General features: G+C 56.9%; 51 protein-coding genes, 4 tRNA genes and 2 pseudogenes (1 of these 57 running past the window's edge). 24 read left to right on the forward strand and 33 right to left on the reverse strand.

What is annotated here, in order from left to right; all coding sequences use genetic code 11:
- Positions 1–211: 211 nt before the first annotated feature.
- Positions 212–287, reverse strand: a tRNA-Val gene (locus BJP06_RS07900).
- Between the two features lie 67 nt (positions 288–354).
- On the reverse strand, positions 355–765 hold the full coding sequence (locus BJP06_RS07905) for a DUF3052 domain-containing protein (RefSeq protein ID WP_083290848.1): 411 nt from the start codon (positions 763–765) through the stop codon (positions 355–357).
- 222 nt (positions 766–987) lie between these two features.
- On the opposite strand from BJP06_RS07905, the gene aceE reads away from it, so the two are divergent.
- Positions 988–3,714, forward strand: coding sequence for a pyruvate dehydrogenase (acetyl-transferring), homodimeric type (gene aceE / locus BJP06_RS07910; RefSeq protein ID WP_071573464.1), 2,727 nt, complete (start codon positions 988–990; stop codon positions 3,712–3,714).
- 3 nt (positions 3,715–3,717) lie between these two features.
- On the opposite strand, the gene BJP06_RS07915 is transcribed toward aceE, so the two are convergent.
- Positions 3,718–4,626: a Rib/alpha-like domain-containing protein gene (locus BJP06_RS07915; protein ID WP_071573466.1), complete on the reverse strand. Its 909-nt coding sequence runs from the start codon at positions 4,624–4,626 to the stop codon at positions 3,718–3,720.
- Between the two features lie 3 nt (positions 4,627–4,629).
- Positions 4,630–5,631 carry an alpha/beta fold hydrolase gene (locus BJP06_RS07920; protein WP_071573468.1) on the reverse strand — a complete coding sequence of 334 codons (1,002 nt, stop codon included), beginning with the start codon at positions 5,629–5,631 and terminating at the stop codon, positions 4,630–4,632.
- Between the two features lie 22 nt (positions 5,632–5,653).
- Between BJP06_RS07920 and BJP06_RS07925 the strand changes: the two genes are divergently transcribed.
- Positions 5,654–5,977 carry an acyl carrier protein gene (locus tag BJP06_RS07925; protein WP_071573583.1) on the forward strand — a complete coding sequence of 108 codons (324 nt, stop codon included), beginning with the start codon at positions 5,654–5,656 and terminating at the stop codon, positions 5,975–5,977.
- A 1-nt stretch (position 5,978) separates the two neighbouring features.
- Complete coding sequence (locus BJP06_RS07930; protein ID WP_255365820.1) at positions 5,979–6,773, forward strand: HAD-IIA family hydrolase; 795 nt, start codon at positions 5,979–5,981, stop codon at positions 6,771–6,773.
- A gap of 2 nt (positions 6,774–6,775) precedes the next feature.
- Here the strand turns inward: BJP06_RS07930 and BJP06_RS07935 are convergent, their stop codons facing one another.
- The 6 genes from BJP06_RS07935 to BJP06_RS07960 form a co-directional block, all read right to left on the reverse strand.
- On the reverse strand, positions 6,776–7,099 hold the full coding sequence (locus BJP06_RS07935; protein WP_071573470.1) for a hypothetical protein: 324 nt from the start codon (positions 7,097–7,099) through the stop codon (positions 6,776–6,778).
- Positions 7,100–7,325: 226 nt separating this feature from the next.
- On the reverse strand, positions 7,326–8,267 hold the full coding sequence (locus BJP06_RS07940) for a nucleoside hydrolase (RefSeq protein WP_070975101.1): 942 nt from the start codon (positions 8,265–8,267) through the stop codon (positions 7,326–7,328).
- Positions 8,268–9,710, reverse strand: a complete 1,443-nt coding sequence (locus BJP06_RS07945) for an MFS transporter (protein ID WP_071573585.1) — start codon at positions 9,708–9,710, stop codon at positions 8,268–8,270.
- Positions 9,711–9,735: 25 nt separating this feature from the next.
- Positions 9,736–10,533 (reverse strand): serine hydrolase, encoded by a 798-nt coding sequence (locus BJP06_RS07950; RefSeq protein WP_071573586.1) that lies wholly within the window; start codon positions 10,531–10,533, stop codon positions 9,736–9,738.
- Positions 10,534–10,546: 13 nt separating this feature from the next.
- Entirely contained in the window at positions 10,547–11,185 is a 639-nt protein-coding gene (locus BJP06_RS07955; RefSeq protein ID WP_083433245.1) for a DUF4230 domain-containing protein, read from the reverse strand.
- A 22-nt stretch (positions 11,186–11,207) separates the two neighbouring features.
- Entirely contained in the window at positions 11,208–11,825 is a 618-nt protein-coding gene (locus BJP06_RS07960) for a hypothetical protein (protein WP_071573472.1), read from the reverse strand.
- 115 nt (positions 11,826–11,940) lie between these two features.
- Here BJP06_RS07960 and BJP06_RS07965 point away from each other — a divergent pair.
- Positions 11,941–12,013: transfer RNA gene (locus BJP06_RS07965), tRNA-Asn, on the forward strand.
- A gap of 562 nt (positions 12,014–12,575) precedes the next feature.
- On the opposite strand, the gene BJP06_RS07970 is transcribed toward BJP06_RS07965, so the two are convergent.
- Together BJP06_RS07970 and BJP06_RS07975 are read right to left on the reverse strand one after the other, a co-directional pair.
- Positions 12,576–12,755 (reverse strand): hypothetical protein, encoded by a 180-nt coding sequence (locus tag BJP06_RS07970; RefSeq protein WP_143110593.1) that lies wholly within the window; start codon positions 12,753–12,755, stop codon positions 12,576–12,578.
- A 46-nt stretch (positions 12,756–12,801) separates the two neighbouring features.
- The gene (locus BJP06_RS07975; protein WP_071573474.1) at positions 12,802–13,176 is read right to left on the reverse strand and encodes a hypothetical protein; all 375 of its coding nucleotides are present in this window, start codon (positions 13,174–13,176) and stop codon (positions 12,802–12,804) included.
- Between the two features lie 236 nt (positions 13,177–13,412).
- Here BJP06_RS07975 and BJP06_RS11735 point away from each other — a divergent pair, with 236 nt between their 5' ends.
- The 7 genes from BJP06_RS11735 to BJP06_RS08010 all read left to right on the forward strand — a co-directional run bounded on the left by BJP06_RS11735 (position 13,413) and on the right by BJP06_RS08010 (position 19,809).
- Positions 13,413–13,571 carry a LacI family DNA-binding transcriptional regulator gene (locus tag BJP06_RS11735; RefSeq protein WP_083329380.1) on the forward strand — a complete coding sequence of 53 codons (159 nt, stop codon included), beginning with the start codon at positions 13,413–13,415 and terminating at the stop codon, positions 13,569–13,571.
- A 30-nt stretch (positions 13,572–13,601) separates the two neighbouring features.
- A complete protein-coding gene (locus BJP06_RS07985) occupies positions 13,602–14,096 on the forward strand; it encodes an MFS transporter (RefSeq protein WP_255365828.1) in 495 nt (164 codons plus the stop codon).
- On the forward strand, positions 14,089–14,757 hold the full coding sequence (locus BJP06_RS07990; protein WP_070975340.1) for a DUF3800 domain-containing protein: 669 nt from the start codon (positions 14,089–14,091) through the stop codon (positions 14,755–14,757). Before BJP06_RS07985 ends, BJP06_RS07990 begins: the two co-directional genes overlap by 8 nt.
- A gap of 462 nt (positions 14,758–15,219) precedes the next feature.
- Entirely contained in the window at positions 15,220–15,768 is a 549-nt protein-coding gene (locus BJP06_RS07995) for an excalibur calcium-binding domain-containing protein (protein ID WP_071573477.1), read from the forward strand.
- Positions 15,769–15,873: 105 nt separating this feature from the next.
- Complete coding sequence (locus tag BJP06_RS08000; protein WP_071573478.1) at positions 15,874–16,905, forward strand: LacI family DNA-binding transcriptional regulator; 1,032 nt, start codon at positions 15,874–15,876, stop codon at positions 16,903–16,905.
- 179 nt (positions 16,906–17,084) lie between these two features.
- The gene (locus BJP06_RS08005) at positions 17,085–18,353 is read left to right on the forward strand and encodes an oligosaccharide MFS transporter (RefSeq protein WP_071573479.1); all 1,269 of its coding nucleotides are present in this window, start codon (positions 17,085–17,087) and stop codon (positions 18,351–18,353) included.
- Positions 18,354–18,381: 28 nt separating this feature from the next.
- On the forward strand, positions 18,382–19,809 hold the full coding sequence (locus tag BJP06_RS08010) for a glycoside hydrolase family 32 protein (protein ID WP_071573480.1): 1,428 nt from the start codon (positions 18,382–18,384) through the stop codon (positions 19,807–19,809).
- Positions 19,810–19,879: 70 nt separating this feature from the next.
- On the opposite strand, the gene BJP06_RS08015 is transcribed toward BJP06_RS08010, so the two are convergent.
- The gene (locus BJP06_RS08015; protein WP_071573481.1) at positions 19,880–21,253 is read right to left on the reverse strand and encodes an NAD-dependent succinate-semialdehyde dehydrogenase; all 1,374 of its coding nucleotides are present in this window, start codon (positions 21,251–21,253) and stop codon (positions 19,880–19,882) included.
- Between the two features lie 135 nt (positions 21,254–21,388).
- Here BJP06_RS08015 and BJP06_RS08020 point away from each other — a divergent pair.
- The 4 genes from BJP06_RS08020 (at position 21,389) to BJP06_RS08035 (ending at position 24,179) form a co-directional block, all read left to right on the forward strand.
- Positions 21,389–21,461: transfer RNA gene (locus tag BJP06_RS08020), tRNA-Asn, on the forward strand.
- A gap of 110 nt (positions 21,462–21,571) precedes the next feature.
- Positions 21,572–22,303 (forward strand): excalibur calcium-binding domain-containing protein, encoded by a 732-nt coding sequence (locus BJP06_RS08025; protein WP_177224290.1) that lies wholly within the window; start codon positions 21,572–21,574, stop codon positions 22,301–22,303.
- A gap of 213 nt (positions 22,304–22,516) precedes the next feature.
- Complete coding sequence (locus tag BJP06_RS08030; protein ID WP_071573483.1) at positions 22,517–23,323, forward strand: HipA family kinase; 807 nt, start codon at positions 22,517–22,519, stop codon at positions 23,321–23,323.
- Position 23,324: 1 nt separating this feature from the next.
- Positions 23,325–24,179, forward strand: coding sequence for a DUF3037 domain-containing protein (locus BJP06_RS08035; RefSeq protein WP_071573484.1), 855 nt, complete (start codon positions 23,325–23,327; stop codon positions 24,177–24,179).
- Between the two features lie 117 nt (positions 24,180–24,296).
- Here the strand turns inward: BJP06_RS08035 and BJP06_RS08040 are convergent, their stop codons facing one another.
- The 3 genes from BJP06_RS08040 to BJP06_RS12455 all read right to left on the reverse strand — a co-directional run bounded on the left by BJP06_RS08040 (position 24,297) and on the right by BJP06_RS12455 (position 25,512).
- Positions 24,297–24,503 carry a hypothetical protein gene (locus tag BJP06_RS08040; protein ID WP_071573485.1) on the reverse strand — a complete coding sequence of 69 codons (207 nt, stop codon included), beginning with the start codon at positions 24,501–24,503 and terminating at the stop codon, positions 24,297–24,299.
- 272 nt (positions 24,504–24,775) lie between these two features.
- Positions 24,776–25,069 carry an addiction module antidote protein gene (locus BJP06_RS08050; RefSeq protein WP_004009166.1) on the reverse strand — a complete coding sequence of 98 codons (294 nt, stop codon included), beginning with the start codon at positions 25,067–25,069 and terminating at the stop codon, positions 24,776–24,778.
- Positions 25,066–25,512 carry a type II toxin-antitoxin system RelE/ParE family toxin gene (locus tag BJP06_RS12455; protein WP_369822255.1) on the reverse strand — a complete coding sequence of 149 codons (447 nt, stop codon included), beginning with the start codon at positions 25,510–25,512 and terminating at the stop codon, positions 25,066–25,068. The genes BJP06_RS08050 and BJP06_RS12455 overlap by 4 nt, the downstream gene beginning before the upstream one ends.
- Positions 25,513–25,592: 80 nt before the next feature.
- Here BJP06_RS12455 and BJP06_RS08060 point away from each other — a divergent pair, with 80 nt between their 5' ends.
- Positions 25,593–27,896: a DEAD/DEAH box helicase gene (locus BJP06_RS08060; protein ID WP_071573487.1), complete on the forward strand. Its 2,304-nt coding sequence runs from the start codon at positions 25,593–25,595 to the stop codon at positions 27,894–27,896.
- A gap of 45 nt (positions 27,897–27,941) precedes the next feature.
- Here BJP06_RS08060 and BJP06_RS08065 read toward each other — a convergent pair.
- Positions 27,942–28,015, reverse strand: a tRNA-Ile gene (locus tag BJP06_RS08065).
- A gap of 156 nt (positions 28,016–28,171) precedes the next feature.
- Here BJP06_RS08065 and wecC point away from each other — a divergent pair.
- On the forward strand, positions 28,172–29,428 hold the full coding sequence (gene wecC / locus BJP06_RS08070; protein WP_071573488.1) for a UDP-N-acetyl-D-mannosamine dehydrogenase: 1,257 nt from the start codon (positions 28,172–28,174) through the stop codon (positions 29,426–29,428).
- A 160-nt stretch (positions 29,429–29,588) separates the two neighbouring features.
- Here wecC and BJP06_RS08075 read toward each other — a convergent pair.
- Positions 29,589–30,808, reverse strand: a pseudogene (locus BJP06_RS08075) (IS256 family transposase).
- Between the two features lie 119 nt (positions 30,809–30,927).
- Between BJP06_RS08075 and BJP06_RS11950 the strand changes: the two are divergent.
- A pseudogene (locus tag BJP06_RS11950) lies at positions 30,928–31,613 on the forward strand (IS3 family transposase); the annotation flags it as partial.
- A gap of 117 nt (positions 31,614–31,730) precedes the next feature.
- Here the strand turns inward: BJP06_RS11950 and BJP06_RS08085 are convergent.
- Complete coding sequence (locus BJP06_RS08085) at positions 31,731–33,230, reverse strand: HAD-IIIC family phosphatase (RefSeq protein ID WP_071573489.1); 1,500 nt, start codon at positions 33,228–33,230, stop codon at positions 31,731–31,733.
- 901 nt (positions 33,231–34,131) lie between these two features.
- On the opposite strand from BJP06_RS08085, the gene BJP06_RS11955 reads away from it, so the two are divergent.
- The 3 genes from BJP06_RS11955 to BJP06_RS08100 are packed head-to-tail and all read left to right on the forward strand — an operon-like array spanning position 34,132 to position 40,353.
- Positions 34,132–35,799, forward strand: coding sequence for a hypothetical protein (locus tag BJP06_RS11955; protein ID WP_143110595.1), 1,668 nt, complete (start codon positions 34,132–34,134; stop codon positions 35,797–35,799).
- Between the two features lie 4 nt (positions 35,800–35,803).
- Positions 35,804–36,361 carry a hypothetical protein gene (locus BJP06_RS11960; RefSeq protein ID WP_143110596.1) on the forward strand — a complete coding sequence of 186 codons (558 nt, stop codon included), beginning with the start codon at positions 35,804–35,806 and terminating at the stop codon, positions 36,359–36,361.
- Positions 36,358–40,353, forward strand: a complete 3,996-nt coding sequence (locus BJP06_RS08100) for a glycosyltransferase family 4 protein (RefSeq protein ID WP_143110597.1) — start codon at positions 36,358–36,360, stop codon at positions 40,351–40,353. The genes BJP06_RS11960 and BJP06_RS08100 overlap by 4 nt, the downstream gene beginning before the upstream one ends.
- 793 nt (positions 40,354–41,146) lie before the next feature.
- Here the strand turns inward: BJP06_RS08100 and BJP06_RS08105 are convergent.
- The 5 genes from BJP06_RS08105 to BJP06_RS08125 are packed head-to-tail and all read right to left on the reverse strand — an operon-like array spanning position 41,147 to position 46,877.
- The gene (locus tag BJP06_RS08105) at positions 41,147–41,989 is read right to left on the reverse strand and encodes an ABC transporter ATP-binding protein (protein ID WP_255365822.1); all 843 of its coding nucleotides are present in this window, start codon (positions 41,987–41,989) and stop codon (positions 41,147–41,149) included.
- On the reverse strand, positions 41,982–42,842 hold the full coding sequence (locus BJP06_RS08110; protein ID WP_255365823.1) for an ABC transporter permease: 861 nt from the start codon (positions 42,840–42,842) through the stop codon (positions 41,982–41,984). Before BJP06_RS08110 ends, BJP06_RS08105 begins: the two co-directional genes overlap by 8 nt.
- A 56-nt stretch (positions 42,843–42,898) precedes the next feature.
- Positions 42,899–44,977, reverse strand: coding sequence for a glycosyltransferase (locus tag BJP06_RS08115; RefSeq protein WP_071573494.1), 2,079 nt, complete (start codon positions 44,975–44,977; stop codon positions 42,899–42,901).
- Positions 44,977–45,573: a hypothetical protein gene (locus BJP06_RS08120; RefSeq protein ID WP_071573495.1), complete on the reverse strand. Its 597-nt coding sequence runs from the start codon at positions 45,571–45,573 to the stop codon at positions 44,977–44,979. Before BJP06_RS08120 ends, BJP06_RS08115 begins: the two co-directional genes overlap by 1 nt.
- Positions 45,573–46,877, reverse strand: a complete 1,305-nt coding sequence (locus BJP06_RS08125; protein WP_071573496.1) for a glycosyltransferase family 4 protein — start codon at positions 46,875–46,877, stop codon at positions 45,573–45,575. The genes BJP06_RS08120 and BJP06_RS08125 overlap by 1 nt, the downstream gene beginning before the upstream one ends.
- 294 nt (positions 46,878–47,171) lie before the next feature.
- Here BJP06_RS08125 and BJP06_RS08130 point away from each other — a divergent pair, with 294 nt between their 5' ends.
- Positions 47,172–48,023: a hypothetical protein gene (locus BJP06_RS08130; protein WP_143110598.1), complete on the forward strand. Its 852-nt coding sequence runs from the start codon at positions 47,172–47,174 to the stop codon at positions 48,021–48,023.
- On the opposite strand, the gene wecB is transcribed toward BJP06_RS08130, so the two are convergent.
- On the reverse strand, positions 48,001–49,140 hold the full coding sequence (wecB, locus tag BJP06_RS08135) for a non-hydrolyzing UDP-N-acetylglucosamine 2-epimerase (RefSeq protein ID WP_071573498.1): 1,140 nt from the start codon (positions 49,138–49,140) through the stop codon (positions 48,001–48,003). The two genes, BJP06_RS08130 and wecB, sit on opposite strands and share 23 nt — an antisense overlap.
- A gap of 145 nt (positions 49,141–49,285) precedes the next feature.
- Here wecB and BJP06_RS08140 point away from each other — a divergent pair, with 145 nt between their 5' ends.
- Positions 49,286–49,534, forward strand: coding sequence for a hypothetical protein (locus BJP06_RS08140; RefSeq protein WP_071573499.1), 249 nt, complete (start codon positions 49,286–49,288; stop codon positions 49,532–49,534).
- Here BJP06_RS08140 and BJP06_RS08145 read toward each other — a convergent pair.
- From BJP06_RS08145 to BJP06_RS08170, 6 genes are all read right to left on the reverse strand, one after another.
- Positions 49,531–50,490: a Ppx/GppA phosphatase family protein gene (locus BJP06_RS08145; protein WP_071573500.1), complete on the reverse strand. Its 960-nt coding sequence runs from the start codon at positions 50,488–50,490 to the stop codon at positions 49,531–49,533. The genes BJP06_RS08140 and BJP06_RS08145 overlap by 4 nt on opposite strands.
- Positions 50,487–51,032: a DUF501 domain-containing protein gene (locus BJP06_RS08150; RefSeq protein WP_071573590.1), complete on the reverse strand. Its 546-nt coding sequence runs from the start codon at positions 51,030–51,032 to the stop codon at positions 50,487–50,489. Before BJP06_RS08150 ends, BJP06_RS08145 begins: the two co-directional genes overlap by 4 nt.
- Positions 51,033–51,139: 107 nt before the next feature.
- Complete coding sequence (locus tag BJP06_RS08155; RefSeq protein WP_071573501.1) at positions 51,140–52,291, reverse strand: ImmA/IrrE family metallo-endopeptidase; 1,152 nt, start codon at positions 52,289–52,291, stop codon at positions 51,140–51,142.
- Positions 52,292–52,802: 511 nt separating this feature from the next.
- Positions 52,803–53,411 (reverse strand): septum formation initiator family protein, encoded by a 609-nt coding sequence (locus BJP06_RS08160; protein ID WP_071573502.1) that lies wholly within the window; start codon positions 53,409–53,411, stop codon positions 52,803–52,805.
- A 90-nt stretch (positions 53,412–53,501) separates the two neighbouring features.
- Positions 53,502–54,776: a phosphopyruvate hydratase gene (gene eno / locus BJP06_RS08165; RefSeq protein WP_071573503.1), complete on the reverse strand. Its 1,275-nt coding sequence runs from the start codon at positions 54,774–54,776 to the stop codon at positions 53,502–53,504.
- A gap of 240 nt (positions 54,777–55,016) precedes the next feature.
- Positions 55,017–55,829: a lytic transglycosylase domain-containing protein gene (locus BJP06_RS08170; RefSeq protein WP_070477992.1), complete on the reverse strand. Its 813-nt coding sequence runs from the start codon at positions 55,827–55,829 to the stop codon at positions 55,017–55,019.
- A 122-nt stretch (positions 55,830–55,951) separates the two neighbouring features.
- Here BJP06_RS08170 and BJP06_RS08175 point away from each other — a divergent pair, with 122 nt between their 5' ends.
- Positions 55,952–56,380, forward strand: coding sequence for a hypothetical protein (locus tag BJP06_RS08175; protein ID WP_071573504.1), 429 nt, complete (start codon positions 55,952–55,954; stop codon positions 56,378–56,380).
- 244 nt (positions 56,381–56,624) lie between these two features.
- On the opposite strand, the gene BJP06_RS08180 is transcribed toward BJP06_RS08175, so the two are convergent.
- Positions 56,625–57,089 (reverse strand): hypothetical protein, encoded by a 465-nt coding sequence (locus tag BJP06_RS08180; protein ID WP_070477994.1) that lies wholly within the window; start codon positions 57,087–57,089, stop codon positions 56,625–56,627.
- A 9-nt stretch (positions 57,090–57,098) separates the two neighbouring features.
- On the reverse strand, positions 57,099–57,671 hold the 3' portion of the coding sequence (locus BJP06_RS08185; protein ID WP_071573505.1) for a hypothetical protein. It continues 81 nt past the right edge of the window; 573 of the gene's 654 nt are visible here — the last part of the coding sequence; its start codon lies off the right edge, out of view — the gene reads right to left on this strand; its stop codon occupies positions 57,099–57,101.

Raw genomic sequence — 57,671 nt, forward strand, 5'->3', positions numbered from 1 at the left:
CCGGCATTGATGGTCAGTGGAACCCCAGCTTAGGCGTGAGAAAAGGGTGGGCTGGACGCAGCTAAACACACACAAAATGTCCCTTATCGCGACACGCCGTAAAAACACACAAAATGTCCCTTAAGCCGCCAGTCCAACACTCCACCCCAAAAGAAGTGTCGTGGCGACGTGAAAAAGGCCCTCCCCGATTCCTCGGAAAGGGCCTTTGACCTGGTGCGCCATGACGGGCTCGAACCGCCGACCTACTGGGTGTAAACCAGTTGCTCTTCCAGCTGAGCTAACGGCGCGCTGGGTAGAGACTTTAACAAAGCTTCTACCGATCGCAAAATTAACAACAAACAGGCAGGTAAACGCCTATTTTGGTACACCGGCGGAGCGGAGGCAGGAGCCTTGCCATTCGCCGAAGCGGTCGGCGGTGGTTTGGACCAGGCCGGCGAGTTGGGCGGATTCGGAGATGACGCCGGGTTGTACGCCGCCGGGCTTGGAGGCGCCTGGGGTCATGAGCCAGATGCGGGCGTTGTCGTCGAGGTTGCGGGAGCAGTCGACGAGGACGTCGACAAGGTCGCCGTCGTCTTCGCGGTACCAGAGCAGGATCATGTCGCAGAGGTCTTGTGCGTCTTCGTCGAGGAGTTGGTCGCCGATGCGGTCTTCGATCGCTTCGGAGATGGTTGCGTCGGCGTCGTCGTCCCAACCGATTTCTTGGACGATTTCGCCTTGATTGACCCCTAGTCGGTCAGCGTATGTATCGACACCGTTGGCGCCCAACGTTCTTATTCCTCCCAATGAGATGAGTGTTGTATGCAAATATGCCGTTTAGTTTACATCTGCGGGTTACACATTACCGGACAAATATGCGACGGCCTCCGGGGGCCCTCGAGTTTTGTGACGTTCAACGCAATTGGCTGAAACCACGTATCCTGTTTTGCAGGTTTTCATTCCCGCCTGTGCCTCGCTGGTTGCAGGCCCGAAACGTTAGGAGGACGTTCCTTGGCTGAACACAATAATGACTCCAACATCCCGTTGATCCGCGAGGGTGTCGCTTCGTATCTGCATGATACGGACCCGGAAGAGACCCAAGAATGGATTGACTCGTTTGATGGGATTCTGGACCAGTCCACGCCGGAGCGTGCTCGATTTTTGATGCTGCGCCTGTTGGAGCGGGCGTCGGCGAAGCGGGTGGATTTGCCTGCGTTGTCGTCGACGGATTTCGTGAATACGATTCCGACGAAGATGGAGCCGGAGTTCCCTGGTGATGAGCAGATTGAGAAGCGCTACCGCCGTTGGATGCGTTGGAACGCGGCGATCATGGTGCACCGCGCGCAGCGTCCGGGTGTGAAGGTTGGCGGCCATATTTCCTCGTATGCGTCGGCGGCGGCGTTGTATGAGGTTGGTTTTAATCACTTCTTCCACGGCAAGGACGCTGAGCAGGGCGGCGACCAGATTTTCTACCAGGGTCATGCTTCCCCGGGCATGTACGCGCGTGCGTTCCTGGAGGGTCGTCTGACTGAGGATGATCTGGATGGTTTCCGTCAGGAGCATTCGCGTCCGCAGGGTGGTCTGCCGTCGTACCCGCACCCACACGGTATGAAGGACTTCTGGGAGTTCCCGACGGTGTCGATGGGCTTGGGCCCAATGAACGCCATTTACCAGGCTCGCTTTAACAAGTACTTGCAGGATCGCGGTATTAAGGACACGGATCAGCAGCACGTGTGGGCGTTCCTCGGCGACGGCGAGATGGACGAGCCGGAGTCGCGCGGTCTACTGCACATGGCGTCGCTGTACGGCCTGGATAACTTGACCTTCGTGGTCAACTGCAACTTGCAGCGTCTCGACGGCCCCGTCCGCGGCAACGGCCAGATCATCCAGGAGCTGGAGGCCTTCTTCATTGGCGCTGGCTGGAATGTGATCAAGGTTGTGTGGGGCCGCGAGTGGGATGAGCTGCTGGAGAAGGACAAGGACGGTGCGCTGGTCCACGTCATGAATACCACTCCGGATGGTGATTACCAGACGTTTAAGGCCAATGATGGCGCGTTTGTGCGCGAGCACTTCTTCGGCCGCGACGAGCGGACGCTGAAGCTGGTCGAGGACATGTCGGATGAGGAGATCTGGGCGCTGCGCCGCGGCGGCCACGACTACCGCAAGATCTATGCGGCGTACAAGCGTGCGCTGGAGACCAAGGGCAAGCCGACGGTCATTTTGGCGCACACGATTAAGGGTTACGGCCTGGGCCACAACTTTGAGGGTCGTAACGCGACGCACCAGATGAAGAACCTCACGCTGGAGGACCTGAAGCGCTTCCGCGACAAGCAGGGCGTGCCAATTAGCGACGAGGAGCTGGAGAAGGATCCGTACCTGCCGCCGTACTACCACCCGGGCGAGGACGCGCCGGAGATCAAGTATTTGAAGGAGCGCCGCGAGGAGCTCGGCGGGTACCTGCCGGAGCGTCGTGTGAAGTTCACACCGCTGGAGCAGCAGCAGGACTTCGAGAAGGCCTACAAGGCTATGTTCAAGGACTCGGGTAAGCAGGAAGTTGCCACGACGATGGCGCTGGTGCGTACGTTTAAGGCGTTGATGCGTGATAAGGAGATCGGGAAGCGAGTGGTGCCGATCATTCCGGATGAGGCGCGCACATTCGGCCTGGACTCCTGGTTCCCTACCCTGAAGATTTACAACCCGCAGGGCCAGAACTACGTCCCAGTGGACCACGACCTGCAGCTGTCTTACCGTGAGGCGGCGGACGGCCAGCTCCTGCACGAGGGCATCAACGAGGACGGTTCCTCGGCGTCCTTCATCGCGGCCGGTACGTCCTATGCGACGCACGGCGAGCCGATGATCCCGATGTACATCTTCTACTCGATGTTCGGTTTCCAGCGCACGGGCGACAACTTCTGGGCCGCTGGCGACCAGATGGCGCGCGGTTTCATCATCGGCGCGACTGCTGGCCGCACCACCCTGTTTGGTGAGGGCTTGCAGCATATGGATGGTCATTCGCCGATTTTGGCGTCGACAAATCCGGCGGTGGTCACCTACGATCCTGCCTTTGCGTACGAGATGCCGTACCTGATTTCCAAGGGCATCGAGCGCATGTACGGCGACGGCCACGGCGAGGACGTGATGTACTACATCACCGTCTACAACGAGCCGACGCACCAGCCGGCGCGCCCGGAGAACCTCGACGTTGAGGGCCTGCACAAGGGCATCTACCTGTTCGACGAGGGCGAGAAGCACGAGCACAACGTGTCACTGCTGGCGTCCGGTATTGGTATGCAGCAGGCGCTTCGCGCGCAGAAGATCCTGCAGGAGGACTACAACGTGGGCGCCTCGGTGTACTCGGTGACGTCCTGGGTGGAGTGTGCGCGCGACGGTGCGCGTGTGGCCAACGAGCAGCTGCTGCACCCGGGCGAGGATGTCGGCGAGGCGTTCGTGACCCGTCAGCTGAAGCAGACGGAGGGCCCGTACGTTGCGACGTCCGACTTCGCCACGGACCTGCAGGAGCAGATCCGCCCGTACGTGCCGGGCCAGTACTTGGTGCTTGGCGCGGATGGGTTCGGTTTCTCGGATACGCGTGAGTCGGCACGCCGCTACTTCAACATTGACGCCGAGTCGATGGTGGTGGCAGCGCTGATGGGTCTGGCGAACGAGGGCAAGATCGAGATGGATGTTGCCGCGCAGGCTGCGAAGGACCTGAAGATCGACGACCCAACCGAAGCCTAAGGGCTAGCGCGGGAGGTACGGGGCGAGCGCCGGAATGTTCGGCGCCAACGCTGCGAACAGCGCCCCGACCACCGCGAGCGTAGAGAGCACCCCTAGCGTGATGACGAGCGCCCTCGAACCCGAGGAGCCGGTCGAGTCCGCTGGGGGTGTTTGCGGTTGCGTCGGCTCTGGCGGGTTGGGGCCGTCGTGGCTGATCCGGAGGAACGCGGTGCGGGTGGTGCCGTCTTCGAAGGTGGCTCGGACTGCGACGGTCGAGGGGGTGCGGGCGGCGTCGGAGGCGGTGCCGCTGACGGTGCCGGTGACGGGGTCGATGGAGAGGTCCCACCCGGCTGGTGGATCGATGAGCTCGAACTTCGCGTCGGTTGGGAGCTCGACGCGATCGCGAAGGTTGAACGGCGTCGCTGTGAACGATGTGCCGTGGGCGACCTCGACTGGTTCGTAGACGGGTTCGTAGATCAGGCGCTGGTCGGCAACGAGCGAGACCGGCACGCTGATGTACTCCGTGGTCCCGTCTGGGTATTTCACACCGATGTCGAGTTTGCGGGTGTTTTCGCCGCGTTGGACGGTGGTACAACTCGGTGCGTAGAGCTGCCCGGCTTCGACTTGGTCGCAGTTGAAGAACTGGAGGCGCACGACGAGGGTCGTGTCGTTTTCGATCGTGGCAACGATGGGCACCCCTTGCGTTTCTCCCCCACCGGCGACCCAGAACGTTGTCCCCTCCGGCGCCCCGGTCGGGGTGAAACGTGTGCTCTCCGTGTAGAGCTGACCTGGGACCAGCGGTACGTAGCGGGGCTCGGTGTGGAAGCTCGGCTGGTAGCGGTCGGCGTCCGTCACGTCAGCGGCCACTGCCAGCGGGGCGCACGCGATGGCGCAGGTTGCGGCGGTGGTGGCGGCGAGCAATTTGTAATTCATGAGTTACTTCACGTCTTCGGTAATGCGTTGGATGAGTCGGTTGATGGCGGTGCTGACGGCGCCAGGGGCGTCGAGAGGCGGCATGTGGCCGCTTTCAGGCAGCACCTGCATGTAGGCGCGCGGCCAGATCTCGTGGAGTTTCGCGCTCTGGGACACCGGGGTGACGGCGTCGTGGTCGCCGACGAGGATGTAGCCGGGGATGGTGCCAAGCACCTCGCCGGCGTCGAGTTCCGAGTGGTGCAGCAGGTCCTCGAAGTAGCCCGCGTAGGTTTCCAGCGGGGTTTCGCGGATCATGGCGGCGTGGAACTGCACCAGCTGGTAGCTCATCGGCCGGAAGTAGAACCCCAGTGCGAGGATCGGGGTGAGCATGTCGGTGACGACTTGCCGCACGCCTTCCGCGAAGTGCGGGGTCACGGCGACGACGCCTTCGATGAAGCGCCCGATCGGCCCGGCCAGGATCTGCGGCAGGCCTTGGACGGTGAAGGGTTCGACCGCGCTGGAGATCTGCACCGAGCCCGCGAGGTTGAATTCGTGGTGGTAGCGCCGCATCATCGAAAGCGAAATCGGGCCGCCGAGTGAGTGCCCGACCACGATGGCGGGGCCGCGCACGTTGCGTTCGCGCATGACGGCGGCGACGTCGTCGGCGGCGGCGTCGATAGTTAAAAGCTCAGGGTCGACTTTGCCGGTCTGCCCGTGCCCGCGCAGGTCAAGCAGCAGTTGACGCACCCCGTGGCCTGCAACGGCTTCGGTTTGCAGGAAGAATTCCTCGGCGGCGATGTTGAAGCCGTGAACGTAGACGACGGTGACGGCATCCGGGTCCTCGGGGCCGAGTTCGTACCAGTGGATGTTGACGCGCTCTCCCCCGGCGTCGGCTTCAAGGACGCCCTCACGGTCGGGCTTGAGCCCGTATTCGCCGTCGCCGGTGTGCAGCAGTTCGCGGGTTTCCACGAGCTGTCGGCGCGCTTTCGGCGTCAGCGATCGGAGGTAGGCAACTGTTTGCAGCATGCTTCCACCTTATTATGTGGGTATGGAACTCTCACAACGCTTAGATTTAAGCGCCCTCAAGCTTGACGACGCCCCCTCCGACCCGACCGCGAACACCGAGGATGCCTCCGCGTTCGCTCAGCTCACGCGCCTCATTGAGCGCGTGACCGGCGAGGACACTGAAGCGCTGGATCGGGAGACCACGCTGGATGGCGCCGGGGTGGCGTCGTTAGATCGTATTGAGCTTGCGGTGCGCATCGAGCAAGAGCTGGGCGTGCCGATTGATGAGGAGACCTACCGGCGGCACTCGACGCTGGGTGAGCTGTGCGCCTACATTGAAGGGCACGAGGACTACAAAGGAGCGTAGCGTGACTATTTCCTATCTCACCGACATGGACGGCGTGCTGCACAAGGAAGGGCAGATGATTCCTGGCGCGGACGCCTTCATTCAGCGCCTGCATGACGAATCGATTCCGTTTATGGTGCTGACGAACAACTCGATGCAAACCCCGCGAGACCTCTCGGCGAAGCTGGTCCGGATGGGCTTGCAGATTGAGCCAGAGCGGATTTGGACGTCCGCGACTGCCACGGCGACATTCCTGTCGCAGCAGGTCGGCGAGGGCTCAGCGTACGTGATTGGTGAGGCCGGGATGACCACCGCCCTGCACGAGGCCGGGTGGATCCTGACCGACCAGGATCCCGACTTCGTGGTGCTGGGCGAGACGCGCACCTATTCCTTTGAGGCGATCACGACGGCCTGCAATCTGATTCTGAAGGGTGCGCGGTTCATCGGTACTAACCCGGATCTGACGGGCCCCGGCCCGAACGGCATTCTCCCGGCGACGGGCGCGGTGGCTGCGATGATTACGTCGGTGACTGGGATGGAGCCGTACTACGTGGGCAAGCCGAATCCGGTGATGATGCGCTCGGCGCTGAACAATATCGGCGCGCACTCGGAGCACACGGTCATGATTGGTGACCGGATGGATACGGACGTGAAGTCCGGCCTGGAGGCCGGCATGCGCACACTGCTGGTGCGCACGGGAATTTCGGATGACGCCGAGATCGCCCGCTACCCGTACCGGCCAACGAAGGTGATCGATTCCGTTGCCCAGCTTGTGGACGTCATCACCGATCCTTTCGGCGACGGCGCGTACAGCTAGCCCTATCCTGCCGCTTCGACGCTGGCGCTGAAGCCGTATTCGGCGGCTAGCGCCGCGAGCGCGTCCGCGAAGCTGCGCGTGACGTCCGGGGTCGCGCGGAAGGTTTCGCGGCACTGGTAGGTGCCAGTACTGTCCCGGCGCCAGCGGGTGAACCAGGCGTCGTCCCAGAGCGCTTCGGGGTTGACGGGCGCGTCCGGGAGCAGGAGCAGGAGTTCCTCGACGTGCATGCGCGCTGCGGCGGGCATGTCCTGGATGCTCATGACGGAGGTCGTCGGCGCGGCGCAGACAGAGCGCCACGTACGCGGGGCAACGAGTGTTGTTGTCATTGTGGGGACCCTTCTGTGTGTGACAGTGCGGCGCACGCGCCCGGTGACTAGTCGGTTCCGCGCCCGCTGACTAGGCGAGCACATCTTCGTGCGAGACGAGGTTCGTCTTCCCCAACGGCCTCTCGCATCACTTTGCATGACACGAGCCACACCGGGCAACCCTCAACAACTGGTTGATCCCCCTGTTTACTGAAGCTCTACTTGAGGGTCAGGAGCTACCTGGCTGCTACCCCAGCGCCCTGACGGCGTCGAGCACCATGGCCCAGAACCGCTCGGCGTCGAGCTTCGTGGCCACGGAGGTGTGGCAGTCGGCGGGCGCGGGGCTACGGAAGTCCGCCACGGTGCGCCCGGTGGTGAGCAGGCCCTGCGTCTCGACGTCCACCGGTACCTTGACCGTCTCCACCACAGTTGGGTCGATGAGGTAGGCGACGCAGCACGGGTCGTGGACTGGCGGGTCGTCGAACCCCTGGGCGTCCTGGTAATTCTTCCGGAACGCACCGAAGAGCCCCACGACGAAGTCGCCAACATTCGTGCCCAGCGCAGCGAACTGCTCCTCGACCTCTTTGGTTGCCAGCGCCTGATGCGTCAGGTCCAGGCCGACCATGACGACGGGCCACTGCTCGTTGAAGACGATATGGGCGGCTTCCGGGTCGACGATGATGTTGAACTCTGCGCTCGCAGTCCAGTTCCCAGCGCCGTAGGCTCCGCCCATCAGCACGACTTCTTTGACGCGCTCGACGATGCGCGGCTCGAGCCGGGCTGCAAGCGCGATGTTAGTCAACGGGCCGGTTGGTACCAGGGTGACGGTCCCGGCGGGCTCGCTCATGATCGTGTCGATGATGAACTGCACACCGTGCTTCTCCTGCACCGACAGCGCCGGCTCGGGAAGCTCGAAGCCGTGGATTTCCATGCCGGTGTCGCCATGGATGCCCTCGGCGGTTTCCACCTCGCGCAGGATCGGCCGGGTCGCACCCGCGTACAGCGGAACGTCCGTGAGCTTTGCGACGGTCAGCACCTGCGCCGCGTTACGCGTGACCTTCTCCAGCGTGTGGTTGCCACCGACGGTGGTCACGCCTAGGAGTTCAATGTTTGGGTTTCCGGCTGCGAGCAGGATGGCCACGGCGTCGTCGTGGCCTGGGTCGCAGTCGAGGATGATCTTGGTTGTCATTTACTGCACCTTCTTTCGTGCCGCGTCTTCTGCGGCGATCGTGTCCGGAAGCGATTCGGGGCGCGGGATGAGGAAGGACGTACAGAACGCGCCGATGAGCAGGACTGCGCCCGCGATCATGCCGGCGCGGTAGCCGCCGTTCTGGTCGGCGAACGTGGCCACCACCGCGAAGATCACGGTGAAGGAGATCCCGGCGCCCAGGTTAAACGCGCCCGCGTTCAGGCCCGGCAGGTAGCCCTGGTTCGTCTTCGGCGCCAGCACCACGTGCAGCGACCCGAGCATGATGTTCGCGATACCCGCGTAGGTCACACCAGCGGCAACCGACAGCGCCAGCAGCAGGCCCTTCGTCGGGTTAGACACCACGAAGGTGCCGAAGACCACCGACAGGAACGCGCCGGCGATACCGATCTGCAGCATGAGCTTGTAGCCCACCCGCCCGGCACAGAACCCGGCGATCGGACCAAACACCAGACCAGCCAGCGCGTACGGGGTCAACGTCCACCAGGACACCACGCCCGCCGACATCCCCGGACCAAACGTTTCGTCCTGGGCAAGGTTCGGGACCAGGCCGTTCATCACGGCGAAAATGCCGGTCATGGTCAGGGTGGTCGTCGTCAAGAGCGCCCACGTGCGCCGCTCCTTGAGCAGGTGCGGGGCAACCAGCGGGTGCTCCGTGGAGGACTCGATGCGCCAGAACACCACCAGCGCCACCGCGCCGACCGCGAACAGGACAATGACCATGAACCAGTTCGCGGCTGCCAACGCACCGGCCTCGTTCAGCGCGGTCAGGATCGCGCCGACGGCCACGACCAGCGGGACCACGCCCTTCCAGTCCATGGCGTAGCCGGCGTCGGACTTCGTCTCACGCACACCAAAGTGCACGGCGAACACCGCCACGACAGCAAAGACGCCGATCACCCAGAACAGGGAGCGGAAGCCGAAGGCAGCTGTGAGCCAGCCGCCCATGATGGCGTCGATACCCGCGATACCACCGTTAATCGAGGTCAAGATGCCAATCAACAGTGCGAACTGCTTCTCTTCGCGCACCTCCTGGCGCAGCATCACGGACGTCAGCGCGACCGTCGGCCCCGACACGCCCTGAATGACGCGCCCGATGAACAGCATGGTGACATTCGCCGCCAGCGCCGCAACCACCGAGCCAATCGCGGTGACCACCATCATGCCCACCAGCACTTTTCGACGCCCAATTAAATCTCCCCACCGCGGCATAAACAGGGAAAACAGTGCCGCAGCGGTAAAGAACGCGGTCTGCGTCAACCCGATCTGGGAGGTGGTGGCGTCGAGTTCGCGCTCCATCGTCGCCAGCGCGGGCGCCAGCATGGACGCGTTCAGCTGGAACGCGAAAACGGCGGTTAACAGGGCAAGCATGAGGGGCCAAACCTGGCCGGGCGGAAGGCGGTGGCCTGCTTCCGGGGGTGGCATGTGTGTATCGTGCATGCCCCCGAGTCTAAAGCAGGGCGTTCCAGATGGCAGTGTTCGTTTCCTGCCACAAGGGCTTCGCCCACTCGCCGAACTGCTCGTCAGTAAGCGCGACCATGGCTTGGCCCTGCGCAACCCACAGATAGGTCCCCGCCATACCGAAATGCCCCACCGTGTCGGCCGGCATGGTGTCCCCCGTCCAATGGGGGGACTTCTCCCCCTTAATCTCAAATCCGAGGCCCCACGGGCATGGCTTTTGCATCCCGTAGCCGGGCACTACCCCACGCAAGTCCCCGAACTGGTTGCGGAACGCCCCCGCGACGGTGTCCGGGTGCAGCAGTGTGGGCTGCAGCAGTTCCGCGGCGAACTTGCTCAAGTCTGCGACGCTCGCGCGCGCCCCGTGGCCCGCGGAGCCCTCCAGCACCGCCGTTTCCATCCCGAGCGGCGCAAAGACCCCCTCGCGCAGGTACTCCGGAAACGCGATGCCGGTGGTTTCCTCCACGAAGTCCGCAAGAATTTCGTAGCCAGCGGACGAGTAAATCCGCCGCTCCCCGACTGGCTTTTGTAGGCGCCTGCTATCAAACCCGACACCGCTGGCGTGCGACAGCAGGTGCCGCACCATCGATCCCTCCGGCCCGCACGGGGTGTCCAGCTCGAAGGCGCCTTCCTCCACCGCCAGCAGCACCCCGTACGCGGCGAGCAGCTTGGTCACGCTCGCCAGTTCAAACACACGGTGCTGGTCCCCGTAGGTTTCTTCACACTTACCGACGAGCGCCGCCGCGCAGTGTTTCACCGGCCAGGATGCAAGGTGCTCTTCTAAAATCATGCCCACATGATAGCTACTTGCGCACCCACTCGACGCGCACTTCGTAGTCCTGCATCGCAGTGCCCTGCTTGAGCGCCTCCGCGTGCGATGTCATGAGTTCTTCCACGCGCGTGTGCGCACGATCCAGCAGCCCCTCCTTGACCGCGCGGTCCGCCGCACGCGTCTTCTCCTCGGCGAGGAAGCCGGTGACGTCCTCCACCTTGACCTGGTTGAGCGGGTTCATCGACTGCTTGTACACCTGCACGCTCGTATCGTCGATCTCCGAGGAGGTCACGCTCACCTCTGGGACTCGCACCGTGATGGTCTGGGCGGCGTCGTCAATGTTGACGCCGATCGCCTCGACGTCCGCGATGCCCGCCTTGACAGTCCCGCTGTAGCTCAGCAAGAAGTTGCGCCCGGTCAGCGGCACCTTCACGCCTGCAAGCTCAAGCCCCTTGTTGTCGTAGTTGCCCACGTTCGAGTACGCATACTCCTCAACCGAGAGCTCCCCCACCTGCCTAAACGACGCCCCTATCGCCGCCTCACTGATCTCCTCCCGACCGACCTGCAGGCCGTTCGGGACCACAAACTTCAACACCGCAAACGCGGTGACCAACGCAATCACCAGCGCAGTAAGCACCAGCGCGCCTACTCGAAATCCTCTTTTTTCCACGCTGCAAGACTACAGCGACACGTTACCGCCCGATCTCATCGGGGGCACAGACCCGGATCTTGTCAACAAACTGCTGTGGCGCACCGCGGCCTCGCAGCGCGTCACCGTTGTAGCACGCGGAGTTCAGCCCGCGCTTCGACGTCCCATCCGGCAGCAGCGCCACCCAGCGATCCCCCTTGCGTTCAAACGGCACAATCCAGTCCGACTGCTTCTGCCCCGCCACGGCCCACTGACCCTCGCAGTACATCACGGTCGTCCCCGTCACGCCTGGCCAGCCCGGCATCGCCGCATCAAAGGCCTGCGGAGAGCACTTATTTATCGACGCCCCTCCGAAGCCCAACGCCGCCAACCCCGGCACCGTCGAGGACAACCCCGTCAGCCCAGCAACCACCTTCGGGTCCACGTTCGGGATCAGCCCCTGCGACACGGCGAACGCAGCTCCCGCACCAACAGCGGCCAGGACACCAAGCGTGATCCCCGCAATTGCAGCCGGGCTCAGTTCCTCGCCGTCGGAGCTGCCGGAGCTGTTGGCCTTGTCCGGCGCGGCCTGCTGCGTCTCCTCCGACCACGCGACAGGCGCCTGGACGGCCGTCACGGACACAGCCGAAGCTACAGTGAGTGCAAGCAGTGAGTGTTTCATAGCGACCACCCTACAACCGCCCACTGTTCATGTCCACGAAACATGCCCTGAACTGGCGATTTTTCAAATCCCAACATCCGGGTTAAAGTATTGCTCGTTGCTTTTAAGCACGTATTCCTCCATAGCTCAGTTGGCAGAGCATTCGACTGTTAATCGAAGGGTCACTGGTTCGAGCCCAGTTGGAGGAGCAACCACAACCCGAGGCGATCACCTCGGGTTTTTGCGTTTCTGGTTGCTGCGGTCTTGACCACGCTGATCCCGTCGATCTCTTTCGGCCCCCGACCGGAGCGAACGGGCACGCTCCCAAGTTGGCTTAAGGGACATTTTGTGTGTTTATCTCCGTCCGGCCCACCCTCTTCTCACGCCTAAGCTGGGGTTCCACTGATGATCAATGCCGGTTTCGAATTCTTTCGGTCCGTCGACCTCTTCCCGTTGACCTACTCCCGTCGACCGGAACACCCGAGCGCCTCGATGCGACCAGAATTGTGCACGTCAAGGGCTTTGCGCGTCCCCCTGGCTATATGCGACCGCCCAACGCACAGGCGGCTGGTTCTAGTCCCCTAGAGCCCTCGATGCCGCGGGTCCCTGCGCTACCCGCAGACTCCAGACCACACACCAGACGTCATTCGGTGTTGATTTCTCAAAACGGGCGAATGGAACTGTTTTGAAAACCATATCTGGTTGTTGGCCGAGGTCATCCCGGGAAACCAGATAGATTTATACACACAAAATGTCCCTTAAGCCCCCAAGTTATGAATTCCCGCTTTTTGCCGGTCCAAGAATCTCTATCACTAGAGGATCGACCTCCCCCTTGGCACTCGTCAGCAGCGCAAGGCGTGCCAACCTTGTTTTCGCGTCATCGGTGTCCTGGAAAACAGTGCGCTCATCATTCGCGTACGGAAGCACGCGCTTGCGGCGAAAAAGTCCCATAGTGTGCATGCTAATTTCCTTTTAACTCGAGCCGAAATATAGATTTTCAGTCTACTCGCAAAGACTTCAATGCCGAGTTCATTATGTTGTTGATTAGTTTGCGCTCTTCCTCGTTAGGGATGTTTGACTTCAAATGCGCCACTAGAATCTCGGACATGGTTCGAATCTCATGATGATTCCGAGCGCCAATCAGCCTATCGACGATCCACTCGGTTCTGTGCCACCATTCTTGAACGTTGGCAACTTCAAGCGTTCGAATTACTCCACGCAACGCAACTATCGACGCAAAGATAGGTGTCGCGGCAATGATTGCATTTGTTGCGGTGAAGTCCCAACCATCGATCATCACGGCAGCAGCAAATATACCTAAAAAGATGAAATATGCGATCCTTAAACTAATTTGGAGGATCGCGCCTTCCATAACCCCCATGCGTCTAAAGATAGTGTGTGAACGCACGCCCCGCCAGTTACACCACTGTGCCTGGACCCGTCGGTGCCACCGACGGGTTCGCTGGCTGGAGCGAGCACCCCATCTCACAGCAGACGCAATTCTGTTCACAAAATCCCGAGTCAGTTTTCGACGAGTACTCCGACCTCACCGCATCCCACCACGCCCATCCCAACCAAGACCACCCCACCCCGGCTATACTGCTTCAAATGTCCAGAAGTTCGCATCGTGTCACGCTCGCGGATATCGCGAAGCATCTCGGCGTCTCCACTGCCACGGTAAGCCTCGCACTAAACGGCAAACCCGGTTCGCGCATTCCGGAAGAGACAGTGCGGAGGGTCCGGGAGGCGGCCCGCGAGCTGGGCTAACGTCCAAACACCTTGGCGCGGGTTTGAAGACTGGGCGCCCGCACTACGCTGCTTTTGGGTATCGGCGTGATGTTCGTCCGCATTTTCCTCTGCGCGGCGTTTACCGGCCCGGTGTTGATTAGTATCGCGAAGATGCTGCACGCGTTTGAGGTTCCGCTGTGCATCCTGGCTATCTTCAAGTACTTCGCTATCCACTTCAACAAGGCACTCTCCGCGACCCTGTACCTGGTGGCATTCCAGCTGTCTTCGCAGCTCGGCAACGTGATCCTGTCCACCCCGCTGGGCTCGCTCCGTGACCAGATTGGTTACCAGCCAACGTTCTTCGTCATCTCCGGCGTGGCTTTCCTCGCTGGTGTGATCGCGGTGTTCGCGCTGAAACGCGACGATGAATGTTTTCTCAAAACGGTCGAATGGGACTGTCTTGAAAACCATATCGTGATGTTGGGCGAGGTCATCCCGGTAAGCCGGATAGATTTATACACACAAAATGTCCCTAAAGCCTCTCTGAATGGAAACCATGAATAAACGCATCTACCTCTACGCCGACGAAACCGGAAACCTTGACTACGACGGGACACCGAACCCACAAGGTGGCGGAGCATCAACCTACTTCGGCTTCGGAACCGCCGCATTCCAGCACGACACACACGGAGACGACCTCCTACAAGGGCTCCACCTACGCGCTAGTCGCTCCAAAGAAGGAATAAAGCTCACCCGCGGATTCCACGCCGTCGACGACTCTGCTAGAACGCGAAACGAAATGTTCAGCCTCATCCAAAAGCAAGCGCCCCGCTTCGATACAACCTTCCTGTACAAGTCAAACGCATACCCGCACATCAAAGACGCTGGACCAATGGGTCTCTACAAGACAGCCTGGTACTTACACCTCAAAGAAATCGCCCTCCAAGTTTCCGAGCCTCAAGACGAGCTGTTCGTCATTGTGGCAGAGTTCGGTACCAAAGGAATCAGAGAAGCTGCGCGACAAGCAGTAGAAGAAGTGTGCAGTCAGATACAGCGAAATATCACGCTATGTGTGTGGACCGCGCCCTCAGCGTGGGGATTACAAGTAGCTGATTACGGCCTTTGGGCTGTACAGCGGCATTTAGAAGGTAAGAAATGCACATGGTTTGAGCCGTGCATTAAACCGACGCTTGCGAGTTTGTTCCTTCCATGGGGGCGACCATAGAACATAGAGAAGCTGGCTATCTCACCTATCGGGGTAAGAAGTCCTCCCCTGGAGGACTTATCGCCAGCGTTGCCTTGATTATAACCAATAATGTCCACCGATTCAAGAGTTTTATGAGATGTTTCATACACAAACCGCTTCACTTTCTCCATCTGCCTGAAATCACTCCCCGAGCTCCAGGTTGTTCGCACACCCCATCACTGACAGGGATGGCTCGATCTCGTGCGGTGGACCAGAGCTTGGTGAAAACGAAGAACGACTAAAACGAGGTGAAGCCGCCATCGACTGGCTCAGGGGAAAGCTTGCAAGACAGCGAATTAGCGAAAAGACATGTAAAGAGTTTTTACAAAAGCCCACAGGCTTCATGCCTCCACGGCGACGAGTGAGGGATTAGGGATTGCCAACCACTCTCTTACAACATGTCATTTCAGGCTTTTCCAATATTCATGACATGATTTACACATGAGAAAAACAACTATCGCAGCAGCCCTCGCCTGCTCGCTCACGCTCGGCGTCGCAGCACCAGCACACGCCACTCCTGAAAGCCCTGCCCCGGCAACCACCACGACCTCCAAGCCGGAGACCCCTTCAGAGGGGCTTTCCGACGGCGCCATCGCCGCCATCGCAGTCACAAGCATCCTCGCGGTTCTGGGCATCGGCGCTGGTGCTACGTTCTGGGCGGTCCAGCAGCGCATCATTCCGAATCCACTGCCAGGCATTATCCCTGGACCACCGGCAAAGAAGCCTGCCCCGAACCCAGCTCCCGCTCCAAAACCAGCACCAAAACCCGCGCCGGCACCGAAGCCTGCCCCAAAGCCTGCCCCGGCTCCGGCTCCAGCTCCGGCCCCGAAGCAGGCACCCGCGCCTTCGCGCAGCGGCAAACTGCCTGCTAATGGCTCCTACAAGTCCTGCGCAGAAGCTCGCCGAGCCGGAGTCACTCCGATTTACAGCCACGAGCCTGGCTACCGCTCGAAGCTCGACCGTGACGGTGACGGTGTCGCCTGCGAGTAGTCGCGCCGACAGCAGACGCAATTCTGTTCACAAATTCCCGACTATTCCCACGAAGGCACCTACCACCCCCATCAAGCCCGACCCACCCCGGCTATACTGCTTCAAATGTCCAGAAGTTCGCATCGTGTCACGCTCGCGGATATCGCGAAGCATCTCGGCGTCTCCACGGCCACGGTGAGCCTCGCGCTCAACGGCAAGCCCGGTTCACGCATCCCCGAGGAGACGGCGTGGAAGGTCCGAGAGGCCGCGCGCGAACTGGGCTACCGCCCAAACACCTTGGCACGGGCGCTCAAGACTGGACGTACGCACACGATTGGTTTCCTCTCTGACGAGGTCACTACTACGCGTTTCGCCTCCCCGATGATTACAGGGATTGTGGATGAGGCCGAGCGGCTTGGCCACGCGGTCATGATGGCGGAGACCGGCCACCGTTCGGATCGGTTTGCTCCGGCGTTGCGTACGTTGGAGTCGCGGAACGTGGATGGCGTTGTGGTCGGGTTGATGGCGTCGCGTGAGCTGGATCTGCCGAAGACGAGCTTGCCCCTCGTGATCTGCAACGGTCAGGCTGGCGATCTTCCTGCGATTTTGCCAGATGACTATGCGGCGGGCCGGGACGCGATTGACTATTTGGTGGCGCGGGGGCACCGTTCGATTGCGTTGATCGGCAGGTTCCCAGACGAAGAAACCCCCTCGTTCAGCATCAGCGAGCGCATGCGCGGTATCGACGCCGCCCTGGCGCATCACGGGATCCGTCTGCACGTGGAGGGCTACGCGTCGGTGTGGGAGCCGGCGTCGGGGTATGCACGGATGTCGGAAATTCTTGACGACGACCCAGCAAACTACCCCACCGCGGTTCTGGCCGCGAACGATCGTTTGGCGTTGGGCGTGTATCAGGCGATGCAGGACGCGGGGTTGGATGTGGCGTCGACAATTTCGGTGTTGTCCTTTGATGATGAGGATTTGGCGGCGTTGGTGCGGCCGGGGTTGACGACGTTCCGGCTGCCGTATCAGGAGATGGGTGCGCGGGCGGCGCGCATGCTGGTTGGCCTTCTGTCCGGCGAACAGCCCGGTACCGAGAATCCCACCTTGCTCCCCCTGAAAGTGGTTGAGCGTGGGAGCGTTTCCCAAGCTCGCTAAATCGTTTTAGCGACTTCCCCACCTTTCGCACACCCCCGACATACTATGTGCTTAAAGGTTTAAGCAGGGTCGCTGCAAGGACCAAGAACGAGAAGCGCAGCACGCGCACCTGCACATATCCCTGCGAAGCCATTGTCGTGCCCGGCTACCCCCGGGCCTCACAGAAAGGACATTCGGCGATGGAGATGCTTCGATCGCAGTTTTCAAACCCCGCGTACCGCTTCGGTTCCGCCACGATTTTCCTGTTCTTCGCAGCGTGGGGAATCTGGTGGTCCTTCTACCAGATCTGGCTCACGTCTGAGGCTGGCGGTCTGCAGCTCAACGGCGCGCAGGTAGGTACCGTGTACGCCATCCAGGGCGCGATCACGATGGCGCTGATGCTGGTGTACGGCGTGCTCCAGGACAAGCTGGACCTGAAGCGCCCGCTGACCATTTTCATCGGCGCGAGCGCAACCCTCATCGGGCCGTTCACGCAGTTCATTTACCACCCGTTGCTGCGTGATCACTTCATCGTCGGCGCAATCCTGGGTAGCGTGGTGCTCTCGGCCGGGTTTGTGGCTGGCGCCGGGCTGCTGGAGGCGTTCGTGGAGAGGATGGCAAACCGCACTGGCTTCGAGTACGGCCAGGCCCGCATGTGGGGTTCGTTTGCCTACGCGATCGTCGCGTTGCTTGCGGGTATCTTCTTCACCATTAACCCGATGCTGAACTTCTGGATCGGTTCCGCGCTCGGCGCGCTGCTGCTGTGCACCCAGCTGTTCTGGCACCCGAAGGGCACGGCGCAGGAGGCCTCGATTGAGGAGGTCACGGCGAAGACCCCGCCGGTCTCCGAGATGCTCGGCCTGCTCAAGGACAGCCATGTGTGGAAGGTCATCGTGATTGTGTTGCTGTCCTGGACGTTCTACACCGTGTTTGACCAGCAGATGTTCCCGGACTTCTACACGTCTTTGTTTAGTTCGCCGGAGGTCGGCCAGCGTGCGTACGGCACGTTGAACTCGGTGCAGGTCTTCCTCGAGGCGATCATGATGGGCCTCATCCCGCTGTTGATGCGCAAGGTGGGCGCCCGCAATACGTTGCTGCTGGGGATCGGTGTGATGTTTGTGCGTATTTTCCTGTGCGCGGCGTTCGGAGGCCCGGTGTTGATCAGTATTGCGAAGATGCTGCACGCGTTTGAGGTTCCGCTGTGCATCCTGGCTATCTTCAAGTACTTCGCTATCCACTTCAACAAGGCACTCTCCGCGACCCTGTACCTGGTGGCATTCCAGCTTTCTTCGCAGCTCGGCAACGTGATTCTGTCGACCCCGCTGGGCTCTCTCCGTGACCAGATTGGTTACCAGCCAACGTTCTTCGTCATCTCCGGCGTGGTCTTCGTCGCTGGCCTCATTGCGGTCTTCGCGCTCAAGCGCGACGATGAAGCCGTGGTCAACCCCGAGGAAATCCCGACTCGCTAGCCCGCAACGTTTCTCGAAAGGTTTCATCATGCAACCCCTCCGTCACACCAACGACCGCTGGTACCCCGCGTTCCACGTCGCAGCCCCTGGCGGCTGGATCAATGACCCGAATGGCCTCTGCTTTTTCGACGGCCGGTTCCACGCTTTCTACCAGCATCACCCGTACAGCCCGGCGTGGGGCCCGATGCACTGGGGCCACGCTTCCTCCGCGGACCTGCTCGAGTGGCGCGAAGAGCCTATCGCGCTAGCCCCGGGCGAGCCCGGCTCCGACGACGCCGACGGCATCTGGTCCGGTTCAGCCGTAGTCCACGACGGCACGCTGTATGCGTTCTATACGGGCAACCGCTGGGCCAACGGCGTCGATGATAAGGACGGCAAGTTCCAGACCCAGATGCTGGCCACCTCTACCGACGGCGTCCACTTTGAGAAGCACGGCGCCGTGGTCCCGCCCGTCAAGGCGGATGCGCGCGACCCGAAAGTGTTCTCCCACGATGGCCGCTGGTACATGACCATTGGCGCAGAGGTGGACGGTCGCGGCCACGTGCTGCTGTACACTTCCGAGGACCTTTACAACTGGTCCGAGGCCGGCTCCCTCTTCATTGCCCCAGACCCGAACGTCTTCATGGTAGAGTGCCCTGATTTCTTCTTCCTTGACGGCAAGTGGGTGCTCATCTACGGCCCGATGGTGCGCACCCCGATCCGCTCTGGGTACAGCCTGCGCAACGGCCACAACGTCGGCTACGTTGTGGGCTCGTGGGAGCCCGGCGCGCAGTTCGTGCCCGAAACCGACTTCCGGCTTCTCGACTGGGGCCACCACTTCTACGCCACCCAGTCCTTCGCCGCCCCCAACAACCGGCGCCTGGCGTTCGGCTGGATGGGCGAGTTCGCTCACCCGCTCGCCTCGCGCGAGGACGGCTGGTCGGGCCAGCTCAGCCTCCCCCGGGAGCTCTCGCTTAGCGACGCCCTCACGCTCCACTGCGCGCCCGCCCCCGAAATCACCGAGCTCTTCGGCCCCGCCGAGACGCACGACGCCACCCTCCAAGCAGGCGAAACAACCACCCTTGCCCCGCTCGAGGAGGCATGGCTGCGCGTCACCCCCGACCTGGAGCAGCTCGTCCCGCTGCAGACAAACACCTGCGAGCAGGTGGTCCTCCACCTCATTCGTGACGACGCCCGCTGCGCCCACATCGTGTTCGACACCCTTGCCGAGCGCATCCATTTGGTGCTCGCGCGAGGCAACGGTGCCGGCAGCGGCTACCGATCCATGCCGTGGGTCCCCGGCGATGCCCTGGACATCTACCTGGACCGTGGCTCCATTGAGCTGTTCACCGCGGACGCCACGGAGACGCTCTCCTCCCTCGACTTCCTCGGTGAGGGGCCGCGCACCGTGGAGATCGAGTCCGTGGCTGGCCCCGTCGGCGTCAACCTGGAAGTGCGCCCGCTGAAGCGAGGTTAGCCCCGCCTGCAGCAGACGCAATTCTGTTCACAAAATCCCGACTATTCCCGCGAGACCCCGTCCCCCAGCGCTACTTCGCCACGAAGTAGCGCTGCTTGTTTACAAACTCGTCCATCCCGAGCGGCCCGAGCTCCCGGCCGAAGCCGGAGTTCTTCACGCCACCGAACGGCAGGCCTGCACCGCGGGCTTGCGGGATGTTGACGTGGATCATGCCGGTGACAACCTGGTTGGCCACCTTCTTGGCGCGCTCCTCGTCGGTGGAGAACACCGCACCGCCGAGTCCGTAGCGGGAGTTGTTGGCCAGTTCCACGGCTTCCTCGTCGGAGGACACCTTGTAGATCTCCACGACCGGGCCGAAGAACTCTTCGTAGTAGGAGTCGGAACCGACCGGGATATCGGTGATAACGGCCGGGGTGAAGTAAGCGCCCTCCCCTGTCAGCTCGCCACCGCAGTGCAGGGTGGCGCCGGCCTCGACCGCTGCGGCGACTTGGTCGCGCAGCGTCTCGGCGGCGTCGCGGGAGGACAGCGGGTAGTAGCAGCCGCGCTCCGGGGAGAACGGGTCGCCCTGGCGAAGTGCCGACACGGCGTCAACCATCTTTGAAACGAATTCGTCGTAGATGTCGTCCATGACGATGATGCGTTTGTTGGAGGTGCACGCCTGGCCGACGTTGCTCATGCGCTTCTTCATAGCGGTGCGCACTTCACGATCAATATCGTCCGTGTCCAGGACGATGTAGGCGTCGGTACCACCGAGTTCCAGCAGGGCCTTCTTCAGGTTGGCGCCTGCCGCCTTCGCAACGGCCTTGCCTGCGCCCTCGGAACCGGTGAGTGATACGCCTTGGACCCGTGGATCCGCGAGCAGGTCTTCGATCTGGCTGTGGCTAATGCGGCGGTAATTGAAGACGCCTTCGGGCACGCCGGCGTCGTCAAAGATTTGCTGGATCGCTTCCGCGGAGCGCGGGCAGATGGACGCGTGCTTGAGGATGATGGTGTTGCCCGCCATCAGCGTCGGCGCCGCGAAGCGCGCGACTTGGTAGTACGGGAAGTTCCACGGCATCACGCCGACGATCACGCCAAGTGGCACTTTGCGGATCACGATGTCCCCGCCGTCGTGCGGCAGCGGTTCGTCCGCGCCGAACTCAGCGCCGTGGTCTGCGTAGTAGTTGCAGATTTCCACACATTCGCTGACTTCCCCGTCGCCTTGGTTGATGGCCTTACCCATCTCCTCGGCGATGATGTTCACGAGGGTGTCGCGGCGCTCGTCGAAAAGCTGGGCAACTTTGCGCAGGTATGCGGCGCGTTCCTCGTAGCTGAGGGCACTCCATGTCTTGTACGCAGCGTCGGCGCGCTGGAGGGTCTCCTGCAGCTCTTGGTCGGTGGTCTGCTCAAACGTTGCGACGATCTCATTCGTCGCCGGATTTTGTACTCGATATGTCGTAGCCATGGCCCCACGCTACAGCCTCTGCCCGCTTTTCGACGCCCATTCACCCACCTTTACGCCAGTTCCCAGACTGGGCCAACCGCAGATTTCCCTTGTTCCCTATCATGCGCTAGAGTGTCTTTCGCACCAAGTGCGTATTCCTCCATAGCTCAGTTGGCAGAGCATTCGACTGTTAATCGAAGGGTCACTGGTTCGAGCCCAGTTGGAGGAGCAAAGCGAATGGCCCGAGGTTTCCGCATCCTCGGGCCATTCGCTTACTCTGATGGTATCCCCGTGTCTTGTATCGAGAGGTCAACCATGCACACCCAGTCCTCTTCAAAGATGAAAACAATCCTCGCTTGGATCGCTTTAGCTGTTGGCGCGATCATGTTGTTCTCAGGCGGCATTGGCGGTGTCCTGTTTGCCGCCGCATTCATTGTGCCTGGCGCGTGGTGGATGTGGTGTGAAGCCCAGGACAAGAAGCACTTCAAAAAGTCACAAGAAGCCGCCACGAATCATGAGCAGCTGCGCAAGCTCCTCGATCCGGAACGTGATGCGTTGGTGCTCAACAGCATGGGCGCCGCACCCCAATTCACCCCGGTGAATCGCAGGTGGCCTTTTGTTTGGCTTGCTGCGCTCGTTTTGTTTATCGCTGGTGGCAACCTCTCCCCTGAACTTGAGTCCGCTCCAGATACGGAGCCCACGCCAACTAGTACTGCACCGACAACTACTTCTGCCGCGAGTGAATCCACCTCAGCAGTAACCACCACAACACGCACGTCGACGACCAGCTCCACTCACAGCAGCTCTTCCCCGAGCAGTGTTACAACCGAGGAGACCACGGCAAGCATCGCCAAATTCGCCGACATCCCAGCCGAAGAACCTGCACAAGCTCCCGCACCCGCGCCCGTAATTGAACAACCAGTGCCAGCTGCGCCTGCCCCAGCACCAGCCCGTGTTTACTACGCCAACTGCTCCGAAGCACGCGCAGCTGGGGTCGCACCGATCTATGAGGGACAACCAGGCTACAGTAGGAAGCTCGATCGCGACGGCGACGGCATCGCTTGCGAGTAGTGGAGAACGGAATTCTCTCCCCCTCCCATTTGTCGCTCGTTTTCCAGCTAGACGACAGGACGAATCCGATGCGTCTGGCGTGCAATTGTTGTCGGCGATTTCCCTTTGAGATTGGCGAACGCAACCGCTCCACTCAAACATTCTGAACCGTTAGGATGGAGCGCAGTAAGACGACAATTCGATTAAGACAAATTGCAGTGAGCGGAGTGACTTATGTCGGCCGAAAACATAGTTTCTCTTGAAGCCCATCGACGACAGCGTGAGCGAATCGAACTCGCGATTATCGGGGAGGTCGCTTGGGGGACAGGAACAAAACCGTTCCTTGGCCGTGCCAGTGACGGCAAGATGTATTGGTGTAAACGACTCGAAAGCGATCACGGTAGAGAAGCCGTAGTCAATGAAGTAGCGGCAAGCATCATCGGAGATAGACTCGGTGCGCGAGTTCGCCCATGGAACATTATCTATGTTCCCGAGGGGCTGCGCAACAGTATGGTTGGGGCTGGGCTGCAGCGATACCGGCTCTCCGGAACCCCATTGTTCGGCTCAGAGGCATTACATAGCGGGACCCTGCAGCAGGATTTCGAAGTAATTCCTCACGTTACAGATGACTCCAATCCGAACCAGATTCCAAAGCTGATTGCCATGTGGGTACTCTGTAACGCACAAGAAGATCTACAAATACTCGTTGACAGTGCTGATGACTACGCATTGTGGTCAATAGACCATGGCCTCTGGTTCGACTCGGCGCCCTATCCCTGGGAGTTCTCCCCTATTGATTCACCAACCGGAGTGCCTCGTATTCCAATGCTGCGGGAGAAAATTCCGACACGGTCTTGGGATAAAGCGATAGACGCTCTTGATAGGCTCGATAAAACACTGTGTGATGTGCTTTGGGATGCTCTACCACCCGAGTGGGATATCTCCGAAAGCCAAGCGAACGCGCTCATGAATTATGCCTTGTCGCGAAAAGACACCACCCGCGATATATTAAAGCGCTACCGAGACAAGCAAGGAATCTGACATGCGATTCGACTACTGGACCGTTCGGGCAGTCCCCCAGCCAATGGGGATCACCACCATCGGCGTGGGTGTAATCGTGCTCGATCCACGCACGGGACAATCGCGGTTCCGGTTCAAGGATGCCCACCGAGCGCTCACTGATTCTGATAATCGAGACGCGATCAAACATGCGCTGCAAAATTTTAAGAACGAACTAGAGCAGCTTTCTGCTCCTACAGAACCTCTCTATCTTGGGGATCGCTATTCACTTCGTGGCTACTTAACCTTTGTCAGTAGCCATTGGATGAACATAATCCGGGTTGACCAGGTCAAAAGCATGGATGCAGCAAACATTTCCGACGCAACCCAATTGCTTTTTGACACTTTGATTGGCGGCCAAGCGCAAAGCGATGTCAAGCCGGGAGTACGCCAGTTGAAGAGGGAAATCCGCACTGTGTACCGCTCATTCCCGGAACTCGAAAAAGCCACAGTACCGGATGCCGATGTCTCCGTTGCCAGGCGCGAGCTCGACCTCAACCTCGCCGTCGTGCGAGAAGACACCGTATTGGAACTGAATCAGGCATTTAATTTCCAAGTAGATAACCCTGCTAAAACACGGTCCCACATCGATGCGTGGACGCTGAAGATCGATAAGCTGCGCCAGGAAGGAGGCAAGCTTAAGTACAACGACTCCTCACTTGAGATTGGCAAGGACCACCTTTCGGTCACTGCGGTCGCCCTGGACCCGGTTACAACTGCCCAGCGAAAGAATTACGAACTGTTCAGGGACTTTTGCCATGATCTCAACGTGATGCTCATTAGTAGCCGCCGAGTGGGAGAGCATGCCGAGAGCCTTAACCGTCGACTCAGTGCCTAACTGGGGACTCTGCCCGATGTAGGGAACTTCAATTGCGAAGCCTGGTTACCAATTCGTTCATGGGGATGGCTTCCACTTCCAGATATATGAGCGAAGGCCACTTGTCCCCGGCGCGCCTTACCCCTCCTGCAACAGCGCTTTCACGCGGCAAAACTCATCGTAAATAGCGCGCTCCTGCAACGTGAAGGAACCCGAATCTGCAAGAAATCGTAGCCGCCCCGGAGTGAGCCGGTGCTCTCCCAACTCCTCCCCAAGCCGAGCCATCAGTTTGCGCTTCCGCTCCACAAGCTCAGCATCATTCGTGCGACGTAGCTCCAGTTGCATCTTGAACGCCTCCCTCCGCGCCGCAAATCAGCATACCGTCGCCCCACTCGCCCACCCCAGTTACGCTGACCTCATCGATCCCCCTGGACAACCGGAGCCGACCATGTCAAACGCAAACAACCTCAAGGCCCGCGTACAGCTCCTGGAGCGTGCGCTCGCGAAGCCCCTTAGCACCGATGATTTCGAAGCATTCCTCACCGAATGTCGATTTGAAGCGTCCTGCGTGTGCATGTATAGCCACCAATCCATGGTGATGCGTTTCCAGCAGGTATCTAGGCATTTTGTGTAGCGAGAGTTATTTTGAGCCCTAGGGCTTTCATGATTTTCGTGATAGCCGCAAAGGACGGGTTACCGTCTTTTGACAGTGACTTGTAGAGGGATTCACGGTTGAGTTGAGTCTCTTTAGCGAGCTGGCTCATGCCGTGTGCCCTGGCAATGTCACGCAACACCACCTGTACGGTTTTCGTATCACCGTCTTCGAGGGCGATAGCCAGGTAATCGTTCATTGCTTCTTGGCTATCGAGATATTTGCTTGCGTCGAACGCTGAAAACGTTACTTCCTTCACGACTGTTCCTCCCTTACCTGTTGTGCGAGCTGTTGAGCGGTTCGAATATCTTTAGCCTGGCTGGATTTATCTCCTCCGGCCAGTAGGAAAACCGTTACTGCGCCTAGCTGGGTGTAGTACACCCGGTAGCCTGGCCCGAAATGAAATCTCATCTCCCTCACCTTCTCGCCAACGGGTTTGATGTCTCCAATCTTTCTTCCGTGCGCTTCGCATCGAGCTACCGCGTACAAAATGCGCCGTTGAGCATGTTTGTCTTTCAGCTCAACTGGAAATAATCTGCACACACCCAAGTGTAGCCTACAAGCTACATAAACCAAGAGGGGGAAACGCACCTCATGGCTGTCCCCTCTTTTGGTTTGAAGTTTGGTGTGGAGGATAAGCGGGAGTTTAAGCGAGCTATCACCAACATCAACCGCGAGATGCGGGCACTCAGGCCGACTCACTCATGGTCAATGGCGTCCTACTCGCCCCGCCCCAGCTACACTGACCCCATCGATCCCCTCCCTAAAACCGGAGTCCGCCCATGCTAAACGCAGACGACCTCGAGGCCCGCGTGCAGCTCCTGGAGCGCGCGCTCGCGAAGCTCCTTGGCACCGATGATTTCGAGGCATTCCTCACCGAAACCGGAGCTGAGCAGTCCCCGCCCAAACCCACAACGCCACCGCAACCACAGCAAGCATCACAAGCACCAGCACCCGAAGACCTCACCACAGTCACCAACGCTTCCTCCCCCGACGCAAAGCTGCGACTGTTCGCCGACTACTTCCGCGGTCGCGAGGACGTGTACGCCACCGCATGGCATAACGGCGAGAAGAAGGGCTGGTCACCCGCATCTTGCGGCCGCTACGACCGCAACAACCCAAACCTGAAGCCACTCACTCCGCAGGTCCTCGAGCAGCACCTCCGCCGCGACAACAACCTCCACGTTGGGCTCTACCCGCTATGCAAGGGCGACACCTGCTTCCTCCTCGCTTGCGATTTCGACGACGCCGACTTCCGCACCGCAGCCCGCCTGTATGCCGAAACCTGCCGTGAGTACGGCCTCGACCCACTCATCGAAATCTCTCGTTCCGGCACGGGTGCTCACGTGTGGCTCTTCTTCAGCGAGCCCGTCCCGGCTGCTCTCGCACGCGTTGTAGGAACCGGTCTGCTCGCCAAGGCCAGTCCGAAACAGTTTTTCACCAGCTTCGATCGCTTCTTCCCCTCGCAAGACACGCTGCCCGGCAAACGCCGCGGCTTCGGCAATCTCATCGCGCTCCCACTCGCGGGCCAACATCGTGCCGAGCACCGCACCATTTTTGTCGACGCCTCCTTCGTACCCACCGACGATCAATTCGCCACGCTCGCCTCCACTGCCAAAGCGTCTAAGTCTCAACTCAAGAAAATCGCTGCGCGCCTACGACCAGATCCGGAGACCCAACTCCCCCAGCCGCCAAGCAAGGCCGAGCTCAAAGCGCTCAAACGAACCGGCAAAGTACTCGTCACACACGATTCCCGAGTGCACATCTCACTCGAGGGCGTCGACGGCACCACGGCCACCGCGCTTCGCCACCTCGGAGCGATCCCCAACCCACAGTTCTACATCCGCCAGGCCCAACGCCTGTCCACCTTCCAAACGCCTCGCCTCATCATCCGCTTTGACGAACACGACAACACCCTCGCCCTGGATCGTGGCACGCTTGATCAAGCCATCACAATCCTCAAAACTGCCGGTTACACCGTGACACGCCGCGGCAAAACTCCAAAGCCACGCACAATGCAAACCGACTTCACCGGCGAGCTGCGCCCCCGGCAGTGCAAAGCCGTCGCAGCCATGCGAAAGCACCCCACGGGTATACTCGTCGCACCACCGGGTGCTGGCAAAACTGTGATGGCCTGCGCGCTGATCGCACACCGCCAAGTACCAACCACAATCATCGTTCCCAACGTAGAGCTCGCCACGCAGTGGCGCGAAGCACTCACCATGTTTCTCGACGCCCCCACCATCGGCCAATACGGCGGCAACTCCAAGAAACTCAGCGGAGACATCGACATTGTCACCGCCCAGTCCATCAGCCGAGCCGACTCGCGCACCGACTTCCTCGCCGACTACGGCTACATCATCATCGACGAATGCCATCGCGTCGGCGCCGCCGGCCTCACCCGTGTCCTTGCAGACCTCAATGTCCGATTCGTCAACGGCCTTACCGCGACTCCGTACCGCTCCGACGGCCTCGACGCCCTCCTTCCTCTGATCTGCGGCCCTATCCGCCACACGATGGAACTCGAGCACGCAGGTCCCAAGCACTACGTTGTGCAGACCACGGAGTTCACCTACGACGAACCCCACCTGTACTGGCCCGACCTCGACAATGCTCTCGCCGCCGATAGCGCCCGTAACGCACTCATCGCCGAGACCATCGCCCGTGCCACCACCGATGGAAGCAATGTCCTCGTGTTAGTTAAGCGCCGCGAGCACATCAGTGCCCTCGAACGGCTTCTCACCCATAATTATCCCGACCTCCCCGTGCCGGTGTTTGCGCTCCACGGCGCACAGTCTCCCAAGGACCGCAAAGCTACCCGAAAGGCCCTCGACAGCACGCCCCAGTTCATCCTTATTGCCATGACGCAGATCGCAGGCGAAGGGGTGGACCTCCCAGTTCTCGATGCCCTCGTCCTCGCAGCCCCTGTCGCATTCAAAGGCAACGTTATCCAGCAGATCGGCCGCGTCACCCGCGGTTCTGCAGGCGCCGCCACCGTTTTCGACTTCCACGACCATCATGTCCCTGCGCTCACCGCAGCGTTCCGCAAACGCATCGCGGTTATTCGCAAGCAGGGGTTTGTGTAATCCGGCGCGCACACTTCTCGGCGCTTACCAGTTTCTAAGTTCTTGTGGGGCCAGCGGGGCTCGAACCCGCGACCAGCGGATTATGAGTCCGCGGCTCTAACCGACTGAGCTATAGCCCCAGTTGTTCCAACCAATTGGAACTCGGTGCATTATAACCGACCAATCTACGGGGGCCCAATCACACTGACTTGGACCACTTTAGTACAATTCAAACAATATGCCGTAGGTCGCAATGTCTCGGCTGGACCTAAACTACTACCTATCAGAAAGTGGCAATGAAAATGGACGCAGATGTCGCATTTGTTGGCCTTGGATACATTGGCCTACCAACCGCCGTGGTAATGGCGGAATCCGGCTTGAAGGTACTGGGCGTTGATGTTGTCCAGGAAAAGGTGGACGCAGTCAACGCAGGCCACGTCACCATTGTCGAGCCAGGACTGGAGGAAGAGCTCAAGAACGCGCTTGAGTCCGGCAACTTCAAGGCCACCACCCAGATGCCTCACGCGAAGAACTACGTCATCGCGGTTCCGACCCCATTCAACGACGACCACAGCGTCGACATGCGCTTCATTTATTCAGCCGCTGAAGCTATCGCACCAAAGCTCGAGGGTGACGAACTGGTTATCCTCGAGTCCACTTCCCCACCAACGACAACCGAAAAGATGGCCGCTCGGATTCTTGAACTCCGCCCGGATCTTCGTGCAGATGGCGATGACTCGGATTCCTCGAAGCCTGTAGTCTTCTTCGCCCACTGCCCAGAGCGCATCTTGCCCGGCAAAGCCATGGAAGAACTGCGCACGAACGACCGGATTATTGGTGGTATGTCTCCTGCCGCAGCGGAACGCGCAGCGGCTGTATACGAAAGCTTCTGCAAGGGCGAACTACTCAAGACCAACGACCGCACAGCTGAACTTGCAAAGCTCACAGAGAACTCGTTCCGCGACGTTAATATTGCATTCGCAAACGAGCTCTCGATGATCTGCGATGATTTCGGTATCGATGTGTGGGAGCTCATCGAACTGGCAAATCATCACCCACGCGTGAACATTTTGCAGCCAGGCCCTGGAGTGGGTGGACATTGCATTGCCGTCGACCCCTGGTTTATCGTCGCCGCTTCGCCAAACCTTTCCAACCTGATCCGCACAGCTCGCGAAGTAAACGACTCTAAGCCGGATTGGGTGCTAGACAAGATCAATTCCGCAATCAACGCGAACCCAACCGCGACTGTGGCTCTCCTTGGGCTGTCGTTCAAGCCGAATATCGATGACCTGCGCGAGTCCCCTGCGCTTGCTATCGCTGAAAAAACAGTAGCCAAATTCCCTGATAACAAGTTCCTCGTTGTCGAACCCAACGTAAATGAGCTTCCAGCTTCCCTGGGATTAAACTCAAACGCAGTTCACGCCGAACTGACCGAGGCACTAAGAATGGCTGATATCGTAGTCCTTCTAGTTGATCACGATGATTTCAAGTCGGTACCGTCAGCTAGCTTGGCCGGTAAGAATGTCATTGACACGAAAGGGCTGTGGGGATAGCACCAGCGCAAGGGGTTCCTGTTCTTTAGGTGATAGCATCGCCATTGGCCGTCTTACAGGAACCCCGCCCGGGTCAAGTCCCGTGGAGTGGTGTAGCCGTCTAGCTTTCGGCTCGGTATGAAGTTGGAAGTTGGGGGTTTGTTTAGGCGGTCAGCTCGTGCTAGTCACCTTGGTCGTCTCCTTTTCGGTGCATGAGGTGTTTGGTCTGTTGGAGTGCGGATAGTGACATGTAGCGTTTTTGCTGGATCCAGTCATCGTGCTGTTCGGCAAGGACCGCTCCGACAATCCGAATGATCGATTCCCGGTTCGGGAAGATGCCCACAACATCGGTGCGCCGGCGGATCTCCCGGTTTAACCGTTCGGTGGGGTTGTTGGACCACACCTTCGTCCAGACTGGTTTCGGCGCTGCGGTAAACGCCAACACGTCATCGAGCGACTCCTCCAAATACGCCGCAACCTGCGGGAATTTCGGCTCCAACAAGTCGACGACTTCCCGGGCTTGTCCCCAAGTAGATGAGGCGTCGGGTTACTGGAAGGTGGTCTGGAACATCGCAGAGACCATCGGCTGCTGTGTTTTCGGGACCTTTTCGTAGAGGTTTTTCACGAAGTGGGTGCGACAGCGCTGCCACGACGCATCGGGCAGCACTTCAGATATGGCGTGCTGGATGCCTTCGTGAGCATCACTGGTGATAAGGAAGACACCGCGAAGTCCGCGGGCTTTTAAGTCTTGGAAGAAGCCTTTCCACGATGCGTTGGATTCCGCGGTGGCGACATGCATGCCGAGCATTTCGCGGTAGCCGTCGGCGTTGACCCCGGTGGCAAGCAGTACGGAGCATTTGACCACCCGGCCGCCTTCACGCACTTTGATTGTCAACGCGTCGCACGACAGGTAGGCGTACCCGCCGGGATCCAGGGGGCGGTTTTGAAATCTGCGACCATCTCGTCGAGTTCTTCCAACATCCGCGAGACTTGCGATTTCGACATGTTGGAAATCCCAAGCGTTGCCACCAGATCGTTCATTCGGCGGGTGGACACCCCTTTGAGGTAGCAGGTCGCGATCACGGTCGATAGTGCGCGTTCAGCACGTGAGCGTCGCTCGAGCAGCCAGTCCGAGAAGAACGCGCCGTGGCGCAGCTTCGGCACCGCCACATCGATTGTACCGACACGGGTGTCGAGGTCGCGGTGGCGGTACCCGCTGCGGTGATTGACCCGCTCGGTGGAAGCAACACCGTATTCCGCCCCGCGCACAGTATCAGCCTGGGCAGAGAGGATCTGGTTGATAAACCCTTGCAGCATCTGCCGCATCAAATCCGGCGACGCTTGGGCCAGCAAATCATCCAGATAGGTTGCAGGGTCGATAGAATGCGGAGCAGCGGTCATCGTTACGTGCCTTTCGGTGAGATGTGGTAGTTGAGTCGAAAGGTTACTGACGATGGCCGCCTCACTATTTTCAAGGGCCACCATCAGCAAGCGTTACACCACACTAAGGGACGCAACCTGCGAAACGCATCGCCGCTGAGCTAAACTACAGTGACAAATACCCCGATAATGATCCGGTAAACCACAAGCGTATCGCCCGGATTATGCGCATGTTGCGCCTGCGTGGCTACACGAAAAAACGCAAAGTCACCACCACGCGATCAGCCCGCAACCGGAACGTGTTTGCCGCCTTAGTCAAACCCAACTTCACCGCACCAGCAGCCAATACGGTCCTTGTCGGCAACATTACCTACCTCCGGTTACCGGTGGGACAAATATGTATTTAGCAACGGTAATCGACTGTTACTCCACACGACTTGCAGGCTTCGCGATTGCCGATCACATGCCCGCTGAGCTGGTAGAAGAAGCACTCGAGCATGCCCGTCGTAGTCGTGAAAATCTTGCCGGGGCGATTTTTCACTCAGATCACGGCAGCGTATATACCTCGTCGCAGTTTCAGGCGACGTGTCGCCGCTTGCAGGTAACCCAGTCGATGGGTGCGGTTGGCACGAGTGCTGATAATTCGTTGGCGGAGTCGTTTAACGCGACGTTGAAGCGAGAAGTGCTCAAGGACAACAAAGTCTTTGCAAACCAGTTGATATGTCGCCGCGAAGTCTTTGGGTGGTGCGTGCGTTACAACACAAGTCGGCGCCATGCTTGGTGCAGGTATTTGGCTCCTTGCGAGTACGAATCTCGTGCCGCATAGCGATACGCTAGACTTGAACCCATTATTTGACCACCCCATGGTGTCTACTTTTCAGGGGTTGGGCCGTTTGATCTAGTCTTAACCCACGGCACAGTTTAAACCGATCAGCACCCGATTTCACTCTCCTGACTGATACTCCCCTCTACGCTGGACACTCGCATCAGCAGTTTTTGCCAAACCTTTTGCAATGCTGACTATCGCGTCTCTATTAAAATGTCGTGGATCCGCCCCAATGCCCGTTGAGTATTCTTCAAGGTTCATTACAACAACATTCCACCGCCTGGATGCTTCGTCCCGCCATGTGTCGTTGAGCCTTCGGTAGTCGAATACCGTATCCGCAGAGTTTCGCGAAACGTCCGCTGGCAGTAATACGATCAGGTCAGAACCAGCCTGGTCCAATTCAGTAAGAAATTCACTTACGGCTGACCGATATTTGATCACCCCTTCTTCCCCCTCCCAGACCGCTTCATGGTAATCGACAAATGCACCATAAACCATTAATGGCTTCCAGGGCCCTTTCATATCGCGGGAGGAAACCCAATCACAAAGCCGGAATGCGTGAGGCCAGTTATCTATCACTACCGGCTGACTGTTGTGCATGTAATGAGCAATCGCCCCGGATTGGCAGTTCGCCATGATCCTCAGCCTAGAGTCGCCCCTAAATTCAGATATATCCGCCTGTTCTATAGCTGCTTTAGCCTCACCAGCTTCTGAAGGAACAAAAGTTACCCATTCTGGAAGATTAGGCTGAACAGGAAGATTCTCTTCAGGTACATGGGGGCCCAGCGGATCATGACTTAAATAGTACGCGAAAGATTCCTCCACTCCCATGTTCATAATTCGGCAAGAAAAGGTGAAATGCTGGAGTGCTTTTGTGTTAGCCCGAACAAATGCGAAGCCTACTAGACCATAATTGCCATATTTGTCCCACACAAAAAGTGAGTAAGTTAGATTTTTAGCGAGGTCAACAATGAAAGGTGCCATTAACCCCGGTTGGACCCTTGATTTCAAATAATTTAATTGGTTAGTTCGATTAATTAGCTCTTCAATTCTCGAAGCGAAGGGCAAGTTCTCATGCGTCCTTACGACAGTCATTCTAATTCCTGACTGCCGTAAAAATTCTTCATTTGGCCCATCTATCAGAGCACGGTCCTCACGTTTCCTTTCCATTATCCGATACTTTTCAAGGCGCGACTTTCCACCTTCAGATTCGGCCACTAGCTGAGCCAAATAGTCATCACATTCAGGGGATGTAGCATCCATAGTTTGAATGTCCGGAACAACGGATCGCACTTCTTCCAAATTATGGATATTGTCATCGATAAACATGACATCTGGCGCCCTCAAGTTCATGTCTTTGATAATTTTCTCGACCAGGGGCCCCTTTGCAGAAAAAGCTATCTCCGGAAAAACAAACTGTTCCTTTAGCCCGAGTTCATCTAATTTCCGCAGAGCCTCTTGCCGGTCATTCTTCGAACAAATCGAACTCACGATGCCATTGCGATTTAGCTGCCTCACGAACTGGCTTCGCTGTTCAAGCAGCTGAACGTCATCCCCCTCGGCAAGGGTGCCACGCCAAAGCGTTTCGTCCAAGTCCCAAATAATTAATTTAATCATTTTATATTCCCTTTCGCTTTGAGGAAGGCGAACTGCCCACTCTCATATACTGACTACCAATCCGGCAGAAGCGCCCAACGTACGTTGATTTTAGCGCAAATTCCTGACCAAAACTTGCCAAGACATCCTGCACGCAACCACATCAACCAAACTCAATGACGACAGCCCGGTAAATAGCAGACGCTAAAACTAGGTTCGCCGAAATCAGTTCGATAAAACACCCCGGATTACAAAATTGAGATGGATCGCCACCCTCTCCACTACGGCGCATTTTTGCAAACTGGTTCAACTTCGCTTTGTCGTAACTTTATCACGGTGCCATACACGCGAAAGCCCCTGACTATCGTCAGGGTGCTATACAAAAGGTTTTCGGTCAGGTCCCACCAATCAACCCCGCGAATTCGCCATGCCATTATCTACCGCTAAGATACCCTTAGAAGTCAGGCATTAATTACATGAAAGAACCAGAACATGAATGACCGGCTACTCTACATTGCCTTAATTTCAGTCCAGTCCCTAGCAGCCTTCATAGGCTGCGTCACGATTCTCACAAGTCGATTCAACCTTGGGATGGCCTTCGTCGCGCTCTCGCTCGCGATCCTGCCATTTGCTAGCCACCTGAGAATGCGTAGGAGCTTGAATGCAATTAAGCACGTTATACAGTCAGGCAACTTTGACGAAGTTTATGCAGCATTCAATGACAGGCGAGGAACGCTAGACTCGAAACTTGCGGAGCTTAGCGATTCAACACAGTTACTGTCTTCCAGACTTTCTGACACAACCGACGTTCAAGATCTCAACAACGCTATAAATGCACTACGCAGGGAAGCTCGCATGCTACGTCTAGTTTCGAGCGAAGCTCAAAAGTCCATTCCCCGCACAAACTAAGAACAACCAAAAGATGCATCCACTCACAGATCGCGCCGTCGAGGTCATCTCGGCAGGGCTTTCAAGTAGCCTCCCGCTAATCAACCAGGGTACTCACCAAATTTTTGAGGCCATCCGTAATCCGCTTGGAATTGAGCTTCCAATCAGCGACGCTCAAACAACAAATTCGGCCAATGAAATTCTCCAACCCGATTCTGTGGCCGAAATGTGTGCGCTTATTAACGACGCGGCGATCTGTCTATCCGAAACGGTCGGAGACATAGAATCTCGAAACAAAATTTTGGCAGGTAGAAACACTGTCATCGAGTGGCTCGCCGACTACCTCGTTACACACCCAGACGAACGAATCAGCGTATCCGATCGGGTGCAAGCCACATCAAAACGAACCTTTCCATGGAACGCCGTTCAGCCCCCCGCCCGTGGACTAGCCATGCTTTACAATTTTTCTCCGTTCCAGGACACTGGCGCCACAGTTGCCTCAAAGCGCCTTCGCGATTTCGGCACTACTGTTGATGTGATTGCCTGCTCATTTCTTCATCGCAAGAAAGTCGACAATACAATCGAGGCAATCGCAGAACCATATGTGGCAAGCCGATACTTTCTCCCAATGGCCCCTTCCTGGGCATCTTGGGGGCCATTTCGGGGGTTTGCAGTGAAAGCCACAGAATTTGCCTCCCAAAAAATGGAGAACGGGGCTAATTACGAGTTTCTCTATTCCCGCGCAATGTGGGCACCGTCAATATATGCCGGAGCACTTTTCAAAAGCCGTTACCCTTCAGTTAAGTGGATTGCAGAATTCTCCGACCCACTTTCTTTGGATGTAGAAGGACTTCCACGCGGTGGATCTGTACCGCGTGATGAATTAAGCGAGTTCTACTTTCAACTAGTTTCAGAAGAATACCCAGAACTAGCCTACGATTCGATGACAGTGTTTTCATTGGCGGAGTATCTCGTCTACACGCAGGCAGACGAAATCTACTTCACCAACGAAAACCAAATGAAAACTATGCTCGAGCAGGTTCCATCGCAGCGTCTGAGGGAGCGCGTGCAGAATCGAGCAATCGTCAGTAATCACCCAACGTTGCCCAGGTCATATTACCTTCATGAAACATCCGAGTATGCAGTTGACAATGATGTTTTGAATTTAGGTTACTTTGGCGAGTTCTATTCCAGTAGGTCAATTACAGAAGTTACGGCTGCAATGCGCACCCTACCGGAAGCGCTAAAACAGCGAGTCCATTTGCACGTTTTCACAAATTATATTCCGGCATCAGAAGGTAACCAACGGCCGCGCGGGTTTTCGAAGAAACGCTACGATGAGCTCGTAAATCGCGCGTACGAGGGCGTGGGCGCGAGCGGGATTGAAGATCACGTAACCTTTAATCCGTCACTCCCCTACCTCAAGTTCCTCGCAACGACAGAAAAGTTAGATTACTTGATCGTAAATGATGCGCGATCTGGTGATCATCATTCGAGGAACCCATACCTCCCGTCAAAGTGGAGCGACTATGCAGGATCATCAGCAAAAACCTGGGCGTTCATCGAAGAAGGATCAATCTTGTCCGGTAAGCCCGCCGATATAAAAACCCCAGTTGGCGATGTTGCATCTGCCCGGACTCAATTATGGGACATGATCCTTCGTAAGTTTCCTGATTTGACTGCTAAGTTCGAGGAAGAGTGAAAGCATGGTTTCCGCGGCTTCTAATTTAAACGATTTGCTTCGGCACTTAGGACGCGCAGCAACACCCCCAGTTCGTGAGAGCAATTTCAAGATCACGCTTCACGACTTGATATTTGCAGACAAGTATATTCAAGACTCGAAGGATTCGATTCTTGTCATTACTTCTCGCAAAATGGTTGCAAACTGGTCGGCAACGACCCCCTTTGAAGTTGCTATGCCTGGCAGCACAATCTCCCAAGCGAAACAGCATCACATCCGTTATTTGCTAATTGACACAGATGCATTCGACCAAGGTCCCTGGATTTCAGCTGACAGCGGCGGAAACAGACCATTGGCCCAGGAAATATTTGATGCTGGCCGCGAACTCCGAGCAAAAGGAGCCATCGTATATTGGCTAGGAAACCCCACACGTCCAGACCAGACAGATACAAAATGGTTAAAATCAACCGCTACTGTGGACCTTCATAACATCCCAGAAGTTGATTTGGAAGAAAACGCGCCACAGTCTGATTTGTGGAAATTTTTGGTTGACGTAGCTCTGGAGCGAGAGGTAAACAAATGAACTGCGAAAAAAACGACCTTCGGATACTCTTCGTTCCCGACGTAGATTATTTGTCAAACAAAGAAAATGCGTTCTGGACCGAGGCAACCACCCGGTGGCTACTCAGCGAAAATGCAAAAGTTGATGTCCTCGCGAAAAGTCAAGAGGAATGCCCACTACATTCAAAACTCGTCGAACGCGGTGCAAATCTCATTCCTGCCCAACAGTTCTCTGAAGCAAATTCTTACGATGAGGGGGGTGTGGCACCGCGTTTTCGAGCACGGCAAGTCATTGCTGTCGCAAAAGAAACCGAATACGACATTATCCTAACCCAGGGCCTCACGTTATCGCGTCAAGTTGCCGGCAACGGTTCCCTCATGACCCGTCATTGGAGCATTTTGGATGACCAACCCCTGGCACCCAAAGTATTCACCGAGTCGGAACTAAAGCAAGCCACTCTCGTCGCCGAACGTGGAAAGCTATTACTTACTACTTCCCCAATTGTTCGAGCGCAATTGGATTCAAGAATTCCAGCGGCGACATCTAAAACACGGCTTCTTCCAGTTCCAGATTTTTCTGACCTCGCTAGGTCTGAAGAGGTGAAATCTCCGCACCGCAACAATTTTATCATCGATTTCTCACGTAGTATTGACAGCCTTCGACTTCACAATTTCGATGCGCTTGCAGACTCTTACATTGAGAAGCGGACGCCACCGGAAATTGTGATCTGTGGGTGGCCAACAAACCCCAGTGATGAAGAATCGACAGTCCTAGCCGCTACGGGCCTTACAAAAGTGCCTAACGTGCGTCTTGACCACGAGCCGTTGCTATCAAGTCCCCATGTGACAAGTAAGTCACGGGTGCTCATTTTTGGATCACCAGAGAAGCTCGAGAATGTTGTGACGTCATCAATCGCCCGCATGAGGGGCGCAGCCCCGCTGACGATAGACTTCCAAATGGTCGAAGACTTAACCGGTTTATCCTCAACGCAATTTGAAGACGACGTCCCTCAGCACTTGCCTTCTTTTGCAGAGTACTGGCAGTTTGACTTGCCTGATTATAGAACGACGCCCCCGTCTAATGAGAAAATAAAGATCCTACTTGCTGGTGCTGACTTTAAGTTTGCAGGCGACATTATCGATGCGCTTGTCCAAAGAAACGACTTAGATACTAGAGTCGACCTGTTTGAGGCTAACGCAAAACCGCAACCCGCCAAAAGCGCCCCTCATTTGGCATGGGCCGACGTTATCATCGCTGAATTCGCATCGAAGAACGCTATTTGGTATTCGCAGAACGTACGTCCCCATCAAAAACTAATCGTCCACCTCCACGGTTACGAACTTCTTTCCGACTGGATTGATGATCTCAACGTAGATGCCTGCGCAGCAATCGTTGTGGCTTCAGAATTTTACCGTCAAAAGGCCCTCAAACTGAAAGATTGGCCAGCAGACAAAGTCCTCGTCATACCCAACAGCGTAAATCCAGCTGATATTCGCAGGGACAAGGTTGCTGACGCCCGTTTTCATCTCGGAATCGTCGGCATTGTCCCGATCCTTAAGCGGCCAGACAGAGCCTTGGATCTGTTGGAAGCGCTCATTGAAATTGATCCAAGATACACACTTCATATCAAGGGGCATGTACCTTGGAATTACGCTTGGGAGTGGAAGAAGTCCGCTCACCAAGATTCTTATCGCGAATTCTTTTCGCGTATACGGGAAAACCCTAAACTACTTCAGCACATTGCTTTCGAGAAGTTCTCACCTGACATGGGCAACTGGCTGACAAAAATTGGGTGGATACTCTCTCCCTCAACTCGGGAGACTTTCCATATGGCTGCCGTGGAGGGCGCAATTAGTGGTGCCGTACCAATTGCTTGGCGTCGTGAAGGTTCAGAAGAAATCCTGGGAACTCAGCACAACATTGATAGCCTCGACGAAGCAATCGAACTTGTGCTCAGCGGCAAAACTGTCACTGGCTTCAAAGAAATGTCGCAGAACGCCATCGCGTTTGCGGGTAAGTATTCAAACGACTCTGTTCGTGCTCAGTGGCTAGGCTTGATTCAAACGCTGTTTTCTTCGCGCTCCTCCCAAAGGCGCACTCTGACACATCTTTTGCCCGAGCAAGAGCGTCTGTTCGAGACAGTAGAACAGGCCTTATCGGAGCACGATTCAGAAGCTGCGTTGGCTGTATTGGACGAAAACATTCCGGCGACTCGATCAGCCACTGGTCCCTTGAAAGACATTGAGCTTTATACCCGTGGTTTGGCTGCTCTCGATGAGAGGCGATTCACACACTTCAGGCCGTTCAGCGCATACCCTTCAAAACCTGAGGAAAAAATTACGTTAGTCAAGCCTCAGTACTCAGCTGATCTAAACCTGTCGCTTTCCGGCATCGACCGCGAGGCAATTGATCTAGTCCCTCCGAATTACTTGCGCCTGGATGGACGATACAATCCCGAGACAACAGTCCTCGAAGTTCAACCCAACCCCGCTGATGAGACCTTCATCGAGGATGGACAACTCCGTTTGGACCGATGGATACACGCAGTTAAAGCTCGCATCATTGCGTCTGGGATCCATAGAAATACGACGGCACTGGCGGCTGTCGGCCCATGGTGGACGGCATTGCCGACAGCACTTGCCGCGGATGTGCTGGGGATTCAGTTCGTCTGGTTCGTTGATGATGCTGAAACGGCAAATTCACTGGACGCGGTTTCGCGCAAGACGCGGCCAACTGATTTTGTCACGCAATTGGTACGGAGCGCGTTCGAACGTGCTGATTTGGTGATAGCAACAAATCGTCATCTAATCAACTCCATCAAATCGTTCTGGGTTTTTGACGCCTGTCTTGATAGGGGCGAGCCAACAACCACAGGAATACCCTGCTGGTCTGCTGATCAAATAGAGCAGATTTTCGCGAAGACACCGTCATCTAGAACGACAAATTTACCCACCGAGTTACTGCGACCCATCAGTGAGCTAAAGATTGGATTGATCGCTCCAACCGCGGTCGAACGGGAATTGAACGACGTGGCAAAAGCTGTTCTTAGGATTTCGCCAGCTGACTTTGAAGCACAAGTGTCACCGGAGTTAGACGCGGTAATAGTGCACTCAGACATTGCCGATACACATGAATGGTCAAGCCACACCGTGGCGTCGAATCCCACTGCGGTGACATTAGTTGCAAGGATATTTGATCGGGCCCGCCTCTTCGGCATACCAACGATATTTTTAAACAATTTTGGAGCAGAGCGATCACTTCCTGAGCGCCTATTTGCTACTGCTCGAAAGGCGGATTCGATAGCCTCGACATCTGTACAGACGATCCGGCAACTCCTCGAGCAACATCCAATTTCTATTCGAACTATTTCTTACTGGGATCCTGAACTTCCGTCTTCCCTACGTTGGCCAATCCTGCTGCGAGGCTCAGACGTGAATGTAGAAATAGAATCGATATCTAGACGAACACTGGTCGGGGAAACAGAATCCTCTCAAGCAAATGGGTTCGATTCGTTCTTCGAAGACTGGACAGCTCCACACGATGACGAAGACTTACTTAATCTCGATTCCATCACGGTTTTCATTGATGCTTCCTCCGCAACGCCGAGTGAAAACCTGTGGGAGGACCTGGCTGCTCAGACATTACCAAGATACCTGTTTGAAATCTGTGTAGTAGGGACACGCAAAGTCGATGTGCCCCCATATACTGATCTCAACTTTGCACCCCAAGCAGTTGCGATACCCAATATGGACGGGCTTTCGACCGACTTCGCGGTGATTATCTCTAGTCAGGATAGGTTGGAACAGAACTATTTATTGAGCCATTGGCTATCATGCACCCCAAATGCTATAAGCCGGGACTCTGAATCATTTGCAGCAAACGGAACCAACGGCGCTCTCGTCCCTTATTCCGCGTGGGATGACTGGACCAATGGCAAACTTCCACATATTCCGACTTTTCTCCTTCCTGATATGCAACAATCCAGGCGCATTCGGGAATTTGCTACTGGGTAGGCATTGCAGCACAGATATTCTCTGTCCGTCCGGCAGTGAGTATCTCACTCCGTAGACTTGAGGTCCGCCTAACCATCAAGAATCTCGTTCCCGATGATTGTTCGGTGACGACGTGGCAATCCCTCTTGCGGGGGCACCTAGTAACACCGTGCTGATTAGGCAACGCGGACATTTCTTTGGAGTGCCAAGGTCAGGAGAGTATTCCGATGCCTGCAAAATTTCCCGATACCGTCCGCGAGTCCGCGGTGCCCACATATGCTTCGAAGGCATGACCAGCCTTGTAAGACAAGGTCCATCACGGCCCGATAATCACTCACGATCGGACTCCTCTAATGATGCCGCGTGCCCTGTTTCACGCGGTCAGAAGAATCTTCTTCCAAAGCGTTACTCGATACCCACCATTGCGTTACCCGGTAGTCACCACGGTGTTGCTAGATACCCCGCGCAACAGGCTCGATCACACCCGAGGACTGTTTGACGTTAACCCCAAGTTGGCGCCTTCCAAGCCGAAGATGACGCGACACCACCGGGTTGTGGTGGTGTCGCGTCATCTTTTACTATGGAAGAAAACAACGCTGCGGTGCCAGGTACGTGGAACCCCGGTACCAACTATCCCGAATCGACGCCCATATTGAAGATGACGCAACACCATCGGGTTGTACTGTCGCCCTCTTTACTGGGAAGAAGAACAACGCTGCAATACCATTTACGCGGAAGCTCGGTACCAACTACTCCGAATCGACAACGCTGAAACGCGGCCTTGAGGCTGCTGCAATTAGGCAATCTACAATTGTCATGAATCTATAAGTTGGATTTCTGGCTGAACATATCGAGAAATGACTTCCTGCAGAAACACCTCCGCTGGGGCCTTATTGTCTTTCCCTAACAAACGAGCCCACTCATGGTACTGAGGTGATACTTCTTCCGTCATTCCGTCAGCGATAATTCTCCCCTTGTGAATCCAGATGCACCGCTCGCAATTCTTTTCAATTTGGCCTATCGAGTGTGAAACTAAGAATAGGTTGCCTGCCCGATCAAGGACCTCTTCCATTCGTTTGGCAGCCTTAGCCCCGAAGGCTGCGTCTCCTGTAGACAGTGCTTCGTCGATAAGGAGTATATCTGGTTTGACTGCAGTTGAGATCGCAAAACCCAATCGCGCAGCCATGCCTGAGGAATACGTAGACATAGGTCGTACAATTGCTTCTTCTAGCTCCGTCCACTCTGCGATCAAAGGAATCTGAGCTCGCGCTTCAGAAGGTGACATTCCCAGTGCAAGGCAGCCGAGATAAATATTAGACTCTCCTGAAAGCCCTCCTTGCAATGCAGGTGCAACGCCCATCAGCACCGGTTGGGAGCGAACCAGGATACGGCCTTCAGTGGGGACTTCCCCACCAGAAATCAGCTTTAACAAAGTCGATTTGCCCGAACCGTTGACGCCGATGATTCCAATTGATTCACCTGCTCGGGCTACTAAGGAGGCATCAACCAATGAATCAACGACGTGTTTATTTCTGCCAACACGAACTGTCTTCGCATCATCAGAACGAGATTCACTAATTACATAGCGCTTTGAAACGTTTTGAACAACTACATTAGCGACCAATTCTTGCAGCGGTTCCCGTGCATCATTATGCAAGCCGGACATACTTTTGCTCCGCCCTCCAAAAAAACAGGAAACCTACCAGCAACGTACCTAGCGTCCAGACGAGCATTATTCCCCACTCTTGTAAGTCAGGCACTGTCCCGTAAATGGTAGTGTTTCGAATTGCGGTCAGGAAAACATACCCTGGATTATGAAACATAATGCTTTGGATAAAGGACACATGATCGAATCGATCCAGGGAAAACATCACTCCAGACAAGAAAAACCAAGCTTGCGTTGTTATTCCTACAAGAGCCTTTGTATCCGGTAATTCAGCCGTTATTCGTGCGGTCAGAAACATCAATCCGCACCCAAATAGGTGAATCATTATGTATAGCGGAATCACTAGCAGGGTAGTCCAAGTCGGAGGCTTGCCCCATTGCGTAAGAAAAGCTAAAACAATTGCTACTAACGCGGGGAGCAAATTGTCAATCGCCGCGCGGAGCGTCTGGGAAAAAACAAGTGCGGCGCGAGGAAACGCAAACGCTTGGATCATGGCTCTAGAGTCTCGGATGAGTCCACTACCTGCTGAAAATAGCCCTGTCATCATCTGCATAAATATCATGCCTAGAAACAGGTAACCGACGAAATTTTCGACTCCACGAGATGTCCGAAATAACACACCAAACAGAAAGCCGTAAAAAATGACGCCCAAAATCGGATTAACAATCAGCCAAAGCTTCCAGAGTCGATAGTCCCTGGTGGAGCGTAGCGCTTTAGATCGTGCCTCGGCGATAATAAAGAAGCGTCTGACCCACAGCTGTTGAACATACTCAAATAGACCCGGCCTAGGATTAAGCGGTTTTAATCCTTCAAGCGGGACCACGATGGAGTTTGCATCGCTCACGGGGATCTCGTCCCTCCAATTTCTACCAACTGAAACAGCATAGAACTACAAGTAGGCTACCCCAGCTGCCTGTACAGTTGAAAAAGCACCTCTCGAATACTGACGGCATCGCCCACTGAGCTCACAAAGTTCAGAGACATTCCCGACAATGGAGATCCTGCTTGTACGATTCCCCACACCGGAGCATTAGAGGCGGAGTAATCAGCATATTTTGACGGTAAAAAAGGGTTCTTCCCAAACGCATCGTGATTTACATCAGCATCCACGACGAGAAGTACGTCGAAAAGATCGGAGCTGGCAAGAAAGTCCAAGTAATTCAAGTACGGATACGTTCGAACATCAACTGCACTCCCAGTTTCCCATAGTATTCGGTTCACACTTTCTGGATCGCTACAGTAAACGTGAAGCACAAAGTTTTTGCGGATTTCCTCGTCAAGTGCCTCAAGTACTTGTACTACGTCGCCGATGCCACGGTTCCTGTAAAAGGTCCCAAAGTATCCAATGTTTATTTTCCCTCGGACGACTTGTGCTTGTTGGGTTCCTAGCGAGAAAAGTTCGCGCGACGGCTTAATCTGATTTCGAATAACAGATTTAGCTGTGACAAATTCCCGAAGATCCTGAGGATACGGTGAAAGCATTACGCTTCGTTGATTTTCGTTAGTAAAAACTATCCGGTCAGCAAGGATGAATGTTGCAAGTTCTGTCAGAACAAAATGGCTGGTTATTGCTAGTCCTGCCCAATGACTTTGGTTGATAGCCCTCTTCAACTTATACGTAACGAATCCCGGCGTTATTTTTCCGACTCGTAAATTTCCATCAACGCCATACCGAAGTGGATCAGAAAACTCCGCTTCCCACGAAATAGTCGGATACTTCAACTTCACCAAACACGCTGCAACGTGTGAAGCGGACCACAAGGCACGAGAATAAAGAGATTCGTAGCCATTATTCGTCTTCGACCAAACTTCTGCTTGTTTCAACGCCCTTCGCGCAAAAACACATATCAACGGCCAAGTAGAAAACGACGTAGTGCCCTCAATCTCAGCTCGTCTATCCACAAAAGGCTCGACGATGAGTGAGGTTGAAGCATCTTTTTTGCGCACTTGAGCCATATCCGCATGTATTACGTCAACAAGCTCACCTTGATTCGCAATTGTTTTGGCGATGGCGTTTCCGGAAGCATCGGCATACGGGGGGAAACAATAAGAGATGACCAGCCTCTTCGATCTGTTTGGCCGCAGTCCCTCCCAGTCTAAATTATCTATCTTCAGCGCAACTGCGAGCGCGATCGCCTCATCTAACTGGTTAGGATGCTCAGTGAGAAATCGTTCTACAAAACTAAACTGCGAACGAACCAAAGATTTCATAGCCGATAGAACCCCAGCAGGAATCTCAATTGACCGGAGTCTGCTAATGACCTTCAGCCGTTGGGTAACGCAGAAGTCGAAAGTCATATTCTGTCGCGAAACGGACCCTTCCCGCTGAGTTCTCAAGTATCCAGCATCTTCAGTGTCGTTGGGAACACAAACCAACAAGTCCGGCATCGCCAGTAACTGAGCGAAAAAGACAACGTCCTCGCCTGAATAAAGGTCTTCCGGGTACCTGAATGCTAATAGGGTCTCACTTGAAATGATCTTACAGGCGTTAAATCCTAATACCCATGGTGTGTTGGCAATTAATTGCGACGTCCCTCTTAAAGCCATAATGCGAAGTCCCAAGCTTGACGAGCACAAATGCTCATCGCCAACAACATCAATAATGGGTAACAAAGCACATGTTTTTGGTCGGGCAGATTTCAGCCCAACCTCCAAAAATCTAGGCTCAAATGCATCATCGTCGTCGAGAAATGTCACATACTCTCTTAAAACGGACGCTAATCCAATATTTCGGGCTACGCCGACTCCTGATCGGGTACTCGAAAGCACCCGGATGTTTAACGTACGATGCTGCTCACGGAAGTTTTCGATAAGCAACCTGCTACCGTCATCGGGTCCATTGAGGACGAACAACACCTCAAAGAGCGTGTGGTCAAGTGTTTGATTCAGTAAAGACGCTAGAACCCGAGGCAGTCGTTTTCTCCCTTGGTACGTCGGAACGATAACACTAATTCCTGGTCTAAACCTTGGCAGTGACATCAGCGGATCTTCTCCAACAATTTGTACAAAGCAGCAACCATGCTTTTAGGCAGGTATTGTTTAAACGGTTTCGCGTAAGGTGTGATGAAATTAATAAGCAACGAACCGAAACCAGGTTCTATATGTGGAGGTTGAGCCGATGCCGGCGCCACAGGATCCGTTCTTCCTTGCGTGGCATAGACCGCCAACTCGATGCCCCGAAGCAAATCACTGGCAGGCCTTCCATTCTTCTCTCCTGGCTGTATCAAAAGTTTCAGCCAATTGTCATGTGCGTTAATGCCTAACACTGTCAGAGATTGCCCATTACGCAAGCACTCAAGCAGGTCGGCTACATTTTGAATATCGACCCAATACTCAAAACATCCAAGCTTCTTGATTTCCGGCCGCAGGACGCTTTCCTCCGCAGGAGCATTCACAAAGATAATCCGCTCACGGCGTGGAACTTCCTCGAAATCAATGGACTTGTGAAACACTGCATCCCCGAGATCTTCACCCAGGACGACTGATTGCTCCGTACGGGGAAGGATTACGCACGTAGCTGCTTTCTTCACATTTTCAGCCACATCATAGGGTTCTGTACTGAGAACAGTGATCATCAAGAGTTCCTTCGCTCGATCTCAGCAATAAGTTCCAACAAATTTTTCGGCACCTCTTCATCACGTTGACGCTGTACCCACTTCCGCCCCGCATCGGAAACCGACAGCAATTCTGGATGCTTTGATAACTCAGACCACAACTTTGCAAGCTCATATGGATTTTCAGGCTCAACCACGTGCCCAGCCCCAAGCTCTTTTATAAGATCACGCGCCTCTCCAGTCACGACGCCACTGATGTGCACACCAAGTTCCATTAATTCATATGTTTTCGACGGGATCGCGCGCTCTAGAGCTTCCCAGTCGGTCAAGTGCACCAACCCGGTGTCGGCCCAGTCGTAATACTCGCGAAGCTCATCAGCAGGCAGCCGGTGATGAAACTCAACATCCAGGCCAAGCTCCTCCGCTTTCTCATGCAGGGCATACCACGCAGCCCCATCTCCGATTAATCGAAGCTCCAGATCTATTCCGGCGTCTCTCGCTATTCTTGCAGCAACTAAGGCATTTTCTAGTTTTTGTGCACGCCCTAATGTTCCTGCATATAAGACTCGGAGAGAAGGACTGTTGCTTCTTACTACAGTTCTCTGAGAGTCTGACTTAGGTGGAAACACGTTCCGGATAACTCGCAATACTGGACGCCGGCCCTCTGGGAGCTGCATGAATTCTCGAGATAAATGATCTGCTTCTCTTTGCGAGGTAACAATGACGCCGCTGGCCTTCTTCAATGACAAGTTCATGGACTTTTCCGTTGCCCCCGACAACAGCTGAAGAGGCCCCACACTCAACAGTTTTTCTCGTAATGTCCGTTTTCCAACCCCCTCGTTCCAGCTCCGGCTTTCCCTGAGAAGATCAGGCCACGCATCCCGTAAATCCAATGCGTAGGGAGCCCCGTGCAATCGCGCGACCAAGGCAGCAATGACCGAGGTCGGTAACGCCGGCACAGTGCCTATCACAAGATCTGGACGAAGTTCCCTGGCGCGTTTGCCAGGCACAACGTGCAATGCAATCATCGAAAGCGCTACGAAAGCTTGATTAAAAATCCGTTGCGTAAGCGAAGTACCCGCAGGAAAAAACCCAGACCTAATTATGCGTTCACCCGATGGTCCGATTTCCGCAGCAGTGTGAGACCTCCAACCCTGGCTATCTTTCCAGTGACTGAATGTAATTTTCCTCTCATAATGTGGCGGAGGCGCAATGACGGTAACCTGATGTCCATTACGAACCAAAATCTTTGTCAACCACGCCCAACGTCGCTGTGGTACCCCATTTTCTGGATACCAATACTGAGACAAGATGAGGGTTTTCAATGCACTAAATTTCTTTCGCGTGGCATAACCAAAATTCTGACATTCAGCTTACCTTTGCAGCCCTTGTAAACGTTATTTCCCCTCTCACCCTGAGCGCTTCCAGCCCTCGGCTTTCTCCCCTGTGTTGGGCTCAAAAGCTAATTGGTTCCTTGTACAACTACTCCCGGCATGTAACCACGCATATTAGTTATACAGCCACCCAATCACGGTGCAGGTAAAAACGCTCCTCCGATGCAACCTACGGCGGGAGACTGCAGATGCCACATAGCGGTCGTCGTGATTAGACTACTTGGCATGGTCTTTGTCCGGAATTATCATCGCTATAACACACCGTCAGTGCTTCACGAGTCCTTGGCTGAATTTTATGATTCGCCAATTACTCCTGGAATTCAAGTAATACCGTGTGGGGAGCATTTGCTCGAAGTGATGGTATCCGATCGTGGTGCCACCACAACTATTGTTATTTTCCACGCAGCAGCCGGCCTAGACACTGAGCTCCCCCTATTCGTAGGTCAGCAGTTGACGAACGACTTAGACGCCAACGTCATTTTCGTATCCGATCCGCTCCTAGGCCGTGATAGCCCAATCGGCTGGTTCACTGGGTCCCCTGACTTTGCGTTTCAAGACGAGCTTGTGAAACTAATCGAGCACATTCAAACTGGTCTCGGGCATGCGAACAATCTTTGTTTTTATGGCCCGTCAGCAGGAGGCTTTGCGGCTCTTTACTTCTCCCATCATTTTCCAGGCTCACTAGCTATATCAGCTAACCCTCAAACTAATATCCGTGATTATCAAGCGAACAAAGTAAAGGAGTTCTTGGATAGCAGCTGGGCCGGGGCATCAATTTCAGAGATTCCCGCAACCACCAACTTGCTGCCACTGTATACGGAGACTTTCCCTAACCATGTGGCATATTTACAGTGTGTCAACGACACTCTTCATTTGGAGAAACACGCACGCCCTTGGGCTAAAGCTACTGAGGGAAATGCAGAACGCCGCGCATTCATTGTAGATGATTGGGGCGTCGGTCACGCCCCACCACCTCCGTTTTTGCTTCGTGGAATTTTGGAATACGCAGTAGCCCTAGAGGGCGATTGGTCCACGCTACTAGCTGATGAGCTGTTTACGCCTGAACTTCCGGAGTAAACTCCGCAATTCGTTCGCCAACACCAACCATCTCGGCAATCGCGGCCACCGCTCGTTTGGCCGCGCGACCATCACCGTACGGGTTGACTGCGTTCGCCATCGCGTCATATGCAGCAGACTGATCAAGCAAGTTCTTCGCCTCGGCCACAATGCGCTTGCGGTCAGTACCCACAAGCTTGACGGTACCCGCGACCACCGCCTCAGGACGTTCCGTATTCTCGCGCATAACCAGGACTGGCTTTCCTAGCGATGGCGCTTCCTCCTGGACACCGCCGGAGTCGGTCAGCACCAGGTAGGCACGGTTCAGCAACGCGGTGAACTGATCGTACGGGAGTGGATCTGTGATGATCACATTTGGCAGGTCTTCGACAAGCGGCAATACAGCGTTTCGCACCTTTGGATTCAAGTGCAAAGGCAGTGTAAAGACATGGTCCGTATATTCAGACGCCAGATCTCGCACCGCACCGCCGATCTCCTTCATTGCTTCCAGGTTTTCACGTCGGTGGGTCGTCACTAAGACAACTTTTTGATCAGTATCAGCGAGTTGCTGCAGACGAGGGTCGTCAAAGTTGACGTCCCAGCTCGATGCAACGAGCAAGGCATCGATGACGGTGTTGCCTGTAACAACAATGTCCTTCGTCCGGAAGTTCTCACGGCGCAAGTTTTCACGAGATTCCTCGGTTGGCGCCAAGTGCAAACTCGCTACCTGACCAATAATCTTGCGGTTCGCTTCCTCCGGGAATGGCGAGAAAATATTTCCAGTTCGAAGGCCTGCCTCCAAGTGCACGATCTTGACACCTCGATGGAACCCAGCCAACGCGGCTGTCATCGCAGTAGACGTATCTCCCTGAGAAATAATGACATCCGGTTGCTCTTGTTCGATGACTGCGTCGAGCCCCTGCATCGCGCGGGATACAAGCTCGTTGAGAGTCTGCCCTGGCTTCATCAGACCCAAGTCATGGTCTGGGTGAATATCGAATCGCTTATTCACCTGTTCGAGCATTTCCTTATGCTGGCCAGTTGAAACCACAACAGATTCGAGGCGGTCGTCGGCCTCCAGGGCTTTAACCACAGGTGCTACCTTGATCGCTTCGGGGCGGGTCCCGTAAATCGTCATTACTTTGGGCTTTGCTTCAGACACAGCTTCCTCAATGTGGTTCGCAGTTACAAGAACACCTTTTAATCTAGTGCAGATAACAGACGTAGGCCATTAATTCCCCGCCCTCGCCACTGTCACTTTTGAAAAATGTACTATGGCACCCATGATTCAATTCGTTGTCGGAGCAGCCGCCGGGTACGTGTTCGGCACGAAAGCCGGTCGCAAGCGCTATCACCAGATTGTCAACGCCACACAGAAGGCAGTGAACTCGCCGGTGGCCAAACAGGTGGTGACCTCCACCCGTAAGGCCATCGCGAACAAGATCGATCCGGAACCCCGCATGCGCGAAATCAAAGACTTACGCGGCAAGCGGGGCGATCACAACCAGATCCTGGAACCCGACGAGGACTAGTTCGCCAACGAGGCCACGATGCCGTCGAGGATGTCTTTCTCACTGATCACAATCGAGTCAAGACCAGTGAGATCCTCGGCGGCTTTTAATATTTCCTCGACGACGGCGGCGCCGGCGGGGATGACGTCGGCACGCCCGGGGTGGATCACCGGGTGGCCCTTGCGTTCCTGCACGCTCAACGCCTGGATCTCCGCGATGGTGGCACGCAGATCCTCGAAGGAGAGGCGTGAGAGGTGGATGCGGGCTGGGTCGTACTCGGGAAGGCGCTGGGTGAGCGCGGAGAGCGTCGTAAAGGTGCCGGCGCAGCCGACCACCGTGCGGGCCTTCGCCATGTTGACCACCGCTGCCGCGTGCTGGACCTGCTCGCGCGCGTAGTCGCGGGCCGCGCGCAGCTCCTCGGGCGCTGGCGGGTCCGAGCGCAAGAAACGCTCCGTGAGGCGCACGCACCCCATCTGGGTGGAGATGCGGCCCTCGATGGTGTCGCCGTTGCCCACCACGAACTCGGTAGAGCCGCCGCCCAAGTCAATGACACAGAAGGGGCCGTCGCCTGCGGGAAGGTCCATCGTGGCGCCGATGAAGGAAAGCTGGGCTTCCTCCTCCCCCGTGATCACCTCAGCTTGTGCGCCGGTCTGGATCTGGCTGAGCAGCTCGCGGGTCATGTCGAAGAAGACGTCGCGGTTGGAGGCGTCGCGGGTCGCGGAGGTGGCGACCATGCGCACACGCTGCACACCCTCGGCAAGCATGCGCTCGGTGTAAGTGGCGAGCGCCTTGCGGGTGCGCTCAATCGCCTCCGGGTTAAACGCGCCCGTCTCGTCCACGCCCTGCCCCAAGCGCACGATGATGTTCTCGCGGCAGACTTCCTCGAACGTGCTCGTTGCGGGGTCGAAACGGGTGATCAGGAGGCGGATGGAGTTCGTGCCGCAGTCGACCGCGGCAAGCGTTACCGGCTGGCTCATGCGAGGTGCTCCCCCGCCTCAGCGAGCGTGATGCCGAGGTCTTCGAGCGTCGGCCAGTCGGCAGGGATCGCGGTGCCGCGCAGGTTACCGTGCTCGGCAGCAAGCGCCACCGCCTCGGTGCCGAAACGGAAGTGCTCCGGGCCCTCCGCAAGCGCGTACGCAATCAGCACATGCAAGCACTTCACCCGGTCCGGCATGCCGCCGCCAGAGAAGTCCGTACCCAGATCCTCAATCTCGTTGCGCTTCGTCAAAAAGTACTCGTGGGCACGGCGGTAATCCTTCTGCAGGTCCTCGTCCTCGGCCAGGCGGGCCTCCATCCACTTCATCACCTGAGCGCCCTCCAAACGCGAAGCCTCGGCCGTGAGACGGCGGTCCGTCAGGTAGTAAAGCGTGGGGAACGGAGTGCCGTCGTCAAGCTTGGGTGCAGTCTTGACCACCGCAGGCTGACCATCCGGGGTGCGGTAGGAAATTTCCAGCACACCGCGAGGCGCGCGGCCGAGCTGCTCCTGAATGATATTGAGATCCTCTTGAGTCGGTTGCATGAGCAACATTGTTCCACACGAGGTGGGCGGTGGTGGAACGGTGCGGCGGTTAGCTACACCGTGATGTGCCGGGCCCGTAAAACATTCGTATCAACTAGATACACCGGCTACCCCACCTCCCGGCTAGCCCAATGGCTTTTGTTCACCAAGTTCTCAAAGGACTTATACGAGGCAGCACCAAGAAGCCGCGCAGCATCTCTCTCAGGAATTTGTCCGGACTTTGCGGCAAAGGTGATCGTCTCAAAGAATCGTCCGCCGACTCGAGACCGAACGAGAACATGGAACGAAGGACCGCCGCTGCCTTCTTGTGTAGCTTTCTTTTCATTCCTGACACGGACCAATCGCATAACTTCGTCGAACTCTTGTTGCTCGATCAGGAAAATATCTTTCAAGCGCAACAGCATCGCTTCCCTACTGATGCCAAACACGCTTGCCAGAGACGTGACGTTGTCGAGCAAAGAACACTTCTTGTTGTACCGTTCCTTCACTGCAGTCTCTGGGGCGATGAATACCGCTGCAAACTCGTTACACCAGCGCTCTACCTTCAGGTGGTCGCTGTGGTCAGAAATACCAGCCTCCCCCAAAGCAACATGTCCCAGCTCGTGAGCGAGGCTGAAAAGCTGCGCAGTTTTGGCGTCACTTGTATTCACAAACACCAGGCAGTATTCCCCATCAATCAGGGTGAATCCACGGAACTCATCAATACTCAGATGACGTTGAGTAGAGTTTCCAACAATGGAATTCCGGGATACTAGAATCCCTGTATCTTCCATGTGATGCGTTAGTGACGTAACTTTTTCTGGCCCAGGAATTGCAAAAGCCTCGTCAAGCCCCAGCGCGATGCGAGACTGGCGAGCAGCCAGGATGGAACTGGTGGAATCTTGGGCAGAGCGCAGAATTTCAGGACCGGGAATTCCAACTTCCTCTGCGTAATCCGCGTACCACCCCAAGCGCGCCTCGGCGGAGTGAATAACTTCCTGCAGGTCAGGACTCAACCCATCGAGACGCTCATTTCTGACAGTACGAAAATCAGGTAAATCAGTCTCTTCGCCAGAAGGCGCCTGTAGAAGGAGCCGTCCAAATGGGATTCGTGCCTTCTTCGCTAGTTCCTTCGCTTGGTTGAGCGTCGGACGCTCCTCCCCTGAGCGCCAATCGTTTACCTTGGGAAACGTGCCACGGAGCTTTTCGTCACTGAGTCCTGTACGTCGCAGCGCCCAGTCCAGTACAGACGGCTCGATATCAACACGCAGAACCCCCATCGCTTCCCTCCTTTCAATCTTGGTAATGAAAACGGCGCAACAGAATTGAGAATACTTTAACTTGCCTGGTTAAACGTTAAAACCCAAGGACCCAGCCGAAGAACTCAGTGAGCTTCGAGCGCTTCTTTCTTTTCGGGAGCGTGAGGTAATCAATCAGCCACTGCTGGTCTAGTTGTCGCAGCCCGTTGTGTTGGTTTCAGGCTATTCAGTCCTGGTCCTTGATTGCGTTTGCTGGAACCCAGCGTGAACCTTAAAAGCGTGCGCTAGATGTCGTGCGATGCAGGTCGCGCTGTTTGGGCCGGGCTTGGCAGTTTTCGGCGACCAGCGTCGCACTCCATTAATCGCACGCTGCTAATAGCACGCTGTTAATCGGTCGACGGGAGCGCTCGAGGTGGCGTGGGGCTGGCAGCCTGGCCATTCTCCAAATGGGAGTAAAGGGATTGGAATAATCCAGGTGGGAGCGTGCAAAAAGTGGATTGCAGTAATCCTGTTGCTACCTTTTAGGCTCGGTTTACTGCGCTTCAGGCGCGTCAGGCGCCTCAGGTGCTTCCGCGGGCGCTTCGGGCGCAGGCGATTCCGCGGGAGCAGGCGATTCTTCAGGAGCGTCGGCGGGAACGTCCTCGGGGACCTCGCGTAGCGAGTCCCAGAGGAATACGGCCCAGCCACGGTCGTCGGGGGTTTCGTCGGAGGTGATGGTGGTGCCGTGGGTCATGCGGGGGTCGATGACTCGCCAGGCGGACTCGCCTGGCTCCATCACACCGAGGCGCCGGCGGGCGACCTGGTTGAGATACTCGGGGTCCTCGTACTTCGCGATCTCGCGCTCAAGGTCGGCCTGGCGGCGCTCCAAGTGCTCGATGTTTGCCTGGGCGCGCGCGATCTCGTTGCGGCCCTCGTAGAAGTTGCGGAGTGGGGCTGCTACTGCCACAAGTACGGCGATGAGCACGATGATGAGCAGGGCGAGCGTCGCTAAGTTGGGGGCGGCGAAGCGCGACTCCCTGTTGGCCTTCTGCTCGGCGAGCTGCTGCTTGCGCTGCTCGCGGGACGCCACGGGCACAGTGCGAGCCAGCCGCTTCCTGCGGCGCTTCGCTGTGTGCTTGTCTTGGGGCGTGCCAGTGCTCATAGTGCTCATTAGTGTACAGCAGTGAAAAACGCGACACCCCCTGCCACGCGCGAGCGCGCGATGGGCAGGGGGTGCGTACGAATCAAGCGATTACTTGAAGCGTGGGAATGCGGAACGACCAGCGTAGACAGCGGCGTCGCCGAGCTCCTGCTCGATGCGCAGCAGCTGGTTGTACTTAGCAACGCGCTCGGAACGAGCCGGTGCACCAGTCTTGATCTGGCCGCAGCCCAATGCCAATGCGAGGTCCGCAATGGTGGTGTCCTCGGTCTCGCCGGAGCGGTGGGACATCATGGTGCGGTAGCCAGCGCGGTGAGCCATGTCCACAGCGTCGAACGTCTCGGTCAGGGTACCGATCTGGTTGACCTTCACCAGCAGTGCGTTCGCAGCGTGCTCCTTGATGCCGCGTGCGAGGCGCTCAGGGTTGGTGACGAAGAAGTCGTCGCCAACAATCTGGACCTTGTCGCCGATGGTCTTGGTCAGGTTTGCGTAGCCCTCCCAGTCATCTTCCTGCAGTGGGTCCTCGATGGAGACGATTGGGTACTCAGCGATGAGCTCCTCGTAGACCTTGGCCATCTCCTCAGCGGAGTGCTCGCCGCCCTCGAACTTGTACACGCCGTCCTCGAAGAACTCGGAGGAAGCAACGTCGAGAGCCAGTGCGACGTCCTCGCCAGGCTTGAAGCCAGCCTTCTCGATGGCCTCAACGATCAGGTCAAGCGCTGCGCGGGTGGAGTCGACGGAAGGAGCGAAGCCGCCCTCGTCGCCAAGGCCGGTGGACAGGCCCTTTGCATTGATGACGGACTTCAGGGAGTGGTAGACCTCTGCACCCATGCGCAGTGCCTCAGCGAAGGACTCAGCGCTCAGCGGAGCAATCATGAACTCCTGGACGTCAACGCCGGAGTCAGCGTGCTCGCCACCATTGACGATGTTCATCATCGGAACAGGCAGGATGTGAGCGTTCGGGCCGCCAATGTAGCGGTACAGCGGCAGACCAGCGGACTCAGCAGCAGCCTTCGCCGCAGCGATGGACACGCCCAGGATCGCGTTCGCGCCGAGGCGGGACTTGTTGTCCGTGCCGTCGAGCTCAATCATCGCCTGGTCGAGCAGACGCTGATCGTCAGCCTCGATGCCGGCCAGTGCGTCAGCGATCTCCTCGTTGACGTTCTTGACAGCCTTCTGAACACCCTTGCCGCCGTAGCGATCGCCACCGTCACGCAGCTCGTGCGCCTCGTGTGCGCCAGTGGACGCACCGGAAGGAACACCCGCAATGCCGTGCGCACCATCGTCGAGGAAAACCTCAGCCTCAACGGTTGGGTTACCGCGAGAGTCCAAAATTTCACGAGCAAAGACGTGCATAATATCAGCCACTACAGTTCATCTCCTTGAGATTGGCCAAACCAAATTTCCGTTACCGATTGTTCCAGATCGCAGCAAAAAATGCTTGTTGGCGTTCGTCACACTCGTGCTTTCCCTGCGTTTCCGTGCAGTGATAGGCCCACAACCACGCCATTTAAGGTCACACCATTCGGAATGTGATCTTCGTCAAACCTTCTGTCCATGCCCGGTTTCGCCCACTTTTGTGGCTTTCTCGGCATGGCTGCGGCATGCCTACCGGGTGGCGCGCTGGGTGAGCGCGTAGTTCGCAGCGGCATCGCGGACGTTGTGGAGGTACTCGCGCGAGCGGTTATACGTCAGCACCGCATCCGACCACCCCTCCGCAGTGGACAGGTCACGCCCGTTCGCACAGAGGAGGTTCGCGGCACTCAGGGCGGCGTCGTCAATTTGCTGCGGGTTTGCTACCCCATCGCCGTCGGCGTCGCGGCCATAGATCGCCCACGAGCCGGGGATGAACTGCATCGGCCCCACCGCGCGGTCGAACTCGGTATCACTATCGAGGGTGCCGCCGTCCGTGTCCGTAATGAGTGCGAAGTTTCCCGTGCCGTCGAGCGCCGGGCCGACGATCGGCGGCTGCGCCACCCCGTTCTCGTCGAGGCGGCCGGCGTCGAACTTCTTGCCCGTGTAGGTGCCGTGGCGGGTCTCCACCCACCCGATGCCAGCGAGCGTATTCCACTGCAGATTGCAGGCCGGCCAGGCTTCCGCCGCGATCAGTGCGGCGTTACCGTATGCACGCACCGCCTGCGGGTCTACCCCGATTTCCCCCGCGATAGGGGCGGCCCACGCGTGGAGTTCGTTGGCGGTTCGGCCGGGCGCGTGGACGTCGATAGTTGGCGGTGGCATGGCAGCGGCAGGGGGTACGTCTTCCGGGACGGGTTGACGCTGCACGAACTGCTCCGGACCGCCGAGCGCGCTCAGCAGGAAGGCCACCAACGCAACAACCATCACCACCGCACCGACAACGACAAGCAGCGCCACACACCCACACCCGCGCGCACGCCTGCCGGGACGGCCAGAAAACGTCATGGCAGAAGATCCTACACTACCCCCGTAATCCCCAATTTTCACTTGCGCCACACCAGTAACAGGTATGGTGTATCCCGTTCTGTTTTTCAAGCACCTATTTACAACCTGAAAGTGAGCACCCTATGCGCATTTCCACCCGTATCGTAGCCATCGGCGTCGCAGCCCTGACCGGCCTGGCAGGCCTCGCAGCACCAGCAGCACAGGCACAGGACGCCACCTCGCTCCTGCAGCTGGTCAACGGCAACGTCAAAACTATGAACTGCAGCACCCTGCGCGTCACCCTCAACGGCACCGGCGTCGCAGGCAAGGACACCACCCGCCAGCAGCTGGTCAACAACCTCAATGGCAAGATCGGCGACTCCATTGCCCTTCGCGTCATGTCCGGCGGCACCGTCCAGGCAGTTGCGGACCGTGCGCTGGAGTGCGGCATCGTGAAGCCGGACCCAGTACAGGACTGGGCGAAGCTCCTCGGCAGCTCCCAGACCAACATCCCACCACAGCTGCAGCAGCTGTCCTCCAACCTGGACTTGGGCCAGCTCCTGGCACGCTAGGTTTTAGGCGCTCGCCCCGTTGCTTGCGCACCACATTCCCGTTTTCCTTCGCCGACTTTTGCGTTTCCCCAGGTCACGTAAAGCACGGGAGGGAATTTGGTGTCAGTTCAAGCAGCACGCGCACCACATTCCACGATTCCGACCGGCGAGCGCGGCAAAAGCCCAGTTCGGACAAAACCTGTGAGGGAATGTTGTGAGGGAATGTGGTGCGCACCCCGCTAGCGCACAATCCCCAAAGAAGCCCCTACTCCACCACCAACTTGATCACGTCGGTCGGGCCTTCGTCGCCCGCGAACTCGACGGGCTCGACGGTGGGGGTAATCGGGGCGTTCACGTCGAGCTCATCGCCGGTGGTGGCGCTGGGGCAGGCGTCGATAATTGAGGGGTCGAACCACTCGATGGCGGGTGTGCGATCATCGCTGAAGATGACGCCTATGCCACTCCAGGTCTCCCAGCGCTGCGAGTTGTTGTTGATGCTGTAGACATCGTCGGGGTTGAAACCCAGGGCCTCCGCTTGCGCCTTGTCGGTGTACGGGCAGAAAAGATAGGCGCGCTCGGCGCTGTCCCCGACAACCTGCGACACCGTAAACGGTGCGCCCTCCTGCGCGGCGGCTGCGAAGCCCAGGTCCGTCGACTTCCCTGTCGAACACCCGGCTAGCGCCACGCAGCTCAGTGTAAGTCCAGCAAGAGCCGTTGTACGCGCCTTCATGATGGTCTCCTATCCTTGGCGGGCGTGCTCACGTACCGCGAATTCTACCGCGTCGAGTGGCAAGTCGGGGGCGTGCTCGTCGCGCCCGGCCTTGATAGCCGCCAGGTAGGCGCCGTATTCGTCGGCGGACCAGTCGCTGGTTACGTCCAGGCCGGCGCCCTTCGCGCGGTTGGAGCAGATGATGAGCGGCTTCTCGTCGGCGGCCTCCTGCGGGCCGGCCAGGAAGTAGATCAGGCCCGACGCGAACTTCGCAGGCAGGCCGGTAGCCACGACGGCCTCGTACTGCTGGACCGGCGTGAGCTCACCAGAGCCGACCTTACGCAGCGCCTGCAGCAGCGCGTTCGCCTTGCCCTTGTTGCGCAGGAACTGCTGCAGCTTCAACTGCGCCTGCGCGTTCTTGCCGCCCTGGAACGCGAAGGACGCGCCCAAAAAGTCGATGATCTGGTCGCGGGCGAACTCGGAATCCACCACGTCTTGCGCGAAGGCGAAGACTTCGCGGCGGGTCAGGGTCGCGGTGGCGTCGTCACGGAAGGGTGGGACGCGGCGCAAGTTGTGTGGCCAGCCGGTCTTCCAGCGGATCGG

It is taken from the genome of Corynebacterium sp. NML120713, assembly GCF_001875735.1.
Taxonomy (GTDB): domain Bacteria; phylum Actinomycetota; class Actinomycetes; order Mycobacteriales; family Mycobacteriaceae; genus Corynebacterium; species Corynebacterium pseudogenitalium.

Excerpts from the sequence above, each read along its gene's own strand:
- BJP06_RS07915 (WP_071573466.1), bottom strand. The coding sequence starts at position 4,626 with ATGAATTACAAATTGCTCGCCGCCACCACCGCCGCAACCTGCGCCATC.
- BJP06_RS07920 (WP_071573468.1), bottom strand. The coding sequence starts at position 5,631 with ATGCTGCAAACAGTTGCCTACCTCCGATCGCTGACGCCGAAAGCGCGC.
- BJP06_RS07925 (WP_071573583.1), top strand. The coding sequence starts at position 5,654 with ATGGAACTCTCACAACGCTTAGATTTAAGCGCCCTCAAGCTTGACGAC.
- BJP06_RS07935 (WP_071573470.1), bottom strand. The coding sequence starts at position 7,099 with ATGACAACAACACTCGTTGCCCCGCGTACGTGGCGCTCTGTCTGCGCC.
- BJP06_RS07940 (WP_070975101.1), bottom strand. The coding sequence starts at position 8,267 with ATGACAACCAAGATCATCCTCGACTGCGACCCAGGCCACGACGACGCC.
- BJP06_RS07945 (WP_071573585.1), bottom strand. The coding sequence starts at position 9,710 with ATGCCACCCCCGGAAGCAGGCCACCGCCTTCCGCCCGGCCAGGTTTGG.
- BJP06_RS07950 (WP_071573586.1), bottom strand. The coding sequence starts at position 10,533 with ATGATTTTAGAAGAGCACCTTGCATCCTGGCCGGTGAAACACTGCGCG.
- BJP06_RS07960 (WP_071573472.1), bottom strand. The coding sequence starts at position 11,825 with ATGAAACACTCACTGCTTGCACTCACTGTAGCTTCGGCTGTGTCCGTG.
- BJP06_RS07970 (WP_143110593.1), bottom strand. The coding sequence starts at position 12,755 with ATGGGACTTTTTCGCCGCAAGCGCGTGCTTCCGTACGCGAATGATGAG.
- BJP06_RS07975 (WP_071573474.1), bottom strand. The coding sequence starts at position 13,176 with ATGGAAGGCGCGATCCTCCAAATTAGTTTAAGGATCGCATATTTCATC.
- BJP06_RS11735 (WP_083329380.1), top strand. The coding sequence starts at position 13,413 with ATGTCCAGAAGTTCGCATCGTGTCACGCTCGCGGATATCGCGAAGCAT.
- BJP06_RS07990 (WP_070975340.1), top strand. The coding sequence starts at position 14,089 with ATGAATAAACGCATCTACCTCTACGCCGACGAAACCGGAAACCTTGAC.
- BJP06_RS07995 (WP_071573477.1), top strand. The coding sequence starts at position 15,220 with ATGAGAAAAACAACTATCGCAGCAGCCCTCGCCTGCTCGCTCACGCTC.
- BJP06_RS08000 (WP_071573478.1), top strand. The coding sequence starts at position 15,874 with ATGTCCAGAAGTTCGCATCGTGTCACGCTCGCGGATATCGCGAAGCAT.
- BJP06_RS08005 (WP_071573479.1), top strand. The coding sequence starts at position 17,085 with ATGGAGATGCTTCGATCGCAGTTTTCAAACCCCGCGTACCGCTTCGGT.
- BJP06_RS08010 (WP_071573480.1), top strand. The coding sequence starts at position 18,382 with ATGCAACCCCTCCGTCACACCAACGACCGCTGGTACCCCGCGTTCCAC.
- BJP06_RS08015 (WP_071573481.1), bottom strand. The coding sequence starts at position 21,253 with ATGGCTACGACATATCGAGTACAAAATCCGGCGACGAATGAGATCGTC.
- BJP06_RS08025 (WP_177224290.1), top strand. The coding sequence starts at position 21,572 with ATGAAAACAATCCTCGCTTGGATCGCTTTAGCTGTTGGCGCGATCATG.
- BJP06_RS08030 (WP_071573483.1), top strand. The coding sequence starts at position 22,517 with ATGTCGGCCGAAAACATAGTTTCTCTTGAAGCCCATCGACGACAGCGT.
- BJP06_RS08035 (WP_071573484.1), top strand. The coding sequence starts at position 23,325 with ATGCGATTCGACTACTGGACCGTTCGGGCAGTCCCCCAGCCAATGGGG.
- BJP06_RS08040 (WP_071573485.1), bottom strand. The coding sequence starts at position 24,503 with ATGCAACTGGAGCTACGTCGCACGAATGATGCTGAGCTTGTGGAGCGG.
- BJP06_RS08060 (WP_071573487.1), top strand. The coding sequence starts at position 25,593 with ATGCTAAACGCAGACGACCTCGAGGCCCGCGTGCAGCTCCTGGAGCGC.
- wecC (WP_071573488.1), top strand. The coding sequence starts at position 28,172 with ATGAAAATGGACGCAGATGTCGCATTTGTTGGCCTTGGATACATTGGC.
- BJP06_RS08085 (WP_071573489.1), bottom strand. The coding sequence starts at position 33,230 with ATGATTAAATTAATTATTTGGGACTTGGACGAAACGCTTTGGCGTGGC.
- BJP06_RS11955 (WP_143110595.1), top strand. The coding sequence starts at position 34,132 with ATGCATCCACTCACAGATCGCGCCGTCGAGGTCATCTCGGCAGGGCTT.
- BJP06_RS11960 (WP_143110596.1), top strand. The coding sequence starts at position 35,804 with ATGGTTTCCGCGGCTTCTAATTTAAACGATTTGCTTCGGCACTTAGGA.
- BJP06_RS08100 (WP_143110597.1), top strand. The coding sequence starts at position 36,358 with ATGAACTGCGAAAAAAACGACCTTCGGATACTCTTCGTTCCCGACGTA.
- BJP06_RS08115 (WP_071573494.1), bottom strand. The coding sequence starts at position 44,977 with ATGTCACTGCCAAGGTTTAGACCAGGAATTAGTGTTATCGTTCCGACG.
- BJP06_RS08120 (WP_071573495.1), bottom strand. The coding sequence starts at position 45,573 with ATGATCACTGTTCTCAGTACAGAACCCTATGATGTGGCTGAAAATGTG.
- BJP06_RS08130 (WP_143110598.1), top strand. The coding sequence starts at position 47,172 with ATGGTCTTTGTCCGGAATTATCATCGCTATAACACACCGTCAGTGCTT.
- wecB (WP_071573498.1), bottom strand. The coding sequence starts at position 49,140 with ATGACGATTTACGGGACCCGCCCCGAAGCGATCAAGGTAGCACCTGTG.
- BJP06_RS08140 (WP_071573499.1), top strand. The coding sequence starts at position 49,286 with ATGATTCAATTCGTTGTCGGAGCAGCCGCCGGGTACGTGTTCGGCACG.
- BJP06_RS08145 (WP_071573500.1), bottom strand. The coding sequence starts at position 50,490 with ATGAGCCAGCCGGTAACGCTTGCCGCGGTCGACTGCGGCACGAACTCC.
- BJP06_RS08150 (WP_071573590.1), bottom strand. The coding sequence starts at position 51,032 with ATGCAACCGACTCAAGAGGATCTCAATATCATTCAGGAGCAGCTCGGC.
- BJP06_RS08155 (WP_071573501.1), bottom strand. The coding sequence starts at position 52,291 with ATGGGGGTTCTGCGTGTTGATATCGAGCCGTCTGTACTGGACTGGGCG.
- BJP06_RS08160 (WP_071573502.1), bottom strand. The coding sequence starts at position 53,411 with ATGAGCACTGGCACGCCCCAAGACAAGCACACAGCGAAGCGCCGCAGG.
- BJP06_RS08170 (WP_070477992.1), bottom strand. The coding sequence starts at position 55,829 with ATGACGTTTTCTGGCCGTCCCGGCAGGCGTGCGCGCGGGTGTGGGTGT.
- BJP06_RS08175 (WP_071573504.1), top strand. The coding sequence starts at position 55,952 with ATGCGCATTTCCACCCGTATCGTAGCCATCGGCGTCGCAGCCCTGACC.
- BJP06_RS08180 (WP_070477994.1), bottom strand. The coding sequence starts at position 57,089 with ATGAAGGCGCGTACAACGGCTCTTGCTGGACTTACACTGAGCTGCGTG.